Below are 57,285 nucleotides of genomic sequence, written 5' to 3' on the forward strand. Positions count from 1 at the left end.
CTGGCGCTGGAAGGGCCGGGCCGGCCGCTCGGTCGCCGAGCAGCTCATCGCCATGGGGCAGGGGCTGGAAGTCAGCATTCTGGACCAGAGGCCGGGCCTGTCGCGGGCGCGCGCCCGGGGAAGGCGCCGCTGGACTGGCGCACCTATCTCCTGGCGGTGCTGGCGACGCTGGTGGCGACCGGCGCCGCGCTGGTGTTGTCGCGCTACCTGGCGCTGCCGAACATTTCGCTGGTGTTCCTGGCTGCCGTGCTGGTGGTGGCCGTGCGCAGCAGCCTCGGCCCGGCGCTGGCGTGCGCGGGGCTGTCGTTTCTCTTCTACGATTTCCTGTTCATTCCGCCGACCTTCACCTTCATCGTGGCTCGCCAGGAAGACGTCCTGACGCTGCTGTTCTTCCTGCTGATGGCGGTCCTCGCCGGAAACCTCGCCAGTCGCCAGCGCCGCCAGCTGCAGGTCCTGCGCCAGACCCAGGCGGAGACGACGGCCTTGCTCGATCTCTCGCGCCGGTTGAGCGCCGCCACCGACGTGCAGGCCGTCTGCGCCGTCGCGGTCCATCAGCTGCAACTGCTGTCGGACCTGGAGGCGGTGGTGGCGACGCGCACCCGGCAGGCGGAATGGACGTTCCGGGGGGATGCCCCGCCAGCCCTGGACGACCAGGCGCAGGCCGCAGCCGAGTGGGCCTGGAAGCATGGGCAGGCCGCGGGGCAGGGCACCGATACCTTGCCGGGCGGGCAGTGGTGGTGGCTGCCCTTGAGCGGCGACGGGCAATCGCTGGGCCTGCTTGGCATCCGGCCGGTCGGCGCTGGGCAGCTGGCGCCACAGAAGCGCCGGCTCATCGCGGCGCTGGCGCAACCGCTGGCACAGGCGCTGGGACGCGCGACGCTCGCCGACGAACTCGAGGCGGCTCGTCTGCACGGCCAGACCGAAGAGCTGCGCAGCGCCCTGCTGGCCTCCGTCTCGCATGACCTGCGCACGCCGCTGACGGCCATGCGCGGTTCCATCGACAGCCTGGCGAGCCTGGGGCACCGCATGAGCGAAGCCGACCGGCAGGAGTTGCTCGAGGCGACCCGTGACGAGGCCGAGCGCCTGGATCGCTACATCCAGAACCTGCTGGACATGACACGCCTGGGACATGGCGGGCTCAAGCTCATCCGCGACTGGGTGGCGCCGGCGGATATCGTCGCCGGTGCCCTGCAACGCCTGCAGCGGGTCCTTGCCGAACTCAGGGTCGAGGTCATACTGCCCGACGTGCTGCCGTTGCTGTACGTCCATCCGGCGCTGATCGAACAGGCGCTGGTCAACGTGCTGGAAAATGCCGCGCGGTTCTCCGCGCCCGGAGGCGCCCTGCAGGTCGCGGTCACGGCCGCGCCCGGGACGCTGCGTTTCATCGTCAGCGACGAGGGGCCCGGTATTCCGGAGGCGGAGCGGGAGAAGATCTTCGATATGTTCTATACGGCGGCGCGTGGCGACCGGGGCGGGCCGGGCACCGGGTTGGGCCTGGCCATCTGCCAGGGCATGATCGGTGCCCATGGCGGGCGCGTCTCCGTCGGCGAGGGGCTCGGCGGTCGCGGCGCCAGTGTGACGCTGGAGCTGCCGCTGCAGCCCCAGCCGGAGATGGAGAAAGACCTTTCGTGACTGGCGATTCGGCAAGCGTACTGATCATCGACGATGAACCGCAGATCCGGAAATTCCTGCGCATCAGCCTCGGTTCGCAGGGTTACCGGGTCGTCGAGGGAAGCGACGGCCGCGACGGCCTGGCCCGCGCCGCGCTGGACCAGCCGGACCTGGTGGTGCTCGACCTCGGCCTGCCGGATATGGATGGCCAGGCCGTCCTGCGGGAGCTGCGCGGCTGGAGCCAGGTGCCGGTGATCGTGCTGTCGGTGCGCTCCAGCGAGGCGGAGAAGGTCATGGCGCTCGATGCCGGCGCCAATGATTACGTCACCAAGCCTTTCGGCATCCAGGAATTCCTCGCTCGGGTACGGGCGCTGCTGCGCCAGCCGCAATCTTCCGCCGGCATGGCGGCCCAGGTGGTTGCCGGGCCGTTGTGCATCGACTTCGCCTATCGGCGTGTCAGCCTGCACGACCGCGAAATGAGCCTTACGCGCAAGGAGTATGCGGTGCTGGCGGAGCTGGCGCGCCATGGCGGCCGGGTCGTGACCCAGCAGCAGTTGCTGAAGGATATCTGGGGGCCGAGCCACAGCGGCGACAGCCACTATCTGCGGGTGGTGATCGGCCATCTCCGGCGCAAGCTCGGCGACGATCCCGCCGCGCCGCGGTACATCGTGACCGAAGCCGGGGTCGGCTATCGCCTGGTGGTCGATGCCTGAATCGCGGGCAGCCCGTGCCGTGCGTCAGCGCTGCCAGAGAATCAGCGCAAGCTCCAGCGGCACGTTCAATCCCAGGTCGGCGCTGGGGACCACCCGCGCGGTGTAGTCCGCGGCCGGACGGGTGACGGGCAGCTCGCCCTGGAAGACGGCGAACGGACCGTCGTGCTGGACCAGATCGAGCGGCCGGATCTCGCCCGGTTCGGCAAACAGCTGGACGGCGATCTGCTGTGGCTCGATGTGGCCCAGGTGCAGCCGCGCCTCGACCCGGTAGCGATCGCCTGCGGTCAGCCATTCCAGCCGGGTGAAGGCCAGCTCGTGCCAGTAGCCACGCAGGCAGGTCACCTGGCGCGCCAGTTCGCGGGCCCGCGCCGAGCCTTCGGCACAGCGCTCGCGATAGGCCATGGCCAGTGGCAGGTAGTAGCGCTCGGTGTATTCGCGCACCGTGCGGTCGGCAGAGAAGCGTTCCACCAGGGCGCTCATGCTGCGCCGCATGCGTTGCACCCAGGCGTTAGGCGTACCGTCCGCATCGCGTGTATAGAAGGCGGGCACGATTTCCTCCTCGAGCAGCCGGTAGAGCTGTTCGGCGTCCATCGCGTCGTGGGCGGGTTCGTGCTCCAGGCCGTCGCCCACCGCCCAGCCGAGGTCGGCCGCATAGGCTTCGGCCCACCAGCCGTCGAGCTGGGAAAGGTTCAGCCCGCCGTTGGCCAGCACCTTCATGCCGCTCGTGCCGCTGGCCTCCCAGGGCCGTCGCGGCGTGTTCAGCCAGACGTCGACGCCCTGTACCAGATGCCGCGCGATACGCATGTCGTAGTCCTCGAGGAACACCACGCGGCCGGCGATATCGGCACGCGCAGCGAAGCGCTGCCACTCGCTCAGCAGCGCCTGGCCGGCACGGTCGGCCGGGTGCGCCTTGCCGGCGACCAGCAGCTGCACGGGGTGTTGCGTGTGGGTGAGGATGCGCGCCAGCCGTTGCGGGTCGTGCAGCAGCAGGTTAGGGCGCTTGTAGCTGGCGAAGCGGCGGGCGAAGCCGAGCGTCAGGCGCTCCGGATGCAGGCGGGTGCCGGCCATTTCGATTTCGCTCGGCGAGGCGCCGTGCACGGCGAGGCTGCGCGCCAGGTGGCTGCGGACGAAGGCGAGCAGGTCGCTACGGGCGTGCTGGCGAATCTGCCATAGCCAGCGGTCGTCGACCCTGGCGAGCAGTTCGGCCACCGATACCTTGTCGGTACCGCGCCAGGGCGTGTCGTCACCGTGCAGCTCGTGCCAGTGGGCTTCGGCGTTCGGTGAAACCCAGGTCGGCAGGTGAATGCCATTGGTGACGTGGCCGACGGGCACCGCGTCGATCGGCCAGCGCGGGAACAGCTCGCGGAAGATGAAGCGGCTGGTGTGGCCGTGCAGTTGGCTTACCGCATTGACGGCTCCGGCCCCGCGCGTGGCCAGATAGGCCATGTTGAACGGTTCGCGCGGATCCTGTGGCTGCTTGCGGCCCATCGCCAGCAGGGCCTGCAGCGAAATGCCCAGTTCGTACTTGGCGTAGCGCCCCAGGTACTTGCCGACCAGCTCGGCGGGGAAGCGATCGAAACCGGCCTCCACCGGCGTATGGGTGGTGAACAGGTTGCCCGCGCGGGTCGCGCCGAGGGCGACGGCGAAGGAGACCTGCTCGCGCACCATGTGGCTGCGGGCCCGCTCCAGCACTGCGAACGCCGCGTGCCCGTCGTTCAGGTGGAGCACGTCGGGCTGCAGCCCGGCGGCTTCCAGCAAGCGCCAGCCGCCGATGCCCAGCACCAGTTCCTGGCGCAGGCGCATCTCGTTGTCGCCGCCGTACAGCTCGCTGCTGATCAGCCGCGCCAGCGGCGGGTTCGCCGGGTCGTTGGTATCGAGCAGCAGCAGCCGGTTGCGGCCGACGATGGCCTGCCAGCCGCGCAGCCAGATTTGCACGCCGGGCAGATGGATCGCCAGCCGCAGCGGCTTGCCGGTGGCGTCGCGCAGCGGCTCGATGGGTAACTGCCGCGTGTCGTTGACCGGATACAGCTCCTGCTGGCTGCCATCCGGGCTGATGCCCTGGCGGAAGTAGCCGTGCTGCCAGAGCATGCCCACGGCGGTGACCGGCACGCCGAGATCGCTGGCCGCCTTGAGCTGGTCGCCGGCAACGTTGCCGAGCCCGCCGGAGTAGATCGGTAGGGCCTCGCTGAGCATGTATTCCATGGAGAAGTAGGCGACCCGTCCGAGCGTCTGCGCGTGCGCCTGGCCGGCGAACCAGGTCGGCCGCTCCAGCCTGGCCCGTTGCTCCTGGACGATGTCCTGTACCAGCTGGTGGCAGTCGCTGCGGTTCAACAGCTCGTCGAGCGCCTGCTCCGGAACGGTGCTGAGCACCAGGCTGGGGTTGTGCGTGAGCTGCCAGAGCTCATTGTCGATGACCTGCCAGATATCGTCGTTGCGGCTCGACCAGCGTATGGCTTGATCGAATGCCAGCTGGCGCAGCGTTTCGGGAGTGATCTCGGATGGGCGTTTGCTTGCAGGGGCCAAGTGAAGCCTCTCTCATCGGACCGGGGCGCGATCTTGCCGGAAGAGCATAGCCTTCCGGCGCGGGTTTGGATGCTCGAAGACCGCTCTGGCGCAGGCGTCGCCGAAGCCGGAGCGCGCGTACCGATGGCGGCCGGGTTGCCGGGCGTCTTCTGCTAGAATGCGCGCCCTGTTTTCCGGAGGTAGCCATGACCCTGCTCAAGTTCACTGATGTGTCCCTGGCCTACGGCACCACGCCGTTGCTGGATGGAGTGTCCTGGCAGATCGCGCGGGGCGAGCGGGTCTGCATCATCGGCCGCAACGGCACCGGCAAGTCGAGCATGCTGCGGCTGGTCAAGGGCGACCGGGCTGCCGATGACGGCGAGATCTGGCGCGCGCCGGGGCTGAAGATCGGCGAACTGCCGCAGGAACTGCCGCGGGCGGACGACCGCACGGTATTCGATGTGGTGGCCGAAGGGCTGGCCGGGGTCGGCGAGCTGCTCGCCGAATACCATCACCTGAGCCAGAACATCCGCGACGATGCCGACCTGGAGAAGCTGATGCACGTCCAGCAGGCCCTCGAAGCGAAGGACGGCTGGCGTTTGCAGCAGCTGGTGGACAGCACCCTGAGCCGCCTGCAGCTGCCGGCCGACCGCACCCTGGCCGAGCTGTCCGGCGGCTGGCGGCGGCGCGTGCTGCTGGCCCAGGCGCTGGTGTCCGAGCCCGACCTGCTGCTGCTCGACGAGCCCACCAACCACCTGGACATCGGCGCCATCGCCTGGCTGGAAGAGGCGCTGACCGGTTTCAACGGCGCCGTGCTGTTCATCACCCACGACCGGGCCTTCCTGCAGAACCTGGCGACGCGCATTCTCGAACTCGACCGTGGTCGCCTGATCGACTGGAACGGCGACTACGCCAGCTTCCTGGTACACAAGGAACAACAACTGGCCGCCGAAGAAACCGCCAACGCGCTGTTCGACAAGAAGTTGGCTCAGGAGGAGGTGTGGATTCGCCAGGGCATCAAGGCCCGGCGTACCCGTAATGAAGGCCGCGTGCGCGCGCTCAAGGCGCTGCGTGCCGAGCGCAGCGAACGCCGCGAGCGGCAGGGCAAGGCCAGCTTCCAGGTGGAGGTGGCGGAGAAGTCCGGCAAGCAGGTGATCGTCGCCGAGCACGTGAGCTTCGCCCATCCCGGCGGCGAGCCGCTGATCCGCGATTTCTCCATGGTGATCCAGCGTGGCGACCGTATCGGCCTGCTCGGCGCCAACGGCACCGGCAAGACCACGCTGCTCAAGCTGCTGCTGGGCGAACTGCAGCCCAGCAGCGGCGTCATCGAGATCGGCACCAAGCTCGAAGTGGCGTATTTCGACCAATTGCGTCACCAGCTGGAGCTGGAAAAGACCGTGGTCGACAACCTCGCCGAGGGCCGCGAATTCATCACCATCGATGGCCAGAACCGCCATGTGCTGAGCTACCTCGGCGACTTCCTGTTCAGCCCGCAACGGGCGCGCACGCCGGTCAAGGCGTTGTCCGGCGGCGAACGGGCACGGCTCTTGCTCGCCAAGCTGTTCAGCAAGCCGGCCAACCTGCTGGTGCTCGACGAGCCGACCAACGACCTGGACGTGGAAACGCTGGAGCTGCTCGAGGAGGTGCTGCTTGGCTTCCAGGGCACGGTGCTGATGGTCAGCCACGACCGGGCCTTCCTCGACAACGTGGTCACCAGCACCCTGGTATTCCAGGGCAACGGCGTGGTGCGCGAATACGTCGGCGGTTATCAGGACTGGCTGCGCCAGGGTGGCTCACCGCGTCTGCTGGGCGTCGCCGAAACCGTCGCCGAGGCGAAGGAGGCCAAGGCCAGCGCGCAGGCGGCAGTCGTCGCGCCAGTGCCATCCGAGGCCGCGCCGGCGAAGAAGAAGCTCAGCTACAAGCTGCAACGTGAGCTGGAAGCGCTGCCGGGCCGGATCGACGAGGTGGAGCAGCGCATCGAAGCACTGCAGGCGGAGATTTCGCAACCGGCGTTCTATCAGCAACCGGTCGAGGTCACCGGTGCGGCCCTGGCTCGCCTGGAGGCCCTGCAGCAGGAACTGGATGGGCTGCTGGAGCGCTGGGCGGAGCTGGAAGAGTAGGTGGGACGCTGGCCGGCTGCTACAACGGTTCCTGCCAGGCAGGTGCGAACAAAACAAACCGGCCCCGATGTCGTAGAGGCCTGTGCCGCAGGCCGTCGAGAAGGCGAAGCTCATGAGATGGATCAATGCCATGCGGCCTGGCGCGTAGTTAAGTATCGACATTGGATCGGCCGTCATGATGGAGCGTTAATGGCTATTGAATATCGCATCACCCTGGACGATGAACATGACTTCAGCTATCGGATCGAGCTGGATCGTGGCTACGACGCGGAAACGGCCGCCCAGGCGCCGAAATGGACGCGGCTCGAGCACCAGCGCTGTAGCAATTGCCCCTTGAGCAAGGATGACTTCAGCCACTGCCCGGCCGCGGTGGACCTGCATCGGGTCATCGAGGATTTCCAGGGGCTGCCGGCGATCCAGAAGGCGCTGGTCTGGGTCCGCACGCCCGAGCGCGAGTACACCAAGCTGGTCGGGCTGGACGAGGGACTGCGTGCCCTGCTGGGCGTGATCATGGCTACCAGCGCCTGTCCCGTACTGGGCCGCTTGAAGCCCATGGCGCAGCAGCATCTGCCCTTTGCCAACAACCGCGAGTTCGTCCTGCGTGCGGTCTCGCTGTACCTGGCCCGGCAGTATTTCAATCTGCGCGAAGGCCGGCATGCCGACTGGGAGCTCCGTGGCCTGGTGCGTTCCTTCCAGCAGTTGCAACTGGTCAACCAGGCGTTCTGGCAGCGCATCCACGATACCTGCCATGGCGATTCCAACCTCAAGGCCTTCCTCACCTTCTTTTCCATGCGTCCAGCCTGACCTATTCGCTGGAGACTCAGCTGCAGAAGATCCGCCCGCTGGTCATGAGCGCAGGCGAGGGCGTCGAAACCGCCTAGGCGCTGGAAGCCTGAAGCCCAGGAGCATCGCCCCGGGGGCATCTCCCACAAGAGCGGCAGCCCCCGCGAACCCTGTGGCAGGCGCGCCCTCGCGGCGATTGCAGGCCGCAGGCCTGCCAGGGTCTGAGGCCTGTAAAGTCAAGGAATTCTACTCAGGCTTCTTCAGGCGCACCGCCAGCACGTCGCAGGGGGCGCCGTGCAGGATGTCGTTGGCCGTGGAACCGAGCAGCAGCGCCAGCCCGTGACGGCCATGGCTGCCAACCACGATCAGGTCGCAGCCTTGCTCCTTGGCCAGGCGATGCACTTCCTGGCGCGGCTGGCCGTAGGCCAGGTGGCGTTGTTCCGGCGTGAGGCTCGGGTAGCTGTCGGCGAAGCCGTCCATGCGCTCGCGGGCCTGGTCGAATTGCTGCTGCTGCAGCATGGAGAGGTCCATCGGTACGTCGCCGCCGAAGGCCATCGCCATGGGTTCGATGATATGTACCAGGCTGAGCCGGGCACCCGTGGCACTGGCCAGGGCTTGGGCGCGGGCCACGACCGGGTGGCACTCCTCGGTCAGGTCGATCGCGACCAGAATATGTTGGTAGGGCATGGTGAATCCTCCTTGGGTGCCGGTCGCCAGTGGCCTGGCCTTCGCCGACGGATTATGCGGCTCTGTTGCGTGTTCGCGAAGCGGGAACAGAGTCCAGGGATAACCCCTTCGTTTCAAGCAGGTTATACACCTTGTTCCGGGGGGCGCCAGTGTCTTGTTGTCACCATCGATGACGGTGCCCGCCAATGGGCTGCTATCATGGCTGCCTTTACTGCCGCAGCGCAGTTCCGACTTATCAAGCCGTCGAAACGGGCTGTTATCGAGATACCACCATGCTGATGTTCGACTCCGATTATTCCCTCGCCTGGGCCCTCTATGGCGTGGCAGCGCTGGGCTGCCTGCTGTTCTGGTTCCGGGTGACCCGCTGGATGTGGCGTTGGTTGCGCGAGCCCTTGCGGCTGGCGGCCGCCGTGCTGTTGCTGACGCCCACCATCGTCGATCCGGCGAAGGAACTGTTCGCGCCGGCGGTGGCCATTACGGCGATGGACATGCTATTCAAGGTGGGCAACAACGCCTGGCGGGCGGTTGCCGACCTGGCCCTGTACGGGCTCATCGCCTTCGGGCTGTACATGCTGCTGGTCGCGATCCGCTGGCCCATCGAGCGCAGGCTGAAGCGGCGCGCGGTCGAAACCGCCGAGGCGGATGATCCGCGCACGTTGCGCGAGCGCCTCGAGGATGAGCAGGAGGATGATGACTACCCGCCATTGCGTGGCCGGCTGCGGACCGAGCCACGCTTGTAGCCACGAGCACACTCCGGAGATCAGGCATGTGCGAGCTGCTTGGCATGAGCGCCAACGTTCCCACCGATATCGTTTTCAGCTTCACCGGTCTCATGCAGCGTGGCGGCAAGACCGGCCCGCACAAGGATGGCTGGGGCATCGCTTTTTATGAGGGACGTGGCCTGCGGCTGTTTCAGGACCCGGTCGCCAGTTGCGAGTCCGAGGTGGCGAAGATGGTGCAGCGCTACCTGATCAAGAGCGAAGTGGTGATCGGCCATATTCGCCACGCCAACGTCGGCAAGGTCGCGCTGGTCAATACCCACCCGTTCGTGCGCGAACTGTGGGGGCAGCACTGGTGCTTCGCGCATAACGGCCAGCTGGCCGATTTCCACCCTTCGCCAGGTTTCTATCGCCCGGTCGGCGATACCGATAGCGAGGCGGCGTTTTGCGATCTGCTGAACCGGATTCGCCTGGATTTCCCCGAGCGCTCCAGTGCCGAACAGCTGCTGCCAGTGTTGCTCGATGCCTGTGCGCAATACCGTGCCAGGGGTGTGTTCAACTGCCTGCTGAGCAACGGTGAATGGCTGTTCAGCTTCTGCAGCAGCAAGCTGGCGCAGATCACCCGGCGCGCGCCGTTCGGCCCGGCGCAGCTCAAGGACGCCGACCTCACGGTGAATTTCCAGGCCGAGACGACCCCAAGGGATGTGGTGACCGTGCTGGCGACCGAGCCGTTGACCGACAACGAGCAATGGACCTGTCACGAGCCCGGGCAGTGGAGCCTGTGGCGGCTGGGGGAATGCGTCGCCCAGGGGCGGGTGCCAGGGGTGTCGGTATGTTGAGAAGCTATCTGCGGCTGGCGCTGTTTGCCCTGGGCCTGCTGGTCGGTATCCAGGTGCCCGGTTTCATCGAGGCCTATGCGCAGCATGTCGAGGCGCGCCGGCTGGAGGCGCAGCAGGGGTTGCAGGGCTTCGAGGAAACCGCGCGGCGCTTCTTCGAGGGCGACCTGGATGCACTGGTCGAGCATTATCGAAACAGCGAGGACCCGGTCATCCAGAGCGATGCGCAGAGCGTGCGTGCCCTGGTGGCGCGCGCGACGTTGCTCGAGCGGGAATGGCAGGCGCTGCAGCGCCCCTGGTACGCACGCGCCTGGCATGTCCTGGTAGGTGCCGAGCACAGCTTGCGGGCACAGGTCTGGAACGGCTATCGCTTCCAGGTCCTGCTGGCGCCGGAGGCCATCGCCTGGGGCATCAGCTGCGCGCTGGCACTGGCCTGGGTGGTGGAGGCGCTGGGCATGGCATTGGCCAGCGTGCTGTGGCCCCGGCGCAGCTATCGCTTGCGCCGGCGCTGATCCGCCGGCATTTTCACTTCGCCAGGAATTTCATCCCTTCTTCCAGCCCGCTCAAGGTCAGCGGTACATGCGGTCCTCCACCAGTTCGCGAATGATGCCGGTGGAGGTGGTGTAGCCCCAGGTGTCCTTGGGGTAGGGATTGATCCAGATGAGCTTCTTGTACTTCTCCATGAAGCGCTGCATCCAGACGTAGCCGGCTTCCTCGTTCCAGTGTTCGACGCTGCCGCCCGGCTGGGTGACCTCGTAGGGCGCCATCGCCGCGTCGCCGACGAACACCACCTTGTAGTCCGCGCCATACTTGTGCAGCACATCCAGCGTCGCGGTGCGCTCGGACATGCGGCGGAAGTTGTTCTTCCACACCGACTCGTAGATGAAGTTGTGGAAGTAGAAGTACTCGAGGTGCTTGAACTCGGTCTTGCAGGCCGAGAACAGCTCTTCGCAGACCTTCACGTGGGCATCCATCGAGCCGCCGATATCGAACAGGATCAGCAGCTTCACCGCGTTGCGCCGCTCGGGGCGCATCTGGATGTTGAGCAGGCCGGCGTCGCGCGCGGTGTGGTCGATGGTGCCATCGATGTCCAGCTCGTCCGCGGCGCTGGCGGGCGAACTTGCGCAGGCGGCGCAGGGCGATCTTGATGTTGCGCGTGCCCAGCTCGACCTGGTCGTCGAGGTTCTTGTACTCGCGTTGGTCCCAGACCTTGACCGCCTTGCCCTGGCGCTTGCCGGCGTCGCCGATGCGGATGCCCTCGGGGTTGTAGCCGCCCGAGCCGAACGGGCTGGTACCGCCGGTACCGATCCACTTGTTGCCGCCGGCATGGCGCTCCTTCTGTTCCTCGAGACGTTTCTTGAATTCCTCGATCAGCTTGTCCAGGCCTCCGAGCGACTGGATCTGTGCGCGCTCCTCGTCGCTCAGGCTGCGTTCGAACTCCTTGCGCAGCCAGTCTTCCGGGATCAGGGCCTCGATGTGCCGGTCGAGGTTCTCCAGGCCCTGGAAGTAGGCGCCGAAGGCCCGGTCGAACTTGTCGAAGTGACGTTCGTCCTTGACCATCACCGTGCGCGCCAGGAAGTAGAACTCTTCCATGTCGGTGAACACGACGCGGTGCTTCAGGGCATCGATCAGATCCAGCAGCTCGCGGACCGATACCGGCACCTTGGCCGCACGCATCTCATTGAACAGGCCAAGCAGCATGGCGAAACCTCTGGCGCGCCGCTGGCCGGCGCGCGACGTTCGGGGCGATCAGCGGGGGCTGTCGCCGTTGTATTGGGGGAGCCCGTCGCGAATCTCGTACCAGTCGGCCTTGGAGTCGGCGAAGATGTGCGACTGCGGTGGGGCGGGCAGTGGTGAATCGAGCGTGCCGACGGCCACGCCAAGCTCGTGCTCACGGTTGTCGACGAACTGCAGGTTGGAACCGCAACGGATGCAGAAGGTGCGCGTCACGTGCTCGGAGGAGTGGTAGACGCCCAACTGGTCCTTGCCCGACATGAAATGGAAGGCCTCCAGCGGCACGCTCGCATAGCTGGCGAAGGCGCTGCCGTGGGCCTTGCGGCACATCTTGCAATGGCAGTGGGTCAGTTCGTCGATGGGCGCGTCGATGCGATAGCGCACGACGCCGCAGAGGCAACTACCGGTATGCGTTTGCATGGTTGTTCTCCCGTGAGTGGCGCAGCCGGTTCCGTGGCGGAACCGGCACCGATCAGCGGCTGCCGGCGCGGCGACTCATGAAGGCCAGGCGCTCGAGTAGCATCACGTCCTGCTCGTTCTTCACCAGGGCACCGGCCAGCGGCGGAATCGCGCGCGTCGGATCGCGCTCGCGCAACACCGCTTCGCCGATGTCATCGGCCATCAGCAGCTTCAACCAATCGACCAGTTCGGAGGTGGAGGGTTTCTTCTTCAGCCCGGTACCTTGCGTACGTCGAAGAAAACGTCCAGCGCCTCGCTGACCAGCGATTGCTTGATGCCGGGATAGTGCACGTCGACGATCTTCTGCAGCGTTTCGCGGTCGGGGAAGGCGATGTAGTGGAAGAAGCAGCGACGCAGGAAGGCGTCGGGCAGTTCCTTCTCGTTGTTGGAGGTGATGATGATGATCGGCCGCTGGGTCGCCTTGATGGTTTCGTTGGTCTCGTAGACGTAGAACTCCATCCTGTCGAGCTCCTGCAGCAGGTCGTTGGGGAACTCGATGTCGGCCTTGTCGATCTCGTCGATCAGCAGGATGACCCGCTCCTCGCTCTCGAAGGCCTCCCACAGCTTGCCTTTCTTGATGTAGTTCCTGACGTCGTGAACCTTGTCCACGCCCAGCTGCGAGTCGCGCAGGCGGCTCACCGCATCGTATTCGTAGAGGCCCTGGTGCGCCTTGGTGGTGGACTTGATGTGCCAGGTGATCAGCTTGGCGCCGAAGGATTCGGCCAACTGCTCGGCAAGCATGGTCTTGCCCGTGCCGGGCTCGCCCTTGACCAGCAGCGGGCGCTGCAGGGTAATGGCGGCGTTGACGGCGAGCTTGAGGTCGTCGGTGGCGACGTAGGACTGGGTGCCTTCGAATTTCATCGGAGATTCCTTGGGCCGGGGCCTGGCACGCAGGCGTCATGGGAACAGGAGGCCGACTATAAGTGATGCGGCCTCGACTGTGAACGCGAGGGCATTATTCAGTCACTGAATGGTCAGCGGTGGCGGTTCTGTAGCCAGCTGCGCATCAGCCCCGATCCTCTACCAGCGAGCGCTCGAAACGGGTCGAGAACGCCTCGACAAAGGCATTGCGCAGAATCGCGATGAAGGCCTGGAAGGCACTGACTTCGGTATCGCGGGTGCTGCCGGATAGCTCGATACGCGTGGCGAACTGGTCCTTGCGCTGGTTCTGCAGGGTCTCTTCGCCGGTGCCGACCAGCGCTTCCCAGATGCCACGGAAGAAGCCCTTGTCCTCGTTGGCGATATCCTGCTGGAAATCGAATATCTCGACGTTGCGCAGCAGTGGCTTGATGTAGCCGTCCAGGCGGCTATCGGTGGCTTCCACCTCGAGCACCAGGTCGCCGTCGCCGGCGGCGAAATCGAACTTGCCGTAGGCGCGGCTGAAGTCGTTGAGCTGTTTGAGCGGAACCCCGGTAACGCGCAGGCTCACCTCGAAGTCTTCCCAGTCGGTGAACGGATCGAAACGGGCGCCGGCCTCGATCGGCGCCTGGTTGAACAGCTTGCCGGTGCCCTCGAAGGTGGCGACCCTGCGTCCGCGGTCGTCGGCGGTGTTGGTCAGGTTGTACAGGCTCGCCTCGATGGCGTTGGCGTAGACGTGCACCTGCGGGTCGGCGGTGAAGTTGCGAAACGACAGTTGGCCATCGATCACGCGGACCTCATTCAGCGTGATGGGCAGCAGGGCGTCGAGCTGGTCGCGCCAGCCCACTCCTTCGCCGGTTTGCGATTCGCCGCGGGCGCCGCCATCGACGAAATTCAGCTCGGGCCGCCTGAAGGTGACTCTGCCGACCACGGCCTGCTCGCGCAGCAGGGCACGCCAGCTGATGGCGATGTCGATGACCGGCGCCTTGAGCAACGGTGCCTGGACCTTCTTGCCCTTCTTTTCGATGTTAAGCGCTTCGATCCGATAGCCGCCGCGCCACCATGCCAGGTCGACATCCTCGATGTGGCCCTGGTAGTCGCCCATGTCCGCCATTTTCTCGTTCAGGTAATTGCGTACCAGGTGCGGCAGCGCCAGGTGCAACAGCAATAGCAGTGCGAGCGACAGCAGAATCCACAGCGACAGGCGATAGCGGCGTCTCATGACTGTGCAGATCCGGTTGGAGGTCTAGTTGTGGACCCTGCGCCATGCATGCGAGTTCGGCTGGACTGGTGGGGAGACTGCGCATACGCTCATGGGTCAGGCTTCTCTTCAGCAGGGACACATCCATGAGTCGCATCTTCGCAGACAATGCACGCTCCATCGGCAACACGCCGCTGGTGATGATCAACCGCTTGGGGCCCAAGGGGGTCAGCATCATGGCCAAGATCGAAGGCCGCAACCCGGCCTATTCGGTCAAGTGCCGGATTGGCGCCGGCATGATCTGGGATGCCGAGGAGAGCGGTCGGCTCAAGCCCGGGATGACACTGGTGGAGCCGACCTCGGGCAATACCGGTATCGGCCTGGCTTTCGTCGCCGCTGCCCGTGGCTACAAGCTGATCCTGACGATGCCGGCATCGATGAGCCTCGAGCGGCGCAAGGTGCTCAAGGCGCTCGGGGCCGAGCTGGTGCTGACCGAGCCGGCCAAGGGCATGAAGGCGCGATCGAGAAGGCCAGCGAGATCGCCGCCTCCGATCCGCAGCAGTACTACATGCCGCAGCAGTTCGACAACCCGTCGAATCCGGCCATCCACGAGAAGACCACCGGTCCGGAAATCTGGAACGACACCGATGGCGGCGTCGATGTGCTGGTCGCCGGCGTCGGCACCGGTGGCACCATCACCGGTGTGTCGCGCTACATCAAGAACACCAAGGGCAAGCAGATCCTCAGCGTCGCGGTCGAACCCAGCGGCTCGCCGGTGATCAGCCAGACGCTGGCCGGGGAGGAGGTCAAGCCCAGCCCGCACAAGATCCAGGGCATCGGCGCCGGCTTCGTGCCGAAGAACCTCGACCTGTCGCTGGTCGACCGGGTCGAGCTGGTCGATGACGAACAGGCCAAGCAGATGGCCCTGCGCCTGATGCGCGAGGAGGGCATCCTCTGCGGCATTTCCGGTGGCGCGGCGATGGCGGTCGCGGTGCGCCTGGCCGAGCGGCCGGAAATGCAGGGCAAGAACATCGTGGTGATCCTGCCGGACTCCGGCGAGCGCTACCTGTCCACCATGCTGTTCGCCGACTTGTTCAGCGAGCAGGAGATGGTGCAGTAGGTCGCCGCTCAGGTGGCTGGCGGGCCGCACGCATGATGCGTAGGGCGCGCTGCGAATATGATCGCCGGCAAGCCGGCTCCTACAGGAGCGCGTGTTGGCGCATGCGCTTGTGTAGGAGCGAGCTTGCTCGCGATTGACTTGCACGTGGCCGGCTGGAAAACGCCTCGCGGTTTTCCGCCCGACGGGGCCGCGGCCACGTCGGGGCGACCTTCATATCTTTTCACTCTCCGCAGAGATCCCTCATGGCGCAGCAATGGCCGGCAGCCGAGATCGCTCGGCAGATCCTTCTTGGTTTCGACGACTATCGCGAACAGTTCCGCCTGATCACCGAAGGCGCCAGGGCCCGTTTCGAGCAGGCGCAGTGGCAGGAAGCGCAACGGGCATCCGCGGCGCGGATCAGCCTCTACGAGGAAAAGGCCAGTGAAACCCGCCATCGGTTGCTGGCGCACTTCGACAAGAACGAACTGCTCCAGGTCGATTATTGGCCGCAGGTGAAAAGCGCCTATATCGATCAGATCAACCCGCGTTACGACGATGAGCTGTCCGAGACCTGGTACAACTCGATCTTCTGCGGGCTGTTCAGCCACGACTGCATCAGCGACGGCACTATGTTCATCCATACCACCCGGCCGTCGGCCCGCGCCCACGAGCGGATGGCGCAGACGCGTACCTACCGGCCGATGGGCGATCTGGCCGGGATGCTGGAGCGGATACTGCACGATTACGCCTTCACCGTGCCCTACGCCGATCTGCCGGGCGACCTGCGGCGGCTGCAGGCGCAGTTGCAGGAGACGCTGCCGGACTGGGTCTGCAAGGACCCAGAGTTGACCGTGGAGGTGTTCGTCTCGGTGCTCTATCGCAACAAGGGCGCCTACCTGCTGGGACGAATCTTCACCCGCGACGAGCAGTGGCCGCTGGTGGTACCGCTGCTGCACCATGAAGGCGACGGCATCGTCGCCGACGCGCTGATCACCGATGAGGCGGAGGTGTCGATCATCTTCTCCTTCACCCGTTCGTACTTCATGGTCGAAGTGCCGATTCCAGCGGAATTCGTCGGTTTTCTCAGGCGCATCCTGCCGGGCAAGCACATCGCCGAGCTCTACACCTCGATCGGCTTCTACAAGCACGGCAAGTCGGAGTTCTATCGGGCCCTGATCAACCATCTGGCCAGCACCGATGACCGCTTCATCATGGCGCCGGGCGTGCGCGGCATGGTGATGAGCGTGTTCACCCTGCCTGGCTTCAATACCGTCTTCAAGATCATCAAGGACCGTTTCTCCCATGCCAAGAACGTCGACCGTGCCACGGTGGTGGAGAAGTACCGCCTGGTGAAGAGCGTCGACCGGGTCGGGCGCATGGCCGATACCCAGGAGTTCGCTGATTTTCGCTTCCCCCGATCCAAATTCGAGCCCGAATGCCTCGCCGAACTGCTGGAGGTCGCACCGTCGACGGTCGAAGTGCAGGGGGACACGGTACTGGTGCGCCACTGCTGGACCGAGCGCCGGATGACGCCGCTGAACATCTACCTGGAGCACGCCAGCGAGCAGCAGGTGCGCGAGGTACTCGAAGACTATGGCCTGGCGATCAAGCAACTGGCGGCGGCCAATATCTTTCCCGGCGACATGTTGCTGAAGAACTTCGGCGTCACCCGTCACGGGCGCGTGGTGTTCTACGACTACGACGAGATCTGCTTCCTCACCGAAGTGAACTTCCGCCATATCCCGCCGCCACGCTACCCCGAGGATGAAATGGCCTCCGAGCCTGGTATTCGGTCGGGCCGAACGACGTCTTCCCCGAGGAGTTCCCGCGGTTCCTCTTCACCGATCACGCCCAGCGCCGGCTGTTCGCCAGCCTGCATGGCGAGTTGTACGATGCCGATTACTGGAAGGGGCTGCAGGAGACCATCCGCGGCGGCAAGGTGATCGATGTCTTCCCTTACCGGCGCAAGGGCGGCCAGCAGCCTTGAGGGCCAGCCGGGCACTGCTGTCGACATGAACGGCCAGGCCGCCAGGGAGTCGCATGTTGTAAAGGGGCGTAACAAAGCCGGGCGAATTGGCGGCTTTTATCTGCCAGGCGTGCGAGCGCTGGCGTGGAACTTGGATTATTCTGTTGACGAAGCCCGCATGGCTCCGATGTGGCCCGTTATCAAGCAGGAGGGTTCGACCATGAAAGCATGGCTCAATGAGGTGTTCTGGAAGCTGGCGGTGACTCTTGGCTTTATCGAGCCGCCTCGTATGCAACCCATCCCGGTTCGCGCCCAGCGCACGCAGCCGGCCCAACGTCGACGCTGAGCCGCACGGCCGGACCGGCGAAGTGCATCTCACCGCTCCGGCAATGCCGCGCCACCGCGCTCCACGGCTCGCTGATAGGCAGGGCGCCCATGGATGCGTTGGAGAAAGTCCATCAGCCGCGGATAGCTTTCGTCCAGACCCGCGCGTGATCGTGCAGCCTCGACGGGGAAGCTCATCTGGATGTCGGCTGCGCTGAAGTCGTCGCCGGCGAACCAGGCTGACTTGCCCAGTTCCGATTCCATATAGTCCAGATGTGTCTTGAGTTGCGGCCCGATGAATGCGGTATAGGCGCCTTTGGCGATCGTCCGCGCAACGAGGCGGATGAAGAAGGGCATGGGGCCATCCGCGACACGATCGAAATTAGGGTCTTTTGCCGTTTCGCCACGAGCCGCGTTGCTGTGTCAAATGGTGCCAGGCAAGGCGTGGGACGCAGGTAATGGTTATCCCTTGCCAAGTCCCGCAACGCCGCATGGCACCATTTGACGCGCAACCCGAAGGGACGGGCCCGTTTTTGCGCGGAGTGTCGTTACTCGACGATTCATTTGGATCACCAAACTTCACGTCTCGCGCCTAGCTCCGCGCAAAAACGGGCTCCGTCGCGGCCGTGAGCGAAATGGCAACAGACCCTCGTTTCAACAACAGCGGCGACATGGCCGAGCCTTCGGCGTAATGCATCCAGTGGCGAAACCGCAGATGCTCGGGAGTTCCGCTTGCGGGTGCCAGCCGACCGTTGCCGTAGCGTTCCAGCAGATACTCCAGAATCGCGCCCGACTCGGCCAGGGTCAGTTCGTCGTCGGTGATCACCGGAGACTTGCCGAGCGGATGCACGGCCTTGAGCTCGGGCGGCGCGAGCATGGTTCTTGGGTCGCGCCGATAGCGTATCAGCTCGTAGGGCAGTTCCAGCTCCTCCAGCAACCAGAGAACGCGGGTCGAGCGAGAGTGATCCAGATGGTGAACGGTGATCATGGCGGCTCCTCGTGTCGGCTCGCGGCAAGCATAGACGGGCTGCACGCCCTTGCCCGCTGTGGCAGACTGCGCCGCCGAGGTGAGAACCATGTCCCGTACCCGCTGCCCACGTTGCCAGCGCCCCTTGCAGCACTGCCTGTGTGCGCTGATCCCGGCGCTCGATAGCCGGACGCGGCTACTGATCCTGCAGCACCGCAGCGAAGCGGGGCATGCGCTGAATACCGCACGGTTGGCCGCGCTGGGTCTGCGCAATGCGCAGCTGCAGGTTGGAGAGCGCTTCGCCGCAGAGCCTGACGATGGCCGGCAAAGCTACCTGCTGTTCCCGGGCGATGACGCCATTGCGCTGACGAGCCTTGCCGACAGCAGCGAGCCGTTGCGCCTGATCGTGCCCGATGGCACCTGGCGCAAGGCGCGCAAGCTTCTGCACGTCAACCCGTGGCTGGCGAGCCTGCCGCGTGTGGCGTTGCCGCAAGGGCTGAGCTCCCGCTACCGGCTGCGCAAGGCGCCGATGGCGGGGGCTCTGTCGACCCTGGAGGCGATCGTGGCGGCGTTGAATATTCTCGAAGGCCCCGGTGGGCGCTTCGAGGAGCTGCTTCGTCCGTTCGATGCGCTGATCGACGGGCAGATCGAGGCGATGGGCGTGGAGACCTACGAGCGCAACCACGCCGGTACGCAGTCCTAGCGTTCGCGCAACGCCTCGTGCCGGGCTTTGAGGATGGGTTTGAGCATGTAGTCCAGTACGCTCTTCTCCCCGGTGATGATGTCGACGGTGGCGACCATTCCCGGGATGATCACCAGCGGATGCTCGGGGGTTCCCAGGTAGTTCTTTTCCGTGCGGACCTGTATCAGGTAGAAGCTGCGGCCGTCCTTGTCGGTGATGGTGTCGGCGCTGATCAGTTCCAGGTTGGCCTTCAGGCCGCCGTAGATGGTGTAGTCGTAGGCGGAGAATTTCACCATCGCCTTTTGCCCGGGATGCAGGAAAGCGATGTCCTGTGGCCGCACCTTCGCCTCGATCAGCAGGCTGTCCTCCAGCGGCACGATCTCCAGCAGGTCGCTGCCGGGCTGCACCACGCCACCGATGGTGTTGACCCGTAGCTGTTTGATCACCCCATGCACCGGTGACTGGACCGTCGTGCGGCTTACCCGGTCCTCGATGGCGACACTGCTGGCGGTGATCTTCTGCAACAGGGTGCGGGCGGCATTGAGTTCCTTGAAGGCGTCGGCGCGGAACGCCAGCTCCGATTGCTCGATCCGGCTCTGGATCTCGCTGGCTGCCGCCTCCGCCCGAGGCAGGGCAAGGGTGGTGGCATCGAGCGCACCGCGTACATCCACCATGCTGCGCCGCAGGCGCAGGATTTCGACCTGTGAAATCGCGCCGGTGGTCACCAGCGGGCTCGACATGTTCAGCTCCTGCTGGATGAGCGACAGGCTGGAACGATACTGCTGCTGTTTGGAGCGGAATTCGGCGACTTCCTGCCGTTTCTGCGTCAGCTGCTCGCCCAGGACCCGCTGCTCGCTCTGCAGGCGCTGCTGGCGCGACTCGTAGAGGGCGCGTTCGTCATCGGCCAGTTGCGGCGCGTTGCGAACGATTTCCTCGGGCAAGGCCAGCGGCCGGCCTTCCGCCTCGGCTGCCAGGCGTTCGACCCGTGCCAGCAGCGACAACCGCTCGACCTCGGTTTCTTCCTGGTTGGAAAGAAAACGCGTGTTGTCCAGGCGCAGCAGGGTATCCCCCTTGTTCACCACCTGGCCCTCGCGGACGAAGATCTGCGCGACGATGCCGCCTTCCAGGTTCTGGACCGTCTGGATCTTGCTGGAAGGGATCGCCTTGCCTTCGCCGGTAGTGACCTCCTCGAGCACGGCGTAGTTGGCCCATACCAGGATCGCCCCCAGCAGCAGGGCGGTCAGCCAGACGGTCAGGCGGGCCAGCCAGGGCGAATCCTCGAGGATCGCGCCCTGGATCTCGGGCATGTACTCGGTGTCCTGCCGGCTGCGGCCGGTCTTGCCGAAAAAGATCCAGGGCACATGCATCATTGCCAGACTCCGGAATGGGCGGCGGCTACAGGCGCCGACCCGCGATATGTCATGCCGGTATCTCTCATACCGATGCCGGTCCTACGTGGCCCTTGCGCAATGCCTCGATGACCGCAGCCTTGGGGCCGTCGGCGACGACCCGGCCGTTGTCCAGCACGATCAGCCGCTCCACCAGGCTGAGCATCGACATGCGATGGGTAATCAGCAGCATCGTCTTGCCTTGGGACCAGCCCTGCAGGTGGTGGCGCAGCGCATCTTCGCTGCTGTTGTCCATGGCGCTGGTCGGCTCGTCGAGCAGCAGGATGGGCGGGTCGAGCAGCAGGGCGCGGGCCATGAGCACAAGCTGCCGCTGGCCGCCGGATAGCAGCTGGCCGCGTTCGCCTACCGGACGGTCGAAGCTGAGCGGATGCTGGCGCGCCAGCTCGTGGGCGCCTGTGAGCTGGGCGACTTCGAGCATGCGCTCGTCGCTGACGTAGCGTGCGCCCAGGGTCATGTTGTCGCGCAGGCTGCCCGCCAGCAGCGGCATGTCGTGGGAGACGTAGCCGATCTGGCTGCGCAGGTCGGCGACGTCGATCTGTCGCAGATCCAGGCCATCCAGCAGGATCTGCCTTCGTCCGGCGTGTAAAGCCCCATGATCAGGCGCGCCAGGGTGCTCTTGCCGGAGCCGCTGCGGCCGATGATGCCGACACGCTCCCCGGGGGCGATGCGCAGGCTGATGTTGCGCAGCGACGGGCTGGCCAGTCCGGGATAGCTGAACGTCAGCTGATGCAGGTCCAGCGCGCCGTGCAGATGGGTGCGCTCCAGCGGCCGCTGCTGCTCCTGGCGCTCCTGGGGCAGGGCCATCAGCGCGTCCGTGCTTTTCATCGTCAGCCGTGCCTGCTGCAGGCGGGTGATCAGGCTGGCGATCTGGCCCAGCGGCGACAGTACGCGGCTGCCGAGCATGTAGCAGGCCACCAGGGCGCCGACGCTGAGATCGCCGGCGATGATGCTGTAGACGCCGCCGACGATGGTCGCCATGCCGGCGAACTGCTGCAGGAACAGCGTGCCGTTCATGGCGATCGCCGAGAGCATCCGGGCGTGGCTGTCCAGGCGGGTGAGCGCGCCGTGGGTTTTCTCCCAGCGATGCTGGCGCTCGCTTTCGCCGCCGCAGGCCTTGAGCGTCTCCAGGCCGCCCAGCGTTTCCACCAGCAGGGCCTGGCGCTCGGCCGCGAGGGCCAGGCTCTTCTGCACCGTGTCCCGCAGGCGTGTCTGGATGATGAAGGCGAACAGCGCGGTAATGGGAAATGCCAGTAGCGGGATCACCACCAGCCAGCCGCCGATCAGGCCGATGACCAGGATGATCAGCAGGGCGAAGGGCAGGTCGATCAGGCTGGTCAGGGTTACCGCCGTGAGAAAGTCCCGCAGGCCCTGGAAGTCGTGGATGCTTTGCGCGAAGCCGCCGATGGTCGCCGGCCGGGCCTTCATCGTCATGCCGGTGATGCGTTCGAACAGCGTGGCCGAGAGCACCACGTCGGTCTTCTTGCCGGCCGTATCCAGCAGATGTGCGCGCAGTACGCGCAACAGCAGCTCGAAGGACGTGCCGATGAACAGGCCGATGGCCAGTACCAGAGCGTGGCAGTGGCCTGGTTGGGAACCACGCGGTCATAGGTCTGCATGACGAACAGCGGGACCATCAGCCCCAGGGTGTTGACCAGCAAGGTCGCGACCATGGCGTCGGCATACAGCCAGCGCGACAGCTTGAGCGTGTCGCGAAACCAGGCATGCACCCTGGGCAGCAGCGGGTTGCGGGTTTCCTCCAGTTCGTGGCGGGGGCGGGCGAAGAACGCCTCGCCGCTGTAATCCTCCGCCAGGACGTCGCCGGCCACCCATTGTTCGCCGCCTTCCGCTTCGCTCGGCAGAATCAGGGCCCGGTTGTCGTCGCCCCATCGTGCCAGCACGGCACTGCGGCCGTTCTTGAGCAAAAGCAGGACCGGCAGGTTGAGCGGGGAGATCGCCGCCAGCGTGCGTTTGATCACCCGCCCCTGCAGCCCAGCGCGGGCAGCCGCGCGCGGGAGCAGGGTGGCGCTCAAGCGCTGATTGGGCATCGGCAGGCCTGCGCTCAGGCTGGCACGGCTGGCAACGCAACCGTGCTGTTTGCACAGGATCAGCAGCCCGTCGAGCAGGGGATCGTCGTGGCTGACCGGCTACGACGCGGCCACGGGCGTGGCGAGCTACCAGTACCAGCTGACCAGCCCGACCACCGACGTGGCCGATGCGCAGGAGAGCGACACCTTCGCCGTCAGCGTCTCGGACGGCACGGCCTCGGCCTCGGGCGATCTGGTCATCACCATCGTCGACGACGTCCCGAGCGCGCAGGACGACAGCTTCGACCTGAGCGAAGACAGCGCCTCGGTCAGCGGCAACGTGCTGGACAACGACACCGTCGGTGCCGACGTGGCGGGCAGCGTCAGCAACCCGGGCGTGCAGGACGGCAACTACGGCACCCTGACGCTCAATGCCGACGGCAGCTTCAGCTACGAGCTGAACACCGGCCTGCCGGCGGTGCAGGGCCTGGACAGCGGCGAAAACCTGAGCGAGACCTTCAGCTACACCCTGCAGGACGCCGACGGCGACCCGTCGACGGCGCAGATCACCATCACCATCCACGGCAGCAACGACGCGCCGACCCTGGCCGTGGTGGGCGCGACCGTATACGAAGCGGGCCTGCCGGCTGGCTCGGACGCTTCGGCCAGCAGCGAATACGCCAGCGGCAGCTTCACCGTCGGCGACGTGGACGGGCTGGACGACATCCAGAGCGTGACCATCAACGGCGTGACGGTAGCCATCGGCAGCCTGGTCGGCAGCAGCTTCGCCGGTGCCCACGGCACCCTGAGCGTGACCGGCTACGACGCGGCCACGGGCGTGGCGAGCTACCAGTACCAACTGACCAGCCCGACCACCGACGTGGCCGATGCGCAGGAGAGCGACACCTTCGCCGTCAGCGTCTCGGACGGCACGGCCTCGGCCTCGGCGAGCCTGGTTATCGGAGTGGTCGATGATGTCCCGACGCTGGGCAGCTTCATCAACGCGGTAATCCCCAACGAGATTGGCTCGGTGAACGGTACGTTCTCGGTCGTGCCGGGAGCGGATGGGCTGAGTGGATTCGAGATCACGGGGCCCGAGCTGAATGGCGTCACCTATCAAACGACCGACAACTTCGACGGCAGCACCTTCGTCAGCACGACACTGACCGCGCTAACAGCGACCAACGACCCGGTGTTTACATTGACGGTGAGTGCCGATGGCACCTACAGCTTCAATCTGATCGCCCCTGAAGCCGGCTACACGCAAGCCATCGACTTTTCCAGCCTGGAGCCGGGCGCACCGATTTCCGTCATCAGCAGCACCGATCACGGCTGGACATTCGACGGTCTGAAATTTACCGGGACTTCGCCCACCGATTTCACGAACCCGAACAGCGGTAGCGGCTCGAACAGCGATCTGCTCAATGTGTCGGGGAACGGATTCGGGCTGGGCAGTGCGCAATCGGTCCCGGACAACGGTGGTTTCCTCTACACCCAGGATGGCGGCGCCGACAGCCTGCGGTTCTATGCCGATGTTTCGTCCAACGTCGAAGGCAAGGGCACCGTCTACATAACCTGGGCTGCGTATGGAGGCACCGTTGGCGGTACGCCTCTGGCCGTCAGTTCGCAGAGCATCACCTTGACCGCGGATGGCTGGGTTGTGATCGATCCCGGTATCTCGTTCGAGAACCTCGTCGTGCGCGTCGATGTGGAGGGCAGCTCCAGCGGCGGCATCCGGGTGCAGGATTTCTCCTATACGCGAGAAGTTCTTCCGGACGACCAGAGCCTGCCGTTCGCCGTCGTCGCACAGGACGGTGATGGGGATCTCAGCAATACCGCTTCACTCGACGTGCAGATCACGGCCGCCAACTCGGCAGGAACGTTCGTGCTCGATGGCTCGCTGGGCGACGATGTGATCGCAGCCAGCAGCGCGATTGACGTGATCGACGGCAAAGCCGGCTTCGATATCGTCGACTACAGCGACGCGACTACCGATATCCAGGCCAGCCTGGCCGCCGGAACGGGCATGCTGGGCGCGGCAGGGGATAGCTATGCCGGCATCGAGGGCCTCATCGGTGGCGCCGGCGATGACTACCTGGTCGGCGATGAGTCCGACAATTACCTGGCCGGCAACATGGGGAGCGACCAGCTTGTCGGTGGGGGAGGCGACGATACGCTGATCGGTGGTGCCGGAGACGATTACCTTTATGGCGAGGCGGGTGACGATGTGCTGGTGGGCGGCGCGGGTGCCGATGTGCTCGATGGTGGAACTGGCATCGATACGGCGGATTACCATAGCGATACTGCCGGTATCACGGTCAACCTGCAGACCGGCAGCGGAAGTGGTGGCGAGGCGCAGGGCGATGTGCTCTCGGGTATCGAGAATGTCCTGGGCGGCGCCGGCGATGACAGTCTGGTCGGCGATGAATCCGACAATTACCTCGACGGTGGCGTCGGCAACGACATGCTGTTCGGTGGCGAAGGCGATGACGTCCTCGTCGGCGGGCTGGGCGACGACGTGCTGAGCGGGGGCGCCGGTCGTGACAGTTTTGTCTGGCGCCTCGGCGACGAGGGTGGCGCCGACACGATCACCGATTTCCATATCGACCCCGACGGGGCCGGCTCGGATGTCATCGACCTCTCGCAACTGCTCGTCGGTGTGGGCGAGGACGCCGCGACGCTGGGCGACTACCTGGACTTCGCCTTTGGCGGGGACTCGACGACCATCTCGGTGAGCCTGACCCCGGGCGGTGCGTCGGTTCAGGACATCACCCTCAGCGGCGTGGACCTGAGCGCGTTCTATGGCACGGACAACGTCGCCGATGTCATCGACAACCTGATCGACGACGGGGCGCTGAAGGTCGACAACGGCTGACCTCGCCCGGTGGCTGGCCCGCTGCCCATGACGGGTAGCGGGCCTTTTTGCGGAGAAGGATATGCTCTACATCGCGCGAGACGAGCACGGGATGTTGCGCCGCGTCGAGCCGGCGCCGTTCGAGGGGATGACCGGGACGTTGCGAGCCGATAGCGACGAAGCTCAGCGCTGGTTGGCGGCCCATGATGATGCGAACACGCAACTGGCCGGCCTGCAGGGGTCGGATCAGGACATGGCGCGCGTGCTGGAGGATCTGGTCGGCGTGCTGGTGGCGCGGGGCGTCATTCGCTTTACCGATCTGCCCGAGGCGGCACAGCGCAAGCTGCACGCCCGCGCCCAGACCCGCGCGCGGCTGGGCGGCCTCAGTACGCTTCTGGAGGATGACGAGCCGCCGCTCATCTAATGAGCCTGCCGAGTCAGGAGTCCGACGCCGAATCCTGCCTAAGGCGGGCTTCCCAGAGGCGAGGGGCGCCGATCAGGTGGCCCATGACTCCGCGCACGCCCATACCGGCCAGCACCTGCAGTTCTCCGTCGGTTTCCACCATTTCAGCGATCAGCGGCAGGTCGATGCTGTTGGTGGTGCGATAGATCGCTTCGATGAACAGGCGTTTGTCCTCATCCTGGTCGATGGCGCGGATATAAGCACCGTCGATCTTCACATGGGCCAGCCCGAGGTGGGCAAGGTTGCCGATCTTGCTGAAGTCGCCACCGAAATGTTGCAAGCCCAGGCGCGTGCCGGTCGCCCGGATCTTCTGGCTCCATTGCTGCAGGTGCGTGTCGATGGGCAGGTCGTGTGCGTTCAGTTCGAGGGTCAGCATGCCGGCCTCGGCCGGATTGCTGCGCAACATGGCTAACACCTGCTGCAGGTGCCGGGCATCCCGTAGCGTGGCGGCGGACAGGCTGAGCGCCAGTGGCTGTGGGGTCGTCTTCAAGCGTGTGAGCACCAGCTCCAGCATGATCTGGTCGAAGCGCGCCGCCCAGCCCAGCCGTTCGAGCCAGGGTAGGAACTGCCCGGCGCTGAGCGGCTCGCCGGAGGGAACGGGCAGCCGCGCCAGGAGCTTGTGGTGGAGGATTCGCCCCGGCTCGGCCGCCAGGGCCACCGGCTGCACATAGAGCAGCAGCGCACTCTCGCTCAGAGCCTGGTTCAGTGCGTCATGCCAGCCGTGCTGGTCGTGCAGCGGTTGCGTCCAGTGGCCCTCGAGCAACAGCCAGCCGCTATCGCCGGCTTGCGCCTGGCTCAGCGCCTGGTCGGCCCGCTCGAGCACATGATGCGGCTCCTCCCCCGGGCGGAAGGCCGCCACGCCGATGTGGGCAACCGGGATGCCGTCGCTCGAGCCGGTGGGGCGCAGGGTTTCCAGTTCGGCGCAGAGCATTGTGACCAGCGGCGCGACCTCGTCCCGGTGCAGGCCGGGGGCGAGCAGTACGAACTCGCTGCCGCGGTTACGGGCAGCCAGCCACTCGGCGCGCCCGTGGCGGGTCTTCAGGCGCATCAGCAGTTCGCCGATGGCGACGATGAGGCGGTCGCTGAACTGGCCGCCGTAGCGCTGGTTGAGGCCGTTGAGGTCGTGTATCTGGAGCAGCAGCAGATAGCCTTCGGCATGGTGTTCCGCCGGCGACAGTTGCGTGGCCAGGCGCAGCTCCAGCAGACGGCGGTTGGCAAGCCCGGTAAGGTCATCCTGATAGGCCTGCTGGCGAAGCTTCTCGCTGCGCTCGGCTTCTTCGGCGAACAGCATCTTGAGCTTCTCGACCATCTGGTTCATCGCCTGCACGACGCGGCGCAGCTCGGGCGTGCGGGGCAGATGCGGCAAGGTGACGAATTCGCGCTGGGTGATGGCATGCGCCTGGTCGACCATCCGGTCCAGGGGCCGCAGCTGGCTGCGCAGCAACCAGCCGCCGAGCAGTGCGCTGACCAAACCGCAGGCCAGCAGCCAGAGCAGGGTGGCGACGCTGCCGTCCCACAGCTTGGCCAAGGCGAACTGCGGATGGCTGACGACCTCGATCCGTGCCGCCTGCTCCCAGCCCCGCATGATCAGGGCATCGCCGCCCTGGGCAGGCAGATCGACCAGCGCGGCGAACCAGTCCGGTACCTGCTGCACCTGAATATTCGCGGTTCGCTCGACGATGGGACTGCCGTCGGTGATGCGCAGCACACGGATGCTGCTGAAATAGCCGCTGTCGAAGATCGAGTTCACCAGCAATTCCAGCATCACCGGGTCGTCCACATGGGGCGTCATCGACACTGCCAAGGCGGTTGCCGCATCCTGGGCATGGGAGCGCAACTGGTTGAGCGACTGCTCGCGGGAGTTCTCCACGCTGGCAATGAAGCTGCCGGTGAAGGCCACGACCAGGAACAGGCAGATGGCGAGAAACAGCTGCTTGAGTAACGACATACTTCCCCCTCGAGGCTGCTGCATTCATCAGCGGTTAGCGACGAAACGGCAGCGGACCCTAGCCCTCACCAATGAGAAAACCTTCGGCACGCATCTTCAGCAGGACGTCCTGCCAGCGTGACAGCCTTTTGCTATCTCCGCTACGTTTGCCGCCTGTGGCGCCCGGCAAAAAAAGCCCCTCGGCGTTGAAGGCGTAGACGGGGAGCAGGTCGTTGCGCTGCGAGGCCGGGCGGATGACGCCGTCGATGTTGTCCAGTACCAGCGGGTCCGCGGCTGGGCTCGGGTAGTAGGTCAGTACCATGTGTGCCTGGTTGAGGCGCAGCGCCTTGACGTAGGTGATTCGCATGCGCTCGCTGGGAATGCCGAGCCGGCGCAAGGTGAAGTATTTGGCCAGGGCATAGTCTTCGCAGTCGCCGGCGCCCTTGAGCAGCGCTTCGACCGGCGTCGCCCAGTAGTCTTCCTGCTGCCAGACGTGCATGTCGTCACTGAAGGCGATGTGGCGGTTGAAGAAGCGGTTCACCTGGTCGAGTTTTTCCCGCTCGTCCAATGCCGCGGCCTGGTCCAGCAGGTCGCGCCAGGCCTCGATGCGGTTGCGGGCCTCGTCGAGCGGGCCATAGCGCTGTTCGGCGGTAAGAAAGATGCGGCTGAAGTCCCACGCCTGCCAGTCCGCCAGAACGGCGGGTACCCAGCCCAGCGGCCCCAGTAGCAGTGCAAGCGCCAGCGCTGCCAGGCGAACGGGGCGGTCAGTGCCGTGCTGGGAAGCCTGCATTGATGGAACTCCAGCGAGCGATCCGGAAGTTCGGCTGTGGGCCTTCAGTGTCGTTGATTCAGCCTGTCGACCGGCAAGGTTTTCTGCCGGAGGATGTACAGGGTCACCAGCGATGCACTCAGCAACATGCCGATGCGTGCCCAGAATAGCGGAACCAGCCAGCAGGAAACGCCAATGCTGACCCACATCGTGGCGATTGCATAAGCCTTGCCCTTGAGCGGGATGCCGTTGCCCTCGAGATAATCGCGAAACCATGGGCCGAGGCGCGGATGGCCGACCAGCCAGTCGTAGAACTGCTGCGAGCTGCGTACGAAACAGGCGGCGGCGAGCAACAGGAACGGCGTGGTCGGCAATACCGGCAGGAAGATACCGATCACCCCCAGCAGCACCGCGAGCCAGCCGATGACAAGCAGGATCGAGCGAACCAGAGGGCTGCGGTGCTGCCGGGTGTCGCGGTGAGCCACGAGGCTACATCGCTTCGCTAATCAATGGCGGCGCGGCTTGAGCAGCGCCGGCTTTTCCTCGGGAGCATGGCAGATCAGGTAGAGCGCGGTGAGCAGTTCGGGAATCTGGCTCACCATCTCGTCCACCAGTTCGTCGTTCTCGGCGATCTCGGCGAATTCCGGTTGCTCGTCGAACAGCCCGGAACCGACCATGATCGGCAGCAGCAGCTCGCTGACTTCCTCTTCGGAGTCCTCGAACCAGACCGCCTCGCGCATGAACACGCCTTCCATGAAACCGATGCACCAGCCGCGCAGGTCGGAATCGTCCGGCTCCTCGCCGAGGTCCAGGTCGCAGGGCAGCTCCATGTCCTCGTCGCTGGCCAACTGACGGGAAATATGGGCCTTGAGCTGGATCAGCGTGGCCTCGATGGCGTCGCGCTCGGTGTCGTCCCGGTACTTCGGCGGCTCGGAGAACAGCGCGTCGATCCATTCGCGTTCGGGCACCTGCTCGGAGCAGATGCACAGCGCAGTCAGGTAGCCATGGGCGGCGATGTAATCCAGTGCCTCTTCATGCAGGTCATCGGCATCAAGAAACACTTGCAGGCGGGCGAGTTGCTCGGCGAAAGACATCGGGAACTACCTTGGGGTGTGAGGACAACCGGGATTCTAGACGAGGCGCGGGGCTCAGGCTACTCAAGCGTTCCGCGAAGGCGCATGAACGGCGGCACTTCCCTGGCGTCCGAAGTCCGGTCCTGAATTCCAGCGGCTGCTGGCGTATACTGCGCGCCTTGTTTCGGAGACCGGCATGCTCGACCAGGCACAGCGCATCCTCAAAGACGTATTCGGCTACGACGCCTTTCGCGGCAACCAGGGCGCAATTATCGAGCGTGTCGGCAGCGGTGGCGATGCCCTGGTACTGATGCCCACCGGCGGCGGCAAGTCGCTGTGCTATCAGGTGCCGGCACTGCTGCGCGAAGGCCTGGCGGTGGTGGTGTCGCCGCTGATCGCGCTGATGGACGACCAGGTGGCGACGCTCGACGAGCTGGGTGTTTCGGCCGTGGCGCTGAACTCGACGCTGAGCCCCGAGGAGCAGCGCGATATCGCCGAGCGTATCCGCCGCAACGAGATCAAGATGCTCTACCTGGCGCCCGAGCGCCTGGTGCAGCCGCGCATGCTGGCGTTCCTGCAGCGACTGAATGTCGCGTTGTTCGCCATCGACGAGGCGCATTGCGTGTCCCAGTGGGGCCATGATTTCCGCCCCGAATATCTGCAACTGGGTCAGTTGGCCGAGCTGTTTCCCAATGTGCCGCGCATCGCCCTGACCGCTACGGCGGACAAGCGCACGCGCGAGGAGATCGTCCAGCGCCTGCATCTGGAAAACGCCGAGCGCTTCCTCTCCAGCTTCGACCGGCCGAACATCTTCTACCGCATCGTGCCCAAGGAACAGCCGCGCAAGCAGTTGCTGGGCTTTCTCGCCGAGCGCCGTGGCGATGCCGGCATCGTCTACTGCATGTCGCGCAAGAAGGTCGACGACCTGGCGGCATTCCTCACCGAGCAGGGCTTCCCGGCGCTGCCCTATCACGCCGGGCTGCCCAACGACCTGCGTGCCTATCACCAGAAGCGCTTCCTCAACGAGGAAGGGCTGATCATGGTGGCGACCATCGCCTTCGGCATGGGCATCGACAAGCCCAACGTGCGCTTCGTCGCCCACCTCGACCTGCCCAAGTCGCTGGAGGCCTATTACCAGGAAACCGGCCGCGCCGGGCGCGACGGGCTACCGGCCGATGCCTGGATGGCCTACGGCTTGCAGGACGTGATATTCCTCAAGCAGATGCTCAATAACTCCGAGGGCGACGAGCGCCACAAGCGGGTCGAGCAGCACAAGCTCGATGCCATGCTGGCACTGTGCGAGGAAACCCGTTGCCGCCGTCAGGCGCTGCTGGCGTACTTCGACGAAGAGTTGCCCACGCCCTGCGGACACTGCGACAACTGTGCCGACGGCGTGCAGACCTGGGATGCTACCGAGCCGGCGCGCCAGGCGTTGTCGGCCATCTACCGCAGCGGCCAGCGTTATGGCGTCGGTCATCTGGTGGATATCCTGTTGGGGCGCGACAACGACAAGGTGCGTGGTTTCGGCCATCAGCATCTGTCCGTGTTCGGTGTCGGCAAGGCGCTGAGCGAAGGCGAGTGGCGCACGCTGTTCCGCCAGCTGGTCGCGCGCGGGCTGGCGGACGTCGACCTCGACGGCTTCGGTGGCCTGCGCCTGTCCGACAGCTGCCGGCCGTTGCTGCGTGGTGAGGTCGCCCTTGAGTTGCGCCGCGATCTCAAGCCGCAGCAGACCTCCAAAGGCCAGTCGAAGAGTCCCGCCAGCCAGCTGGTGCGCGGCGAGGAGCGCGAGACCTGGGAGGCCCTGCGGGCCCTGCGCCGCAAGCTGGCGGAGGAGCATGCCGTGCCGCCCTACGTCATCTTCCCGGATGCCACGCTGCTGGAGATGTTGCGCAGCCAGCCGGCATCGCTGGCGGACATGGCCTCCATCAGTGGCGTCGGTGCGCGCAAGCTGGAGCGTTATGGCCAGGCGTTCCTCGACGTGCTGCAGGGTGGCGCCGAGGCCGCCAGGTCGCCGGCGGATCTGCGCCACGAACTGATCACCCTGGCGCGTGCCGGCATGACCCCGGCGCAGATCGCGCGCCAGCTCGACTGCAGCGAGAAGAATGTCTACGCCATGCTCGCCGAGGCCATCGGCCAGCAACAGCTGAGCCTGGAGCAGGCGCTGGACCTGCCCGAGGATCTGCTTGGCGAAATCCAGGAGGCCTTCCTCGACGGCGAGGGCGAGCTGCCGCCGGTGGCGGCGGTGGCCGAGCAGTTCGCCGGCCGCGTGCCGGAACAGGTGCTGTATTGCGTGCGCGCCGCGTTGCAGGTCGAGTTCGAATTGTAACCAGCTGCATCCGCTGCCCGGGCTGGCCATGCCCCGGACGCGCTAGGTTAGCGGTTGCGCTGGGGACGCGCCATCATTTGGCCTTTTCGATGCCTATCACCGGCCGAAGGTCGTCTTGCCTGCATTCCGGAGCTGTGATTAGCTCACTAATAATTAGTTTCTGCAGGAATGCACGTTACATGTACGCCGAGCAACATCGCTTCGCCATGCAGTTGGCGCAACTCTCGCGTGGCTGGCGCGCCGAACTGGATCGGCGCCTGGCCGATCTGGGGCTGTCCCAGGCACGCTGGCTGGTGCTGCTGCACCTGGCCCGTTTCGATCATGAGCCGACCCAGCGCGAGCTGGCGCAGAGCGTGGCGGTGGAGGGGCCGACCCTGGCGCGCCTGCTCGACAGTCTCGAGGCCCAGGGCCTGGTGCATCGCAAGGCGTCCCCCGAGGACCGGCGGGCCAAGCGCGTGTCCCTTGGCGCACCGGCGTTGCCGCTGATCGAGAAGATCGAGGCGATTTCCACCCAGGTTCGCCACGAGGCGTTCGCCGGCATCGACGAGGAAGACCTGCGCAAGTGCCAGCAGGTGCATGCGCGCATCCTCGCCAATCTGGACAAGCGCTGAGCGGGTTGGGCTTCGCTGCGCTCAACCCAACCTACGTAGCGGCACAGGCTGTAGACCGTAGGTTGGGTTGAGTCGCGCAGCGACGAAGCCCAACGCCACCCCGCGACAAGCCCTGCGACGGCCGAATCAATGGCCTGGCCGCACGTTCCTGGCTGCACGTTCGTTGGGCGATCCTGATTCGCCGGGCGGGCGGTGCTCGTTGGCAGGCGCCCCGACCTCGGCGGCCAGCCGACCCTCGTTTGCCTTAGAAGCTGCGCCCGAGGTTCAGATAGAGCGCCTGCTCGTCTTCGTCGTTGACCCCATAGCTGAAATTCAGCGGGCCCAGCGGGGTGTCGTAGCCGAGGAAGATGCTGGCCGCGTTGATGTAGCCGCTGTCGAACGCGTTGTCGTTGTTCCAGGCGCGACCGCGTTCGAGCGATCCTCCCAGGTAGACCGGGAAATCCAGCGGCAGGAACGCACGCGGCGTCATGCGGCGGTAGTAGACCACGCGCGCCAGGCTGATGTTCTGCCCCGACAACGCATCCTGGCGAAAGCCGGACAACTGCCGTGCGCCGCCGAGCAGGAAGCTCGATGTCACCACCTCGGCATCGTCCAGCGTGCGCCCGTAGCGGCCGCCGAGCACCCAGGTATTGGCGTCATGGCTGATGGCCTTGTCCAGCGCGAGGTTCCATTGCCGGTAGCGTTGGTCGGAGCTCAGGCTCGGGTCGTACTGGCGCAGGGTCAGGCGGATGTCCTCGCCTTCGCGTGGGAAGTCGACGTTGTCCAGCGTGTCGAACGAATACTGCAGCGCGTAATAGCCCTCGGTGAAGCTGAAGTCCGGCAGGTCGCGCTCGCCGACCCGCACGTCGGCTTCGCCCCAGGCCTGGCCGATGCCGAAGCGGATCTCGCCGTTGTTGGCGATCTGCCGGCCGAGATTGAGGCCATAGCCGTAGCGCTGCAGGCGGTATTCGGCGATCGGGTCGTTATCGAGAATGGCCTCGACGTTCTGCGCCTCGATAAAGGCGTTGGGGGCGACGAACCAGCGCGAGCCGGCATCCAGCGGCTGGTAGAACTCGCTGTAGAGTTCCTGGCGGTCGCCCAGCTGCAGGCGCGTGAGCCATTCGGCGCCGAGCTGGTTGATGCCGTTCTTGCGGTAGCTGGCGCCCAGGTTGAACACGCTGTCGCCCTGGAAATCGTCGGACAGGCTGAGGCCCAGGCGCAGGTAGTCGGTGCCCGTACGCTTTTCCCGCGCGCTGATCACCAGGGTGTTGCCGAGCTTGCGGCGCTGCACGCGGTATTCGACGCGCTCGAAGTAGTCCAGGCCATAGAGCGTACCCATGTCCTTCTGCAGGTCTTCCAGGTCCAGCGGTTCGCCGAGCCGTTGGCGGATATGCCGGCGGATCACCGCATCGCTGACCTTCGAATCGTTTTCCACCCTGATCGCGGTGATCACCGGGGTGCGCGGGTCGCCCGAGCGGGCCAGGCTCAGTGCCGGGCTGCCGCCGGTGGTGCTGCGCATCTCGGCCAGGCGGCCTTCCAGTGCGAGCGTGGCGCGGTAGCCGGCGTCGACCAGCTGTTCGGCGCGGCCGAAGTCGGTCGAGCCGTAGCCGGCCAGCGGCGGCTGGATCAGCAGGTCCTGGGGCAGCAGGGTGGCCAGCTGCGCTTCGGAGTTGCGCCGGGTCATCATGGTGATCGACTGGTTGAGCACATCGACCACCGTGAGCAATTCCTTGCGCGGCTTCAGCGGCGTGCCGATGTCCACCACGATGAGGCGGTCGACGCCCATGCTGCGGGCCACATCCATCGGGATGTTGTCGACCATGCCACCATCCACCAGCAGATGGCCTTCGACTTCCACCGGTGCGAACACCGCGGGAATCGACATGCTGGCGCGAATGACCTGGGGCAGGTGACCGCTGCGGAAGACCACCTTTTCGTCGTTGGCGATGTCCGTGGCCACGGCGCGGAAGGGGATCGGCAACTGGTCGAAATCGCGGGTATCGCTGGCATGCACCAGCAGGCGCTCCAGCAACAGGGCGAGGTTCTGCCCCTGGATCACGCCGAGCGGCAGGCCGAGGCTGCCATCGTCGCGAAAGCTCAGCTTGCGCTTGATCAGGAAGTCGCGGTCGTCCTGTTTGCGCCGATAGGGGATGTCCTGGCGGGGCGGGTCATCGGAAAGCACCTGCTGCCAATCGAGCGTCAGCGCCAGCCGTTCCAGCTCCGCGACGCTGTAGCCGGCCGCGTACAGCCCACCGACCACCGCGCCCATGCTGGTTCCGGCGATGGCATCAATGCGCACACCCTGTTCTTCCAGCGCCTTGAGCACGCCGATGTGGGCCAGCCCGCGTGCAGCCCCGCCGGACAGCACCAGGCCGGTCTTCGGCAGCGCCGTTTGCTCGACGGCGAAGCAGAACGAAGGAAGCAGCAACAGCAGGGCAATGAGCAGGCGGAGCATGATCGAACCGGGTGGGGGATGAAGAAGGAGGGCTATTATAGGCCGCCGCAAAACTCTCGGAGCTGCCCGCATGGCCGACGCGAAACCGGAAATCGTCATCACCTATTGCACCCAGTGCCAATGGCTGCTGCGCGCGGCCTGGCTGGCCCAGGAACTGCTCTCGACCTTCGCCGAGGACTTGGGCCGCGTCTGCCTGGTGCCCGCCAGCGGCGGGGCGTTCCACATCACCTGTGATGGCGTGCAGATCTGGGAGCGCAAGCGCGACGGTGGCTTTCCCGAAGCGAAGGAACTCAAGCAGCGCGTGCGCGACCAGATCGATCCACAGCGTTCGCTGGGGCACAACGACCGCTGAGCGTCAGGTCGCAGGGTTCGTTGGCGCGCTCTTCAGGCGGCTGGTGACGATGCTGGCGACGATGATCAGGGTGCCGCCCAGCAGCATGCGCAGCGTCGGCTGCTCATCGAACAGCCACCAGGCGAAGGCTATGCCGTAGACCGGCTCCAGGGCGAAGATCACCGAGGTGGTGCGCGCCTTCAGCACACGCAGGCTGGCGACGAACAGGCTGTGGACGAGGCCGGTGCAGAGTACCCCCAGCAGCGCCAGCCAGAGCCAGTCCTGCGCGGGCACGGCGGGCACCGCTGCCCAGCTGAACGGCAGCAGGCCGACAAGGATCGCCAGATTCTGCCAGAGCGCCGCTCGCACCGGATCGAGGCCGCGGGTGACCGCGCGGTTGAGCAGCGACAGCAGGGCGAACAGCAGACCGGAAAGCACACCGTAGAGCAGGCCGGCGGTGGGGCCGCTGGCCAGGTCGAATTGCGGCGTCACCAGCAGCAGCCCCGTGCATACCAGGGCGACCATGGCGAACTCCACCACACGGGTGCGTTCGCGAAACAGCAGCCCCTCGAGCAGCACCGTGAAGGCGGGGAAGCTGGCGAAGCCCAGCGTGGCGATGCCGACGCCGGCGATTTTCACCGCGACGAAGAAGGTCAGCCAGTGCGCGCCGAGCAGCAGGCCGCCGAATGCCAGGCCGCAGCGCTGCCGCCAGTCGGGGCGGGCGCCGCTGGCCGGAAGCAAGCGGGCGACCAGCAGCAGGGCCAGGACGGCGAAAAATGCCCGGCCGAAGGTGATGATCAGCGGCGTGCTGTCGGCCAACTTCCCGAGTACGCCGGAGAGCCCGAACATCAGCGCGCCGAGGTGGATCGCCAGCAGGGCGTTGCGCGGCGTCATTCGCTTCCACCGGGGGTGCGTTGCCGGGACAGGGATGTTGCGGGAGCGGGCATGAGGCTACCTGGTGATGGCGGTGCGGACGATGCTAGGCAACGTCCGCTCCATTGTCTGTCGCGTCAGTCGCCGATTTTGTCGCGCAACTCGCGCCGTAGCTCGCGTGGCGTGCACCCGCGTGCGCGAACGATGGCCGCGGTGAAGGCGCTTTGCGAGGCATAGCCTACCCGTGCGGCTATTTCGCCGATCGGCAGTCGGCTGTCGTGGAGCAGCGCCTCGCCCCGCTGCAGGCGTCGCTGGCGCACGTATTCCATGGGCGTGCGTCCGGTTTCGCTGAGGAAGCGGGCATGCAGGCGCGCCACCGAAAGCCCGGCGATACGGGCCAGGTCGGCGACCTGAAGCGGATGGGCAAGGTGCCGGTCGATATGCGCGGCGATCGCCGCGAGCGGAAGAGGGGGCGGCATCCTCGGCGCGTCGTCGTTGCCGGCCAGACTCGCCAGTAGCAGCACGGCGCCCTGTTCGGCGATCAGCGCGTCATTGATCGGGCTGGCCGCCAGCCACTCGACGAGCTGCTGCTGGACGGGCGCCAGGCGTAGCGTGTCCGGGCGATCGAGCAAGCGCAGGCTGGGGGCGGTGTGGTGGCCAAGGCGGTCGCGCACCCAGTTTTCCGAAGGGATGTCCAGCACCAGGCAATGGCTGCCGGTGGCGCTGCCGCAGGCGTGATGCGTGGCTGACGGGACCACCGCCAGGCATTGCTGGGCGACGCGGCTGCCACGCCCGGCCATCTCGAACTCCAGCAGCCCCTTCAGGCCGAACACCAGTTGTGCGTGCTCGTGGCTGTGGGCGATCAGGTCGTGGTTGTAATGACGAAGCGAAAGCATCGGTATGGCGCTCTCCGGAGGGCCTGGGCCAGCCCGCTGGTCAGAGAATGACCTTGTCGCGCAGTTTCTCGGCGGCCTGCTGCAAGGCCTGGATCACACGCTCCTTGTCGAAGTTCTGTATGCCGTTGGTGTCGAGGTACATGGAGAACCCGGGCAGCTCATGCTCGACGAAGCTGCAGGTGGCGCCGAGATCGCGGCGGAAATCGACCACCTGGTAGATCTGCACCGGGCGGGAGAAGCCCTTTACCGAGATCTGGCCCTTGTCGCGGCACATGATCACGTCCTTGATCAGCGAATAGGTCTCATGGGAAATGAGAATCTCGCTGGCCTCGGCGGCGCTCTCCAGGCGGCTGGCGAGGTTCACTTCGCGGCCGATGATGGTGTAGTCCATGCGCGTGTCGGCACCGAAGTTGCCCACCGTGCAATAACCGGTGTTGATGCCCATGCGGATTTCCATCGGGCGGGTGATGCCCTGGGCGCGCCATTGCTGGCGCAACACCTTCATGTGCTTGCGCATCGCGATGGCCATGGACACTGCGGCCACCGCGTCTTTCTTGGCGCCCTGGCTGGTCGGGTCGCCGAAGAACACCATCACGCAGTCGCCGACGAACTTGTCGATGGTGCCGCCATACTTGAGGGCGATCTTCGACATTTCGTTGAGGTAGTTGTTTAGCAGGTCGGTCAGGGCTTCGGCCTCCAGCTCTTCGGACAGCTCGGTGAAGCCCTTGATGTCCGAGAAGAACACCGTCAGCCGCTTGCGCTGGGTTTCCAGGCGCACGCTGCGCTTGCCGGAGAAGATCGATTCCCAGACCTGTGGAGACAGGTACTTGGCCAGGTTGCGGGCCAGGCGGGCGGCCTTGGCCTGTTCCATTTCGATTTCCTTGCGCGCCTGGGCCAGGCGCAGCCCCTGCTGGTGGACGTAGTAGGCGGTGGCGCACACGTAGAAAGTGGTGAACAGGATGCTGACCAGTGAAACCAGAACGGGCGTCGTGTCCTTGAATTCGAGGGGGAACTGCAGGCTGGCCAGGGCGATGCCGAGTGCCACGCAGGGCAGCGCCAGCGTCAGGTTGCGCAGGCTGCCGATGACCAGGGCGCTGAAACCGAGGGTGAGCAGGAACATCAGGCTCGGCACCACGGAGAAACCTAGCAGCAGAATGCCGAAACCGGCATTCAGCGCGTCCAGGCAGAGCAGGACCTGCGAGGTGCGTTCCGGGTGATCGCGCTTGAAGCGATAGCTCAGGTGGTAGGCCAGGTGTGGATAGAGCAACGCATAGGGGACCATCCACAACAGGTCCATCGAAAAATATTGGGTATAGGTGCCTGCAGCGAGTGTCGCCGCGCAGGCCAGATAGGCGAGCACGCGGGAGTAATACTCGCGCAACGGGCGAGTGGCGAGGCCATTACGGCGCTCCACCATGATGGAAGTCATGTATGCGTACGATCCCTGGTCGTTTTTCGACGCCTTTTTCTATGCGCCTTGCAGACTGAAGCTGGACCCGCCGCGCAGGAACCGGCAAGCGAGCGGAATCAACGGCGTTCAGTCTCGCGGCTACAGCGTGCCTGCTCGGCGATTGGCCGGCCCGTGCAGCAGCCGGCTGATCATAACCAAGCAGCGGCGCATCGCCAAACAGCAGTTCGCAATCAGCGCTGGATCGTGGGTGCCGCCGGGCACTGCGGGCCCGTTTTTACGCGGCGGGGCCGGCGCGCAGCAGATCGTGGAATGGCCCTCAGAAGCGGATGCGCCCGGTGAGCATATCCTTGAGCATGACCCAGTCGCCGAGGAAGCTGTAGAGCGGATACTGGAACGTTGCCGGACGATTCTTCTCGAAGACGAAGTGGCCAACCCAGGCGAAACCGTAGCCCGCGATCGGCATTGCCAGCAGCCACCACCACTGCTGGGTGAACAGGGCGTAGCCCAGGATGGCCAGTACCAGCAGGCTGCCGACGTAATGCAGGCGACGGCAGGTCGGGTTGCTGTGCTCGGCCAGGTAGAACGGATAGAAATCGGCAAAGCGGGTGAAGCGTTCGGCGGTTTGCGTGCGCATGGCGTACCTCCTGTTATTGTCCCGGCCAGTTTAGGCGCGCCGCGTCTTGCGGGGCAGTGACAATGAGTGCCAGTTTAGTAGCCTTGGCCCCGTGGCCGCCACCCCATTCCAGAACAAGAAGCACCATGAGCGAACGCACCACATCCTCGAGCTGGGCGCAGGGCATCGTCCAGGCGCTGGAAGCGGCGGACATCGACTGCCATCAGCTGTTTGCCGAACTGGGCCTGGACTATGCGGCGCTGGGCGACCCGGATGCGCGTTTCGCCCAGGACGACATGACGCGCCTGTGGCTGCGGGCGGTGGAAGTCTCCGGCAATCCGGCCATCGGCCTGGACATGGCGCGCGAGGCGCGACCGGCGGCCCTGCACGTGGTCGGCTACGCGCTGATGTCCAGCCGCAACCTCAAGGAAGGCTTCGCACGGCTGGTGCGTTACCAGCGGATCATCGCCGAGGGGGCCGATCTGGATTTCCAGCCTTGCACGCAGGGCTATCGGCTGAGCCTGGCAATCCACGGCGACCGCCTGCCGCCGGCGCGGCAGAGCGCCGAAGGCTCGCTCGCCGGTTGCCTGACCTTCTGTCGCTGGCTGACCGGGAGGGCGCTGCAGCCGCTGGAGGTGAGCTTCCAGGGGCGAGCGCCGGAGGACCTGGAGCCCTATCGCCGGCTGTTCCAGGCGCCGCTGCGTTTCGACGCGCCGCGTTATGCGCTGGTGTTCAGCCAGGCCGACGTGGAAACGCCGTTGCCGACCGCCAACGACGCGCTGGCGCAACTGCATGACCGTTTCGCCGGCGAATACCTGGCGCGCTTCGCCGGCAGCCGGGTCCTGCATCAGGCGCGGCAGGTGCTCTGCAGGATGCTGCCGCAGGGCGAGCCCAGGCGCGAGACGCTGGCGCAGGCGCTGCACCTGTCCGCGCGCACCCTGCAGCGGCGCCTGCAGGAGGAAGGCAGCAGTTTCCAGCAATTGCTCGACGACACACGCCGCGACCTGGCGATGCAATACCTCGCCCAGGCGGACATGGCCCTGCTGGAAATCGCTTACCTGCTGGGCTTCGCCGATCCGAGCAACTTCTACCGGGCGTTCAAGCGCTGGTTTGCACTCACGCCCGGCGAATACCGCGCCAGGAACCGGAGGCAGGTCGCGCAGCCATAAGTAACGACATGTCCGCTGCATTCATTTCATCGATGGGGAGAGATTGACCTTGGCCACCAGCTTGCTTGCGCTGATCGACGATATCGCGACGGTCCTGGACGACGTATCGGTCATGACCAAGGTCGCGGCCAAGAAGACCGCGGGCGTGCTCGGTGACGACCTCGCACTGAATGCCCAGCAGGTAGCCGGGGTGAAGGCCGACCGCGAACTGCCGGTGGTCTGGGCCGTGGCCAAGGGCTCGCTGCGCAACAAGGCGATCCTGGTGCCCGCCGCTTTGCTGATCAGCGCTTTCGTTCCCTGGGCGATCACGCCTTTGCTGATGCTCGGCGGTGCGTTCCTCTGCTATGAAGGTTTCGAGAAGCTGGCCCACAGGTTTCTTCACGACGACCGCGCGACGCACGCCGAAACGGCGAAGGCGCTGGCCGATCCGGCAGTGGACATGGTGGCGTTCGAGCGGAGCAAGATCGGCGGTGCGATACGCACCGATTTCATCCTCTCGGCGGAAATCATCGCCATCACCCTGGGCACGGTGGCGGGGGCGTCGTTCTCGCAGCAGGTGACGGTGCTGGTTGGGATCGCCATTCTCATGACCCTCGGCGTCTATGGCCTGGTGGCCGGCATCGTCAAGCTCGACGACCTCGGGCTGGCCCTGAGCAGGCGCGCCGGCGCCCTGGCCAGCGCCGTCGGGCGGGGCATCCTGCGTGTCGCGCCCTGGCTGATGAAATCACTGTCGATCATCGGCACCGCGGCGATGTTCATGGTGGGCGGCGGTATCCTCACCCACGGCATCCGCGCCGTGCATCACTTCATCGAGAGCAGCGCGCAGGATGCCCTCGGCTTGCCGTATGTCGGCGTGGTGCTGGGTGGCCTGCTGCCGACGCTGCTCGACATGGCGTTCGGCATCGTTGCCGGTGGCCTCGTACTGGCGCTGGTGACGGTCGCTGGCCGCCTGTTCAGGCGTGGCTCCGGGGCTGCACCCGATCAATGACGCCAGAATGCCGGAGTCAGCAACACCAGCACGGTGATGATTTCCAGGCGCCCGAGCAGCATGCCCACCGACAGCAGCCATTTGGCGGTGTCCGGCAGGGTGGAGAAGTTGCCGGCCGGGCCGATGATATCGCCCAGGCCCGGTCCGACGTTGCACACGGCGGTGGCGGCGCCGGTCAGGGCGGTGATCGGGTCGAGCCCCAGCAGCGCCAGGCATAGCGCCAGCACGCCGATGGTCATGGTGATGAAGAAGGAGAAGGTGAGGATCGAACGGACGATTTCCTCGTCGAGGTTGTGGCCGTTGTACTGCTGGCGGATCACCGCGCGTGGGTGGATCAGCTGCTTGAAGTTGGCACGCAGCAGCGAGTAGGCAACCTGGAAACGGAACATCTTCAGCCCGCCGGAGGTGGACCCCGAGCAGCCGCCGACGAAGGTCAGATAGAAGAAGGCCATCACCGCGAAGCCGCCCCATTGGGTGTAGTCATCGACCGCGAAACCGGTGGTGGTGACTACCGAGACCACGCTGAAAGTCACGACACGCAGCGCATCCAGCATGTTGATGTCGTGATTGAGCCAGTACCAGCCGCTGAACAGCAGGCTGGTGATCGTCAGCATCAGCAGGAACCCCCGCACCTGTTCGTCCTTGACCAACGCCGTGCGGTGGCCGCGCAGCATCATGACGTACAGGGTGAACGGCAGGCTGCCGAGCAGCATGAAGATGATCGCCACCCAATGGGCCGCCGGCCCGAACTTGCCCATCGAGGCGTCGGAGGTGGAGAAGCCCCCCGTCGAGACGGCCGACATCGCATGGTTGATGGCGTCGAACAGGCTCATGCCGGTCAGCGCGAATGCAACGAATGCGGCAAGGGTGAAGGTCACGTAGATGGCGATCAGGTATCTTCCGGCCACGTGCGAGCGTGGCATGACCTTTTCAGACCAGTCGGAGGACTCGGTCTGGAACAGCCGCATCCCACCGACGCGCAGCAGTGGCAGGATGGCGATCGCCATGCCGATGAAGCCGATGCCGCCCAGCCAGTGCAGCAACGAACGCCACATGAGCAGGCCGGGCGATGCACTGTCCAGTCCCGACAGGACAGTGGCCCCGGTGGTGGTGATGCCGGACATGGTTTCAAAGAAGGCATCCGAGTAGCTGATGTGCTGGATCAGCATCAGCGGCAGCGCGGCGAAGCAGCAGACCACCACCCAGCTGGCGGTGGTCAGGAAATACATGTCCCGTGGCCGCAGGTGGGTATTGGCCGGGCGCCCGGGCGCGACCAGGGCGAAGCCGCAGGAAAAGGTGATCAGGCTTGCCCAGATGAACGCCTGCAGGTCATCGGTGCGCTCGAATGCCAGCAGCGTCAGCATCGGAATGATCATGCTGACGGCCAGGGTGATCAGGAATATGCCGAGAATGAAACCGATGATACGCAGAGTCGGCAGGGCCATGTAGAAGTGCTCGGCACGAAAAAGAGGGGCGGACATTCTACTCGTGTGGCGAAGCCAGTAAACCGCCCGTCCGGGGTGTGAACAATGTTTTCAGCAGTCGCCTGGCGGCCTCTTCCCAAGGCTGCGGCGATGAATAGAATAGCCGCCCGGGCGCCGGCCCATTCCGGTATCTGGGTGTTCACCTTCCATGTCCATCGACAATCCTTGCCTCACGTGCGGCGCCTGCTGCGCGTATTTCCGTGTGTCTTTCTATTTCGGTGAATGCGTATCCTCGGGCGGGGCGGTCCCGGACCAGCTGACCGTTCAGGTTTCCCCGTTCCATGTGGCCATGCTCGGCACCGAGGCCAAGCCCGCTCGCTGCGTGGGGTTGCTCGGGGACGTCGGATGCGGTGTGCGTTGCAGCATGTACGAGCAGCGTTCGAGCACCTGCCGCGAATTCGAGGCGTCCTGGGCCAACGGCGAACACAACGTGCATTGCGACGCCGCGCGCGCCGCCCATGGGCTACCGCCGCTGGTGCCACCGTTGCAGCCGCATCTTTCGCCGGATCGGGTGGCTTGAAGCGCGGGCATGGCGGGGCTTTCGGGCGGTAGGTTGGCAGCTGAGCGCAGCGAAGCCCGGCAGGGCGCTGGCACGAACGAAACGTCAACAGACCCTAGGGTCTGTTGACGTTTCATCGCAAACCGGCGACATTCGCGCCACCGGATTCCCCGTCGTTCCCACCGCTCGCGATGAAACCTCAACAGCCTCTAGAATGTCCGACCCGTTTAGGAGGTAATGGATGGACGCTCTGGACCTGCTGCTCAACCGCGTTTCCGTCACGCGGCTCTGTGACCCCGCGCCCGATGCCGCGCAACTCGACCTGCTGTTCCGTGCCGCGCTGCGTGCTCCCGATCACGCGCAGTTGCATCCCTGGCGTTTCCTGACCATCGAAGGCGATGCACGCCAACGCCTCGGTGATCTGTTCGCCGCGGCGCTGCGAGCGCGTGAGCCGAACGCGTCGGCGGAGGCATTGCAAAAGGCTCGGAACATGCCCCTGCGCGCGCCGCTGCTGATCGTGGTCATCGGCCACTTGCAGGCGCATCCCAAGGTGCCGGAAAGCGAGCAGTTGCTGGCCGCCGGCTGTGCGGCCCACGGCATTCTGCTCGCCGCGCATGCGCAGGGAATCGGGGCCGTGTGGCGTACCGGCGATTTCGCCTACGACCCGCACGTCACGCAGGGCCTGGGTGTGGTTGCCCATGAGCGGCTGCTGGGGTTCATCTACCTGGGGACCCCGGAGGGGCGGGTGCGTACCGCTCCGGTGCTCGAGCCGCAGACATTCGTTTCCGGCTGGGACGGTCAGTGAGCCGCCGCGGCGTCTGACACCCTGGCCGAAGGGCCTGGCAAGGGCAGGCGCAGGCTGGCGATGAAGCCGCCATCGGGATGATTGGCCAGTTGCAACTGGCCGCCATGGCGTTCCGCGGCGCGGCGGGCGATGGCCAGCCCGAGGCCGTGGCCGGCGGCGGTTTGCCCGGGGGCGCGGAAGAACGGTTCGCTCAGTTGCGACAGATGTTCGTCGGCCACGCCGGCGCCGTGGTCGCGAACGCTCAGCACCAGGCTGCCGGCCTCCCGTTGCGCGCGCAGTTCGATCGGCATGCCCTCGGGATTGAAGCGCAGCGCATTGCGCAGCAGGTTGTCCAGGGCACGCTCGAGCATGTCCGGCCAGCCCGTCAGGCCGATGCCGGGCTCCACCTGGCTGTCGATGCGTTGCCCGGGTGCCACGATGCGGGCGTTCTCCTTCAGTTGCTCGAACATCGATGGCAGGTCGACGTTGCTGGCCGCACCGGGCTCGGCATCCAGGCGTGACAGTTCGAGAATCTCGCTGATCAGCGCTTCCAGCCGGTCGCATTCCTTGGCCAGGCGCGGCCAGATCACTTCACGTTCGCTCGGACTGGCGCGTTCGGCCAGCGCCAGGGCGATGCGCAGGCGCGCCAGTGGCGAGCGCAGTTCGTGAGAGACATCGCGCAGCAACTGGCGCTGGCTGCCGATCAGCGTCTGCAGACGTGCGCCCATGCGGTTGAAGTCGTTGGCCAGCACGCCGAGCTCGTCACGGCGCCTGGCCAGGCGCGCCAGCGACTGCTGCTGGTAGGTGGTCTGGCCCAGATCGTGTACCGCGCCGCGCAGGCGATCCAGCGGGCGGGTGATGGACAGCGTCAGCAACAGGCTGAAACCGGTCAGCACCACCAGCGCGATGCCCAACGCGCTGAGCGGCCAGAACAGGCTGCCGCGATGCCAGGCCTGCAGCTCGGGATACGGGATCCGGTAGATGAACAGGTAGGTTTCGCCGCTGCTCGGGCTGGTGTAGTCCGCGGTCAGGCGGCGCCAGGGCAACTGGCGGTCCCGGTCCTGCTGGCGGGCCTCGTAGGCGGCGGCGCGTGCCGGAAAGGTGCCGCGGATGACGGGCTGGCCGTTTTCGGCCAGCACCTGCACGTCGACATGGGAGTGGTGGCGGTGCTCTTCCAGCAGGCGCTGGGCGGCCTGTGGGCCGTGCTGCTCGTAGACTCGGGTCCAGGTCTCGGCGAGCCCCTGTACCGAGGGGTGGCGGCTGAGAATCCAGGCGTCCTGGTTCAGGGCATGGCCGAGCAGCATGGCCAGGCCGGCGACCAGTGCGATGGCCAGCCAGAAGGTCGCGAGTATACGCCAGAACAGTGATCGCACCGGGACTCTCCACGGCAAAGCCCGGTCAGCCCGCACCGTTGTCCTGGACAACGGTGGGAACTGGTCGGGCGGGTTGTCGGACAGCCGGTTCGATCAGTTCTGCTGATCGCGCTCGGCCTTCCACTTGAGGAACTCGGCGCGTTCGGCGCGCTTGTCTTCCATTTTCTTCAGGCCTTCGTCGAAGGCTTTCTGCTGTTCGGGCTTGAGCAGGGCGCGCATGCTCTGGTGGGTCTTGTCCTGGCTGGCCTTGAGTTCATCCTGCATGGCCTTGCGCTCGGTTTCGGGCAGCTTGTCCAGGTAGCGCTGGGTGATCTCGTGGCGTTGTTTCATCTGTTCGCCCATCAGCTTGTGCATTTCGCGTTGCTGGTCCTTGCTCAGGTCCAGCTGATGGAACATGTGCGGGCCCCTTTTTCCGCCGGGTTGGCCGTCAGGCATGCCGCCCGGCATGGCGAAGGCGAGGGTGGGCAGGGCAGCGGCGAACAGCAGGGCAACAAGTGATTTGCGCATCATGGAATCTCTCCTATATCGGGAAACCGGTTCGATCCTCGACGACACTCGGATTGCTTCGTCGTCAGCGGTTCGGCGACCGGATGAGTTCAGTCTACGGAGCGCAAAGTCAAGGGCGGTCAGGCCAGGGTAAAGCCTCGGTAAAGACGATCAGACGGCGTAAAGATAACCACGGCTGCGCAAGGCGACGATGCGCGGGCTGCCATCGGGGTGGGGGCCGAGCTTGCGACGCAGGTTGCTGACGTGCATGTCCAGGCTGCGATCGTAGAGGGTCAGCTTGCGGCCCAGCGCATGCTGGGCCAGGGCCTGCTTGTCGATCGGCTCGCCGGGCTGGGCCAGCAGCGCTTCGAGTATCCGCCCTTCGGACAGCGTCAGGCTGACGTCGTGGCCGGCGATGCTGGCGACGCCGCGTGCCGGGCTGTAGCACAAGTCGCCCAGTTCCAGCTGGCTGGGGCTGGCGGCCGGCTGGCTGCGGCGCAGTACCGCGCGCAGGCGTGCGGTGAGTTCGCGCGGATCGCAGGGTTTGGCCAGGTAGTCATCGGCACCGAGTTCGAGGCCGAGGATGCGATCCAGCGGTTCGCCCCGGCCGGAGAGCATGAGCACCGGCAGGTCGGGATGTTCGTTGCGCAATTGCTTGAGCAGCTCCAGGCCGCTGCCGTCGGGCAGCATGACGTCGAGTACCACCGCGGCGGGCTGGTACTGCGTCAGCGCCGCGCGGGCGCTCTGGCCATCATGGCAGGCATGGGCGACGAAACCTTCCTGGGCGAGCCAGCTGACCAGCAGCTCGCACAGTTCACGGTCGTCATCGATCAGCAGCAGTTCACTCATGTCGGATCGCTACGCTCAATTGATCCACTGGCGCCGGCGGCGGCTACGTGTCACCAGCAGGCCGAGGATGAAGCTGACGACACCTACGCCACCGCCCACCGCGAACCACTGTTGCTGCTCGGTCAGCAGCATCGGCGTGGCCTTGGCCTGCTCGGCCTGCAATTGCAGGCGCAAGCGCTGGTTCTCTTCGCGCAGGCGCAGCAGCAGGCCTTGCACGGCCTCGCTGTCGGCCGCCGGTTGCGCTGCGGGCGCGGCGTACTCTTCGGCATCGGCTGCCGCCTGCTCGGCCGAGGGCGCCGGCGAAGCGGGTTCTTCCTGTGCATGCAGCGCGGGGGCGAGCAGGCTCAGGGCAAGCAGCAGGGAAAGCGGGCCTTGGCGCATCGGAACTCCTTTTTCCTTCTACGGGGCCGTGGCGACGGCCAGACGAATTCGCAATCCCTGTGTCGGCTCAAGGCAGCACTTTCTTGAAGGGCTTGACCAGCACGTTCACGTAGACGCCGGCGGCCTTGTAGGGATCGGCGTCGGCCCATTGCTGGGCCGCTTCCAGCGAGTCGAACTCGGCCACCACCAGGCTGCCGCTGAAGCCGGCTTCGCCGGGGTCGTTGCTGTCGATGGCCGGATGCGGGCCGGCCAGGACCAGACGGCCCTCGTTCTTGAGTTGCTCCAGGCGTGCCAGATGGGCCGGGCGGGCAGCCAGGCGGTCCTGCAGGGAATTCGGGGCGTCGGTGGCGATAACGGCGTACAGCATGGTCGTTCCTCGATATCTGGATTCGGCTACATGGCGCAGAAATATTAAAGCTGCGTCGCGCGGTAGCAGCCATGCGCCATGCAGCGCGGCATCATAGCAAACCGCGCGTGCCGCGAAAGCGTCGCACATGGCCCGGGCGGGTGATTGGCCATCGCACGCCGGGCAACAACGGTGGTCGAAAGCAACGGTGGTCCGAACCGGAAATTCGCCTGGCTTGCTGGCTGTTCACGGCAAGAACGAGCACAAAGCCCCGGTGCGGCGTTAGACTAGCCGGCGTTCGTGCCTGATCGACCCAGCCTATCGGCAGGCGGGCCGGGACCGGCTGATGTTGCGGCCGCTGGCTCATGACCTGTTTCGAGGTATCCCACCTCCTGGAGTGCATTACTGGATGTTTGTCGATCTGCATTGCCACAGCACCGCTTCAGATGGTGTTCTCGCCCCCGCCAAGCTGGTGGAGCGGGCCCATGGCCGTGGTATCGAACTGCTGGCGCTCACCGATCACGATACCGTCGATGGGCTCGACGAAGCCCGCGCCGCCGCGCAGGCGCTGGGGATGCGGCTGGTCAACGGGATCGAGCTGTCGTGCCTGTGGAGCGGGGCTACCATTCATGTATTGGGTTACGGTTTCGCCAGCGATGCTCCGGCGTTGCAGCGGGCGATCGCCGACCTGCATGACGGGCGCTGGCGCCGCGCGGAGCTGATTGCCCAGCGGCTCGAGGCCAAGGGCATGCCGGGGGCGTTGCAAGGCGCCCGCGCGATTCAGCAGGCGCTCGGCGACAGCGGCAATGCGCCGGCGCGTCCGCATTTCGCCGAATTCCTGGTGCGCGCCGGCCATGTGCGTGACCGTGCCGAGGCGTTTCGCAAATGGCTGGGCTCGGGCAAGCTCGGCGATGTGAAGCAGCATTGGCCGAGTCTCGAGCAGACGCTGGCGACATTGCACGAGGCGGGCGCGTGGATCAGCCTCGCACATCCCTGGCAGTACGCTTTCACCCGCAGCAAGCGCCGTCGGCTGGTGGTGGATTTTGCCCGGGCCGGCGGGCATGCGCTGGAAGTGGTCAATGGCATGCAGCCGCTGGAACAGGTGGGCGGATTGTCGATCCTGGCGCGCGAGTTCGGGCTGATGGCCACGGTGGGCAGCGATTTCCACGCGCCGGGGGAATGGTCGGAGCTGGGGCTTTACCGCACCCTGCCCGAGGATCTGTCACCTTTATGGAGACATTTCGATCATGAGTGCCGCATATCTGCTGCCAGCTGAACAGGGAGTTGCCATGAGTCAGTTTTTCCAGATCCATCCGGACAATCCGCAACCGCGCCTGATCAAGCAGGCCGTGGAGATCATCCGCAAGGGCGGGGTGGTGGTCTATCCGACCGATTCGAGCTACGCCCTGGGCTGCTCGATCGGCAACAAGGCGGGGACCGAGCGCATCCGCCGCCTGCGCCAGCTCGACGACAAGCACAACTTCACCCTGGCCTGTCGCGACCTGTCGCAGCTGGGGCTGTTCGCCAAGGTCGATACCGCTGCCTTCCGCCTGCTCAAGACGCATCTGCCGGGGCCGTACACCATCATCCTGCCGGCCACGCGCGAGGTGCCGCGCATGCTGCTGCATCCCAAGCGCCGCACCATCGGCCTGCGCGTACCGGCGCAGCCGATCGCCCAGGCCTTGCTGGAGGAGCTGGGCGAGCCGCTGATGAGCGTCAGCCTGATCCTGCCCGGCGAGGAATTGCCGATGAGCGATCCTTACGAAATGCGCGAGATGCTCGAGCATCAGGTAGACCTGATCATCGACGGCGGGTACGGTGGCGTCGAGGCTTCCACGGTGGTCAGCCTGGTGGACGACCGGCCGGAAGTGCTGCGCGTCGCTGCGGTGATCCGCAACCCTTCGCGGCCTAGCCGGCCTGTTGCCCTTTCGACGCGGCGCGCGCCGAAGCGGGAACGGCTCCTGAGGCGAACATGCCCGAACAACAACGATCAAGGACACCCTTTTGAGTTCCATGGATTCACAGCGGCGCGTGGTTTCCGGCATGCGTCCGAGCGGCCGGCTTCACCTCGGTCACTACCACGGCGTGCTGAAGAACTGGGTCAAGCTGCAGCATGAATACGAGAGCTTCTTCTGCATCGTCGACTGGCATGCGCTGACCACCGACTACGAAACCACCGGCGATATTTCGCAGAACGTCATGGACATGGCGGTGGACTGGCTGGCCGCCGGGGTCAGCCCGAGTTCGGCGACACTGTTCATCCAGTCGCAGGTGCCCGAACACGCCGAGCTGCATCTGCTGCTGTCGATGATCTGCCGCTGGGCTGGTTGGAGCGGGTGCCATCCTACAAGGAGCTGCAGCAGCACCTGCAGCACAAGGACCTGGATACCTATGGGTTCCTCGGCTACCCGTTGCTGCAGGCCGCGGACATCCTGCTCTATCGCGCCGGGCTGGTGCCGGTCGGTGCCGACCAGCTGCCACATATCGAATTCGCCCGCGACGTGGCGCGCCGCTTCAATCACCTGTATGGCCGCGAAGAGGATTTCGAGGACAAGGCCGAAGCGGCGATCCGCAAGCTCGGCAAGAAAACCTCCAAGCTCTACGTCAGCCTGCGCAAGAGTTACCAGGAGCAGGGCGACGTCGAAGCGCTGAACACTGCCCGCGCCATTCTCAAGGAGCAGCAGACCATCACCATCGGCGACCAGGAGCGGCTGTACGGCTACCTGGAGGGCTGCGGCAAACTGCTGCTGCCCGAGCCCCAGGCGCTGCTCGGCGAGGTGCCGAAGATTTCCGGGCTCGATGGCGGCAAGATGGCCAAGTCCAACAGCAACGCCATCTACCTGCGCGACACGCCGAACGAGATCGAAGAGAAGATCCGCCGCATGCCCACCGACCCGGCCCGCGTGCACCGCAGCGACCCCGGCGAGCCGACGCGCTGCCCGGTCTGGCAGATGCATCTGGTGCACTCCGACGAGGCTGTCTGCCAGTGGGCCGAACAGGGTTGTCGCAGTGCCGGTATCGGCTGCCTGGAGTGCAAGGCGCCGCTGATCGATTCGATCCGGGCCGAGCTGGCGCCGCTGCAGGAGCGTGCGCTGGACTATGAGCAGAATACCGACCTGGTACGCGCCATCCTCGCCGAAGGGGCCGAGCATGCCCGCGACGAGGCCCGCGAGACCCTGGTCGAAGTGCGCCAGGCCATGGGCCTGCATTATCGCTGACGAGCAGCGCCACGCACCCTTTGCGGAGAGCCAGATGCAGCAACACGAGGTCCACAGCAGCGAAAACCAGCCCGGCGAGCAGTTGCGGCTGGCGCTCGTCTATGGCGAGGCGGTCACCGAGCTGCCGCTGGACCTGTACATCCCGCCGGATGCCCTGGAGGTCTTCCTCGAGGCCTTCGAGGGCCCGCTGGACCTGCTGCTGTACCTGATCCGCAAGCAGAATATCGACATCCTCGACATCCCGGTGGCGGAGATCACCCGCCAGTACATGGGCTATGTCGAACTGATGAAGTCCGTGCGCCTGGAGCTGGCGGCCGAGTACCTGGTGATGGCTGCCATGCTCGCCGAGATCAAGTCGCGCATGCTGTTGCCGCGCTCGGCCGAAGTGGCCGAGGACGAGGAAGACCCACGCGCCGAGCTGATCCGCCGTCTGCAGGAATACGAGCGCTTCAAGGCCGCGGCCGAAGATCTCGATGCGTTGCCGCGGGTCGGCCGTGAGCTGCAGGTGCCACGCCTCGATGCACCGCATGCGCGGGTGCGCAAGCTGCTGCCGGACGTCAGCCTGGAGGAGCTGCTGGTGTCCATGGCCGAGGTGCTGCGTCGTGCCGACATGTTCGAGAGCCACCAGGTTACCCGCGAGGCGCTGTCGACCCGCGAGCGCATGAGCGAAGTGCTGGAGCGTCTCAAGGGCGGCGGCTTCGTTCCCTTCGTCACGCTGTTCAGCGTCGAGGAGGGGCGCCTCGGCGTGGTGGTGACCTTCATGGCGGTGCTCGAGTTGATCAAGGAATCGCTGGTCGAGCTGGTGCAGAATGAGCCCTTCGCGCCGATCCATGTCCGCAGTCGCACCGAGTAGCCCGGTGCGGCGAGCCCGAACAGAACAGTTGAGGTAGTCACCCGTGGACCTGTCCGATCCCAAGGATCTGGCTTCGCTGCTCGAAGCCTTTCTGCTCGCCAGCGGCAAACCGCTTTCGCTGGAGCGCCTGGGCGAGCTGTTCGAAGAGGGCGAGCGGCCCTCGTCGGCGCAGTTGAAAAAGGCCCTGGAAACCCTGGAGAAATCCTGCAAGGGGCGTGCGTTCGAACTCAAGGAGGTCGCCAGCGGCTACCGCCTGCAGGTGCGCGAGCGCTTCTCGCCCTGGGTCGGCCGGCTGTGGGAAGAGCGGCCGCAACGCTATTCGCGTGCCTTGCTGGAAACCCTGGCGCTGATCGCCTACCGCCAGCCGATCACCCGCGGCGAGATCGAGGACATCCGCGGCGTCGCGGTCAACAGCCAGATCGTCAAGACCCTGCAGGAGCGCGAGTGGATTCGCGTGGTCGGCCATCGCGACGTGCCGGGGCGGCCGGCGATGTTCGCCACCACCCGCCAGTTCCTCGACCACTTCAATCTGAAGAACCTCGACGAACTGCCGCCGCTCGCCGTGCTGCGCGAGATGGAGCCCGAACTGCGACCGCTGCTCGATGAGGAAGACGCGGCCGTGCCCGCCACGCTACAGGCGCGCGCCGACGTGGCTGCGCAGGAGGCGGAGACGGAGGCGGAACCGCGCGAACAGACCAGCTTCCGCAGCCTGCTGGCCGAACTGGATGGCATGGAGCAGGGCTCAAGACCGATTTCGACGACCTGCTGGAAGTCGAGGCCTCCTCCGAGGAAGAAAAACCGGCGCACTGAGCTTGCCCCCACCGCAGGAGCCCGCAAGCGGGCGAACCGCTGCGGCGTGTAGCGTCGATCGCCGGCAAGGACTCGGCGTCCCCCGGGCTACACGATCAAGGTGCGGGCTTTGAAGCTGAGGTCTGCCAGTTCGTAGGGTGGGCAACGGCGAAGCCTTGCCCACGCGTCTGGTGGGCCTGAATGCGGATTCCCTTTGTGCACCGCCGTAGCCGGCTTGCCGGCGATCATTGGCGGTGCGGCGGATCGCCCGCAAGCAATCAAGGTGCGGGCTTGAAACCGAGGCCTGCGCAGTGCTTGGAGCGCAGCCTACGAATCCGGCGGCGCATCGAAACGCCAACCGACCCTGGATGGTTTATGGTTGTCTGAGTCAACTGACGGTCGATCCATCAACCAACAGCTGATTTTCGCAACAGGAGTAAGGCATGCACCCGCGAGTTCTGGAAGTCACCGAGCGCCTGGTCGAGCGCAGCCGCAAGACCCGTGAGCGCTACCTGGCGATGATGGCCGCCGCGGCCAGCGAAGGCCCGCAGCGAGGCAAGCTGCAATGCGCCAACTTCGCCCATGGCGTCGCCGGTTGCACCTCGGGGCAGGACAAGCAGCGCCTGCGCCTGATGAACGAGGCCAATGTCGCCATCGTCTCGGCCTACAACGACATGCTTTCGGCGCACCAGCTACGAGCATTTCCCCGAACTGATCAAGCAGGCGCTGCGCGAGATCGGCTCGGTGGGCCAGTTCGCCGGCGGCGTGCCGGCCATGTGCGACGGCGTGACCCAGGGCGAGGCGGGCATGGAGATGAGCCTGGCCAGCCGCGAAGTGATCGCCATGAGCACTGCGGTGGCGCTGTCGCACAACATGTTCGACGCCGCGTTGATGCTCGGCATCTGCGACAAGATCGTCCCCGGCCTGATGATCGGCGCGCTACGCTTCGGCCACCTGCCGACGGTCTTCGTGCCGGGCGGGCCGATGCCGTCGGGTATCCCCAACAAGGAAAAGGCCGAGGTGCGCCAGCGCTATGCCGAGGGCAAGGCCAGCCGCGAGGAGCTGTTGGAATCGGAGATGAAGTCCTACCACAGCCCCGGCACCTGCACCTTCTACGGCACCGCCAACACCAACCAGGTGGTGATGGAGATCATGGGCCTGCACCTGCCGGGCGCCTCCTTCGTCAATCCCTATACCCCCCTGCGCGACGCCCTGACCCGCGAGGCGGCGCGACAGGTGACCCGGTTGACCGCGCAAGCCGGCAACTACATGCCGCTGTGCCGGATCGTCGACGAGAAAGCCATCGTCAATTCCGTGGTCGCGCTCAACGCCACCGGCGGCTCGACCAACCATACCCTGCACATTCCGGCCTTCGCCCGCGCCGCCGGTATCCAGCTGACCTGGCAGGACATGGCCGATCTTTCCGGAGTGGTACCGACGCTGGCCAAGGTCTATCCCAACGGCCAGGCCGACGTGAATCATTTCCATGCCTGCGGCGGCGTGCCGTTCATGGTGCGAACCCTGCTCGACGCCGGGCTGCTGCACGAGGACGTGCATACCGTGGCTGGCAAGGGCCTGCGGCGCTACATCCAGGAGCCGTTCCTCGATGGCGACAAGCTGGCCTGGCGCGACGGCCCGCTGCAGAGCCTCGACGAGAGCATCCTGCGCCCGGTCGAGCGACCGTTTTCTCCAGAGGGTGGCCTGCGGCTGCTGGAGGGCAACCTGGGCCGCGGCGTGACCAAGGTGTCCGCCGTGGCGCCCGAGCACCGCGTGGTCGAGGCGCCGGCGCGGGTGTTCGTCGACCAGGGCGAACTGGCGGCGGCCTTCAAGGCCGGCGAACTGGAGCGCGATTTCGTCGCCGTGGTGCGTTTCCAGGGGCCGAAGGCCAACGGCATGCCGGAGTTGCACAAGCTCACGCCGTTCCTCGGGGTGCTGCAGGATCGCGGGTACAAGGTGGCGCTGGTCACCGATGGGCGCATGTCCGGGGCGTCGGGCAAGGTCCCGGCGGCGATCCACGTCTGCCCCGAGGCGCTCGATGGCGGGCCGCTGGCGCGGGTGCGCGACGGCGACATCATCCGGGTCGACGGCGAAACCGGCGAGCTCATGGCGCTGGTGGATCAGGCCGTGTGGGACGCGCGGGAGCCGACCGGTCGTCCCGCGGATCTGGGCATCGGTTGCGGCCGCGAGCTGTTCGCTTCATGCGCGCGGCGTTCAGCAGTGCCGAGCGGGGCGCCAGCGCCTTCACCGAAAGCCTGGAGGCACTCGAGTGAAGACGGCCCTGGTCGGCGACATCGGCGGGACCAATGCGCGTTTCGCTCTCTGGCGCGACCAGTGTCTCGAGCAGATCCGCGTGCTGCGCACGGCGGAGCATGCCAGCCCCGAGCTGGCGATCCTGGCCTATCTGGGCGAGATCGACCAGCCGCTGGAAACGATCGATGCGGTGTGCCTGGCCTGCGCCGGGCCGGTGAGCGGCGACAGCTTCCGCTTCACCAACAACCACTGGCGTCTGAGCCGCAAGGCGTTCTGCCAGGCGCTGGGATTGAGCGAGCTGCTGCTGATCAACGACTTCGCCGCCATGGCGCTGGGCATGACGCGCCTGCGCGAGAACGAGCGCATCACGGTCTGCGCGGGTGAGTCCGAGCCGGGCCGACCGCGTCTGGTCATCGGCCCCGGTACCGGGCTCGGGGTTGCCGGTCTGCTGCCGCTGAAAGGTGGCGGCTGGCGTGCATTGCCGGGGGAGGGCGGACATGTCTGCCTGCCGGTCGGAAGCGAGCGCGAGGCGGCGATCTGGGCACACCTGCACGCTGCGCTCGGCCATGTGAATGCCGAGGCGGTGCTCAGCGGGCCGGGGCTGCTGGCGCTGTATCGGACCTGCTGTGCGCTGGACGGGCGCGAGGCGTCGCTCGATTCGCCGGCAGGCATCAGCGCCGCCGCGCTTGCCGGCGATACTTATGCGGTGGACGTGCTGCAGCAGTTCTGCCGCTGGCTGGGGCGCATCGCCGGCGATAGCGTGCTGACGCTGGGTGCGCGCGGTGGCGTCTATATCGCCGGCGGCATGGTGCCGCGCTTCGCCGAGTTCTTCCTGCGTAGCGATTTCACGCGGAGCCTGCGGGACAAGGGGCGCATGAGCGCTTATTTCGATGGCTTGCCGGTATGGCTGGTGACCGCGGCTTACCCCGGGTTGGAAGGTGCCGGCGTGGCGCTGCAGGCGCTGCGCGAGGATACCTAGCGCTCGAGCGTTGGGCTTCGCTGCGCTCAGCGCCAACCTGCCTTCAGCGCCGACCTGCCGTGCGAGGCATGGGACTCAGCGCGTCGCCATCCAGATCAGCAGGCCGGCCTGGAACAGCGCCAGGGCGATCAGGCAGGCGATGGTGAAGCGCAGGGCGCCGTCTTCGCGGCGGAAGCGGCTGACACGCTCCTGAAGATCCCGAATCTCGTTTTCCTGCACCTGCAGGTTGCGATCGGCCTGTTCGAGCATCGCTGCGGCATCCAGCAGTTCGACGATCTGCACCTTTTCACTGTTCCAGTCCGAGCGCAGGGCGCTGACGCGCGGCGCGCCGTAGGTGGCCTTGAGCTGCTGCGGCTGGGGATAGTCGACATCGAAGCCCTGGGTACGCAGGCAGTGATCGCGACGCAAGCGGTATTCATCGCTGGGCACGTCCTTGGGCAGCGAGCCGCCTTCGACCAGGTAGTGGGCCCAGCGTTTCTGCGCCCAGGCGGCGCCCTGGGCGAGCAGGAAACGGCCGAGCCCGCGATTGCCGAGGGTGACGCGCAGGCCCGAGTCCGGACCGAAACGCACTTCCTTGGCGCGGTGGTCGGCCCAGACTTCCAGCACGTCGTGCTTGCGCGAGCGCACCTGGCCGGGAACGTTGATGAACAGGCGCAGCAGGCTCTGCTCGGGCGTGTGCCGCTCGACCTGGGCGAATTCGACGAAACGCAACGGACGCGGGCCGCCGTCACGCTCGGTGGGCAACGGCGCCAGGCGCAGCAGGCGGAAACGGTCGGGCATCAGTTCGGCCCACGGGTGCTGCGGCGGTACGGCTGGGGCGTTATCGGTGGTCTGGGTATCGGTCATCTGCGCATTCCTTGGCCAGCGCGCCGGCTCGCTCAGGAGCCGTATCGGAGCCATTGTCCTGCGGGCTATCGGCTGCACGGCGCTTAACTGGAGGCTGGCAGGATGCCATTATCGTGCAGGAATGTGCGGATATGTTCGAGCAGGGCCCGGGCGATCGGCAGGTCCGGGTCGTCGTAGGAGGCCAGTTGCCGGCCAGCGATCGGCGGGACGATACGCAGCACATGGTTCATTCCCTCGATCAGCGCCAGTCGGGCGTCCGGCTTGGCACGTCCGAGCGCCTGCGCGTCCTCGATGCCGACCTGGATGTCATTGCGGCCCTGGACGATCAGCGCCGGCACCTCGACCGATGCGAAGGCGGCCAGCGGGTCCTGCGCGAACAGCGAAATGAGATACGGCTGCACGCTGGGCCGGAACAGCACCTGCAATGGCTCGGGGACCGCTTCGTGGACGCGCCCGGCCTTGAGTTCATCGATCAGGTAATGGCTGCTGGCGAGCAGCGCGGGCGGCAGGCGGCCCTGCAACTGTTCGCGCAGGACCTCATCGATGGGGCGGCCGCTGCCGGCGATGCTGATCAATGCCGCGGCTCCGGCGCGCGGGGCGGCGAGGCTGGCGATCAGTGCCCCCTCGCTGTGGCCGACGAGGATCAGTTCGGTGAAACGCGGGTCGCCCCGCAGCTTGGCGCTCCAGGCCAGCGCGTCGCCGACATAGGCCTCGAC

At 65.8% G+C, this 57,285-nt stretch carries 40 protein-coding genes and 14 pseudogenes (1 of these 54 only partly in view); 27 read left to right on the forward strand and 27 right to left on the reverse strand.

Annotated elements, in window-relative coordinates:
* A pseudogene (locus BAY1663_RS00005) lies at nucleotides 1-1,632 on the forward strand (DUF4118 domain-containing protein); the annotation flags it as partial.
* Nucleotides 1,629-2,324, forward strand: coding sequence for a response regulator (locus tag BAY1663_RS00010; protein ID WP_037036806.1), 696 nt, complete (start codon nucleotides 1,629-1,631; stop codon nucleotides 2,322-2,324). The pseudogene BAY1663_RS00005 and the gene BAY1663_RS00010, both read left to right, overlap by 4 nt.
* Before the next feature lie 24 nt (nucleotides 2,325-2,348).
* On the opposite strand, the gene glgP is transcribed toward BAY1663_RS00010, so the two are convergent.
* Nucleotides 2,349-4,847, reverse strand: coding sequence for an alpha-glucan family phosphorylase (glgP, locus tag BAY1663_RS00015; RefSeq protein WP_037036808.1), 2,499 nt, complete (start codon nucleotides 4,845-4,847; stop codon nucleotides 2,349-2,351).
* A 185-nt stretch (nucleotides 4,848-5,032) separates the two neighbouring features.
* On the opposite strand from glgP, the gene BAY1663_RS00020 reads away from it, so the two are divergent.
* Complete coding sequence (locus BAY1663_RS00020) at nucleotides 5,033-6,946, forward strand: ATP-binding cassette domain-containing protein (protein WP_037036810.1); 1,914 nt, start codon at nucleotides 5,033-5,035, stop codon at nucleotides 6,944-6,946.
* A gap of 189 nt (nucleotides 6,947-7,135) precedes the next feature.
* Nucleotides 7,136-7,827: pseudogene (locus BAY1663_RS00025) on the forward strand (hypothetical protein).
* A 148-nt stretch (nucleotides 7,828-7,975) separates the two neighbouring features.
* Here the strand turns inward: BAY1663_RS00025 and BAY1663_RS00030 are convergent.
* The gene (locus BAY1663_RS00030) at nucleotides 7,976-8,416 is read right to left on the reverse strand and encodes a universal stress protein (protein ID WP_037036813.1); all 441 of its coding nucleotides are present in this window, start codon (nucleotides 8,414-8,416) and stop codon (nucleotides 7,976-7,978) included.
* A 272-nt stretch (nucleotides 8,417-8,688) separates the two neighbouring features.
* On the opposite strand from BAY1663_RS00030, the gene BAY1663_RS00035 reads away from it, so the two are divergent.
* The 3 genes from BAY1663_RS00035 to BAY1663_RS00045 are packed head-to-tail and all read left to right on the forward strand — an operon-like array spanning nucleotide 8,689 to nucleotide 10,483.
* Complete coding sequence (locus BAY1663_RS00035) at nucleotides 8,689-9,156, forward strand: hypothetical protein (RefSeq protein WP_037036814.1); 468 nt, start codon at nucleotides 8,689-8,691, stop codon at nucleotides 9,154-9,156.
* 26 nt (nucleotides 9,157-9,182) lie between these two features.
* On the forward strand, nucleotides 9,183-9,974 hold the full coding sequence (locus BAY1663_RS00040; RefSeq protein ID WP_037036816.1) for a class II glutamine amidotransferase: 792 nt from the start codon (nucleotides 9,183-9,185) through the stop codon (nucleotides 9,972-9,974).
* Complete coding sequence (locus BAY1663_RS00045) at nucleotides 9,968-10,483, forward strand: DUF2937 family protein (protein ID WP_037036817.1); 516 nt, start codon at nucleotides 9,968-9,970, stop codon at nucleotides 10,481-10,483. The genes BAY1663_RS00040 and BAY1663_RS00045 overlap by 7 nt, the downstream gene beginning before the upstream one ends.
* Nucleotides 10,484-10,496: 13 nt before the next feature.
* Here the strand turns inward: BAY1663_RS00045 and BAY1663_RS00050 are convergent.
* From BAY1663_RS00050 to BAY1663_RS00065, 4 genes and pseudogenes are all read right to left on the reverse strand, one after another.
* Nucleotides 10,497-11,672, reverse strand: a pseudogene (locus BAY1663_RS00050) (VWA domain-containing protein).
* A gap of 48 nt (nucleotides 11,673-11,720) precedes the next feature.
* Nucleotides 11,721-12,125 (reverse strand): GFA family protein, encoded by a 405-nt coding sequence (locus BAY1663_RS00055; RefSeq protein WP_037036824.1) that lies wholly within the window; start codon nucleotides 12,123-12,125, stop codon nucleotides 11,721-11,723.
* Between the two features lie 52 nt (nucleotides 12,126-12,177).
* Nucleotides 12,178-13,025 (reverse strand): annotated as a pseudogene (locus BAY1663_RS00060) (AAA family ATPase).
* Between the two features lie 145 nt (nucleotides 13,026-13,170).
* Entirely contained in the window at nucleotides 13,171-14,244 is a 1,074-nt protein-coding gene (locus BAY1663_RS00065) for a DUF748 domain-containing protein (RefSeq protein ID WP_037036826.1), read from the reverse strand.
* A gap of 125 nt (nucleotides 14,245-14,369) precedes the next feature.
* Between BAY1663_RS00065 and cysK the strand changes: the two are divergent.
* From cysK to BAY1663_RS25670, 3 genes and pseudogenes are all read left to right on the forward strand, one after another.
* Nucleotides 14,370-15,343: pseudogene (cysK, locus tag BAY1663_RS00070) on the forward strand (cysteine synthase A).
* Between the two features lie 242 nt (nucleotides 15,344-15,585).
* A pseudogene (aceK, locus tag BAY1663_RS00075) lies at nucleotides 15,586-17,309 on the forward strand (bifunctional isocitrate dehydrogenase kinase/phosphatase).
* Nucleotides 17,310-17,508: 199 nt separating this feature from the next.
* A complete protein-coding gene (locus BAY1663_RS25670) occupies nucleotides 17,509-17,634 on the forward strand; it encodes a PA1414 family protein (protein WP_305809510.1) in 126 nt (41 codons plus the stop codon).
* A 29-nt stretch (nucleotides 17,635-17,663) separates the two neighbouring features.
* Here BAY1663_RS25670 and BAY1663_RS00085 read toward each other — a convergent pair.
* Together BAY1663_RS00085 and BAY1663_RS00090 are read right to left on the reverse strand one after the other, a co-directional pair.
* A pseudogene (locus tag BAY1663_RS00085) lies at nucleotides 17,664-17,996 on the reverse strand (glutathione binding-like protein); the annotation flags it as partial.
* A gap of 268 nt (nucleotides 17,997-18,264) precedes the next feature.
* Nucleotides 18,265-18,600 (reverse strand): annotated as a pseudogene (locus tag BAY1663_RS00090) (glutathione S-transferase); the annotation flags it as partial.
* Between the two features lie 88 nt (nucleotides 18,601-18,688).
* Between BAY1663_RS00090 and BAY1663_RS00095 the strand changes: the two are divergent.
* Nucleotides 18,689-19,282 (forward strand): tRNA-uridine aminocarboxypropyltransferase, encoded by a 594-nt coding sequence (locus tag BAY1663_RS00095; protein WP_037036830.1) that lies wholly within the window; start codon nucleotides 18,689-18,691, stop codon nucleotides 19,280-19,282.
* On the opposite strand, the gene BAY1663_RS00100 is transcribed toward BAY1663_RS00095, so the two are convergent.
* Nucleotides 19,279-20,631, reverse strand: coding sequence for an HlyD family type I secretion periplasmic adaptor subunit (locus tag BAY1663_RS00100; RefSeq protein ID WP_051497037.1), 1,353 nt, complete (start codon nucleotides 20,629-20,631; stop codon nucleotides 19,279-19,281). The genes BAY1663_RS00095 and BAY1663_RS00100 overlap by 4 nt on opposite strands.
* Nucleotides 20,632-20,695: 64 nt before the next feature.
* Nucleotides 20,696-22,793: pseudogene (locus tag BAY1663_RS00105) on the reverse strand (type I secretion system permease/ATPase).
* Between BAY1663_RS00105 and BAY1663_RS00110 the strand changes: the two are divergent.
* Together BAY1663_RS00110 and BAY1663_RS00115 are read left to right on the forward strand one after the other, a co-directional pair.
* Nucleotides 22,765-25,569: a VCBS domain-containing protein gene (locus BAY1663_RS00110; protein ID WP_128575991.1), complete on the forward strand. Its 2,805-nt coding sequence runs from the start codon at nucleotides 22,765-22,767 to the stop codon at nucleotides 25,567-25,569. The pseudogene BAY1663_RS00105 and the gene BAY1663_RS00110 sit on opposite strands and share 29 nt — an antisense overlap.
* Nucleotides 25,570-25,630: 61 nt before the next feature.
* A complete protein-coding gene (locus tag BAY1663_RS00115; RefSeq protein WP_037036836.1) occupies nucleotides 25,631-25,972 on the forward strand; it encodes a hypothetical protein in 342 nt (113 codons plus the stop codon).
* A 13-nt stretch (nucleotides 25,973-25,985) separates the two neighbouring features.
* On the opposite strand, the gene lapD is transcribed toward BAY1663_RS00115, so the two are convergent.
* Genes lapD through BAY1663_RS00135 form a run of 4 tightly spaced genes read right to left on the reverse strand, consistent with a single transcriptional unit; the run spans nucleotide 25,986 to nucleotide 29,801 of the window.
* Nucleotides 25,986-27,959, reverse strand: a complete 1,974-nt coding sequence (gene lapD / locus BAY1663_RS00120) for a cyclic di-GMP receptor LapD (RefSeq protein ID WP_037036837.1) — start codon at nucleotides 27,957-27,959, stop codon at nucleotides 25,986-25,988.
* Nucleotides 27,960-28,017: 58 nt separating this feature from the next.
* Nucleotides 28,018-28,728, reverse strand: coding sequence for a cysteine protease LapG (gene lapG / locus BAY1663_RS00125; RefSeq protein WP_037036839.1), 711 nt, complete (start codon nucleotides 28,726-28,728; stop codon nucleotides 28,018-28,020).
* A 44-nt stretch (nucleotides 28,729-28,772) separates the two neighbouring features.
* Nucleotides 28,773-29,192 carry a YbaN family protein gene (locus BAY1663_RS00130; protein ID WP_037036841.1) on the reverse strand — a complete coding sequence of 140 codons (420 nt, stop codon included), beginning with the start codon at nucleotides 29,190-29,192 and terminating at the stop codon, nucleotides 28,773-28,775.
* Nucleotides 29,193-29,213: 21 nt separating this feature from the next.
* On the reverse strand, nucleotides 29,214-29,801 hold the full coding sequence (locus tag BAY1663_RS00135; RefSeq protein WP_037036843.1) for a YecA family protein: 588 nt from the start codon (nucleotides 29,799-29,801) through the stop codon (nucleotides 29,214-29,216).
* Between the two features lie 175 nt (nucleotides 29,802-29,976).
* Here BAY1663_RS00135 and recQ point away from each other — a divergent pair, with 175 nt between their 5' ends.
* Both recQ and BAY1663_RS00145 read left to right on the forward strand, forming a co-directional pair.
* Nucleotides 29,977-32,106, forward strand: a complete 2,130-nt coding sequence (gene recQ / locus BAY1663_RS00140; RefSeq protein ID WP_037036845.1) for a DNA helicase RecQ — start codon at nucleotides 29,977-29,979, stop codon at nucleotides 32,104-32,106.
* Nucleotides 32,107-32,285: 179 nt separating this feature from the next.
* A complete protein-coding gene (locus BAY1663_RS00145) occupies nucleotides 32,286-32,717 on the forward strand; it encodes a MarR family transcriptional regulator (protein WP_037036847.1) in 432 nt (143 codons plus the stop codon).
* 244 nt (nucleotides 32,718-32,961) lie between these two features.
* Here BAY1663_RS00145 and BAY1663_RS00150 read toward each other — a convergent pair whose 3' ends face one another.
* A complete protein-coding gene (locus BAY1663_RS00150; protein WP_037036850.1) occupies nucleotides 32,962-35,151 on the reverse strand; it encodes a patatin-like phospholipase family protein in 2,190 nt (729 codons plus the stop codon).
* Nucleotides 35,152-35,221: 70 nt separating this feature from the next.
* Between BAY1663_RS00150 and BAY1663_RS00155 the strand changes: the two genes are divergently transcribed.
* Nucleotides 35,222-35,503: a SelT/SelW/SelH family protein gene (locus BAY1663_RS00155; RefSeq protein ID WP_037036851.1), complete on the forward strand. Its 282-nt coding sequence runs from the start codon at nucleotides 35,222-35,224 to the stop codon at nucleotides 35,501-35,503.
* Between the two features lie 3 nt (nucleotides 35,504-35,506).
* On the opposite strand, the gene BAY1663_RS00160 is transcribed toward BAY1663_RS00155, so the two are convergent.
* The 4 genes from BAY1663_RS00160 to BAY1663_RS00175 all read right to left on the reverse strand — a co-directional run bounded on the left by BAY1663_RS00160 (nucleotide 35,507) and on the right by BAY1663_RS00175 (nucleotide 39,296).
* Nucleotides 35,507-36,376, reverse strand: coding sequence for a DMT family transporter (locus tag BAY1663_RS00160; RefSeq protein WP_037036854.1), 870 nt, complete (start codon nucleotides 36,374-36,376; stop codon nucleotides 35,507-35,509).
* A 116-nt stretch (nucleotides 36,377-36,492) separates the two neighbouring features.
* A complete protein-coding gene (locus BAY1663_RS00165; protein WP_037036857.1) occupies nucleotides 36,493-37,251 on the reverse strand; it encodes an AraC family transcriptional regulator in 759 nt (252 codons plus the stop codon).
* A gap of 40 nt (nucleotides 37,252-37,291) precedes the next feature.
* Nucleotides 37,292-38,680, reverse strand: coding sequence for an adenylate/guanylate cyclase domain-containing protein (locus BAY1663_RS00170; RefSeq protein ID WP_037036860.1), 1,389 nt, complete (start codon nucleotides 38,678-38,680; stop codon nucleotides 37,292-37,294).
* A 298-nt stretch (nucleotides 38,681-38,978) separates the two neighbouring features.
* Entirely contained in the window at nucleotides 38,979-39,296 is a 318-nt protein-coding gene (locus BAY1663_RS00175) for an Mpo1-like protein (RefSeq protein ID WP_037036863.1), read from the reverse strand.
* Nucleotides 39,297-39,421: 125 nt separating this feature from the next.
* On the opposite strand from BAY1663_RS00175, the gene BAY1663_RS00180 reads away from it, so the two are divergent.
* Entirely contained in the window at nucleotides 39,422-40,444 is a 1,023-nt protein-coding gene (locus tag BAY1663_RS00180) for an AraC family transcriptional regulator (protein WP_037036865.1), read from the forward strand.
* A 49-nt stretch (nucleotides 40,445-40,493) separates the two neighbouring features.
* Nucleotides 40,494-41,432, forward strand: a complete 939-nt coding sequence (locus tag BAY1663_RS00185; RefSeq protein WP_037037177.1) for a DUF808 domain-containing protein — start codon at nucleotides 40,494-40,496, stop codon at nucleotides 41,430-41,432.
* Here BAY1663_RS00185 and BAY1663_RS00190 read toward each other — a convergent pair.
* A complete protein-coding gene (locus tag BAY1663_RS00190) occupies nucleotides 41,426-42,877 on the reverse strand; it encodes a TrkH family potassium uptake protein (protein ID WP_037037179.1) in 1,452 nt (483 codons plus the stop codon). The two genes, BAY1663_RS00185 and BAY1663_RS00190, sit on opposite strands and share 7 nt — an antisense overlap.
* A gap of 187 nt (nucleotides 42,878-43,064) precedes the next feature.
* On the opposite strand from BAY1663_RS00190, the gene BAY1663_RS00195 reads away from it, so the two are divergent.
* Both BAY1663_RS00195 and BAY1663_RS00200 read left to right on the forward strand, forming a co-directional pair.
* Entirely contained in the window at nucleotides 43,065-43,436 is a 372-nt protein-coding gene (locus BAY1663_RS00195) for a YkgJ family cysteine cluster protein (protein WP_037036868.1), read from the forward strand.
* 220 nt (nucleotides 43,437-43,656) lie between these two features.
* Nucleotides 43,657-44,220, forward strand: a complete 564-nt coding sequence (locus BAY1663_RS00200; RefSeq protein WP_037036869.1) for an NAD(P)H nitroreductase — start codon at nucleotides 43,657-43,659, stop codon at nucleotides 44,218-44,220.
* On the opposite strand, the gene BAY1663_RS00205 is transcribed toward BAY1663_RS00200, so the two are convergent.
* From BAY1663_RS00205 to BAY1663_RS00225, 5 genes are all read right to left on the reverse strand, one after another.
* Entirely contained in the window at nucleotides 44,214-45,572 is a 1,359-nt protein-coding gene (locus tag BAY1663_RS00205) for a HAMP domain-containing sensor histidine kinase (RefSeq protein ID WP_037036872.1), read from the reverse strand. The two genes, BAY1663_RS00200 and BAY1663_RS00205, sit on opposite strands and share 7 nt — an antisense overlap.
* Nucleotides 45,573-45,665: 93 nt before the next feature.
* Nucleotides 45,666-46,079 carry a Spy/CpxP family protein refolding chaperone gene (locus BAY1663_RS00210; protein WP_037037180.1) on the reverse strand — a complete coding sequence of 138 codons (414 nt, stop codon included), beginning with the start codon at nucleotides 46,077-46,079 and terminating at the stop codon, nucleotides 45,666-45,668.
* A gap of 150 nt (nucleotides 46,080-46,229) precedes the next feature.
* On the reverse strand, nucleotides 46,230-46,907 hold the full coding sequence (locus BAY1663_RS00215; RefSeq protein ID WP_037036891.1) for a response regulator transcription factor: 678 nt from the start codon (nucleotides 46,905-46,907) through the stop codon (nucleotides 46,230-46,232).
* Nucleotides 46,908-46,922: 15 nt separating this feature from the next.
* On the reverse strand, nucleotides 46,923-47,288 hold the full coding sequence (locus tag BAY1663_RS00220) for a hypothetical protein (RefSeq protein WP_037036892.1): 366 nt from the start codon (nucleotides 47,286-47,288) through the stop codon (nucleotides 46,923-46,925).
* Nucleotides 47,289-47,355: 67 nt separating this feature from the next.
* Nucleotides 47,356-47,655, reverse strand: a complete 300-nt coding sequence (locus tag BAY1663_RS00225) for a YciI family protein (RefSeq protein WP_037036896.1) — start codon at nucleotides 47,653-47,655, stop codon at nucleotides 47,356-47,358.
* Nucleotides 47,656-48,043: 388 nt separating this feature from the next.
* On the opposite strand from BAY1663_RS00225, the gene BAY1663_RS00230 reads away from it, so the two are divergent.
* The 7 genes and pseudogenes from BAY1663_RS00230 (at nucleotide 48,044) to BAY1663_RS00260 (ending at nucleotide 55,723) form a co-directional block, all read left to right on the forward strand.
* Nucleotides 48,044-48,910: a PHP domain-containing protein gene (locus tag BAY1663_RS00230; protein ID WP_037036899.1), complete on the forward strand. Its 867-nt coding sequence runs from the start codon at nucleotides 48,044-48,046 to the stop codon at nucleotides 48,908-48,910.
* A 13-nt stretch (nucleotides 48,911-48,923) separates the two neighbouring features.
* A pseudogene (locus BAY1663_RS00235) lies at nucleotides 48,924-49,546 on the forward strand (L-threonylcarbamoyladenylate synthase).
* Between the two features lie 131 nt (nucleotides 49,547-49,677).
* Nucleotides 49,678-50,852, forward strand: a pseudogene (locus BAY1663_RS00240) (tryptophan--tRNA ligase).
* Between the two features lie 154 nt (nucleotides 50,853-51,006).
* Nucleotides 51,007-51,705, forward strand: a complete 699-nt coding sequence (locus BAY1663_RS00245) for a ScpA family protein (RefSeq protein WP_164838415.1) — start codon at nucleotides 51,007-51,009, stop codon at nucleotides 51,703-51,705.
* 43 nt (nucleotides 51,706-51,748) lie between these two features.
* A pseudogene (gene scpB, locus BAY1663_RS00250) lies at nucleotides 51,749-52,515 on the forward strand (SMC-Scp complex subunit ScpB).
* A gap of 422 nt (nucleotides 52,516-52,937) precedes the next feature.
* Nucleotides 52,938-54,764, forward strand: a pseudogene (gene edd, locus BAY1663_RS00255) (phosphogluconate dehydratase).
* Nucleotides 54,761-55,723, forward strand: coding sequence for a glucokinase (locus tag BAY1663_RS00260; RefSeq protein ID WP_037036904.1), 963 nt, complete (start codon nucleotides 54,761-54,763; stop codon nucleotides 55,721-55,723). Before edd ends, BAY1663_RS00260 begins: the two are co-directional and overlap by 4 nt.
* A gap of 75 nt (nucleotides 55,724-55,798) precedes the next feature.
* On the opposite strand, the gene BAY1663_RS00265 is transcribed toward BAY1663_RS00260, so the two are convergent.
* On the reverse strand, nucleotides 55,799-56,569 hold the full coding sequence (locus BAY1663_RS00265; RefSeq protein WP_037036906.1) for a hypothetical protein: 771 nt from the start codon (nucleotides 56,567-56,569) through the stop codon (nucleotides 55,799-55,801).
* An 83-nt stretch (nucleotides 56,570-56,652) separates the two neighbouring features.
* Nucleotides 56,653-57,285: pseudogene (locus BAY1663_RS00270) on the reverse strand (alpha/beta hydrolase) (it continues 328 nt past the right edge of the window).

This window comes from Pseudomonas sp. BAY1663 (assembly GCF_000582595.1).
Taxonomy (GTDB): Bacteria; Pseudomonadota; Gammaproteobacteria; order Pseudomonadales; family Pseudomonadaceae; genus Stutzerimonas; species Stutzerimonas stutzeri_AF.

Excerpts from the sequence above, each read along its gene's own strand:
- BAY1663_RS00055 (WP_037036824.1), bottom strand. The coding sequence starts at position 12,125 with ATGCAAACGCATACCGGTAGTTGCCTCTGCGGCGTCGTGCGCTATCGC.
- BAY1663_RS00170 (WP_037036860.1), bottom strand. The coding sequence starts at position 38,680 with ATGACTTCCATCATGGTGGAGCGCCGTAATGGCCTCGCCACTCGCCCG.
- BAY1663_RS00175 (WP_037036863.1), bottom strand. The coding sequence starts at position 39,296 with ATGCGCACGCAAACCGCCGAACGCTTCACCCGCTTTGCCGATTTCTAT.
- BAY1663_RS00265 (WP_037036906.1), bottom strand. The coding sequence starts at position 56,569 with ATGACCGATACCCAGACCACCGATAACGCCCCAGCCGTACCGCCGCAG.
- BAY1663_RS00145 (WP_037036847.1), top strand. The coding sequence starts at position 32,286 with ATGTACGCCGAGCAACATCGCTTCGCCATGCAGTTGGCGCAACTCTCG.
- BAY1663_RS00155 (WP_037036851.1), top strand. The coding sequence starts at position 35,222 with ATGGCCGACGCGAAACCGGAAATCGTCATCACCTATTGCACCCAGTGC.
- BAY1663_RS00095 (WP_037036830.1), top strand. The coding sequence starts at position 18,689 with ATGTCCCGTACCCGCTGCCCACGTTGCCAGCGCCCCTTGCAGCACTGC.
- BAY1663_RS00215 (WP_037036891.1), bottom strand. The coding sequence starts at position 46,907 with ATGAGTGAACTGCTGCTGATCGATGACGACCGTGAACTGTGCGAGCTG.
- BAY1663_RS00040 (WP_037036816.1), top strand. The coding sequence starts at position 9,183 with ATGTGCGAGCTGCTTGGCATGAGCGCCAACGTTCCCACCGATATCGTT.
- BAY1663_RS00045 (WP_037036817.1), top strand. The coding sequence starts at position 9,968 with ATGTTGAGAAGCTATCTGCGGCTGGCGCTGTTTGCCCTGGGCCTGCTG.
- BAY1663_RS00180 (WP_037036865.1), top strand. The coding sequence starts at position 39,422 with ATGAGCGAACGCACCACATCCTCGAGCTGGGCGCAGGGCATCGTCCAG.
- BAY1663_RS25670 (WP_305809510.1), top strand. The coding sequence starts at position 17,509 with ATGAAAGCATGGCTCAATGAGGTGTTCTGGAAGCTGGCGGTGACTCTT.
- BAY1663_RS00210 (WP_037037180.1), bottom strand. The coding sequence starts at position 46,079 with ATGCGCAAATCACTTGTTGCCCTGCTGTTCGCCGCTGCCCTGCCCACC.
- BAY1663_RS00165 (WP_037036857.1), bottom strand. The coding sequence starts at position 37,251 with ATGCTTTCGCTTCGTCATTACAACCACGACCTGATCGCCCACAGCCAC.
- BAY1663_RS00230 (WP_037036899.1), top strand. The coding sequence starts at position 48,044 with ATGTTTGTCGATCTGCATTGCCACAGCACCGCTTCAGATGGTGTTCTC.
- BAY1663_RS00150 (WP_037036850.1), bottom strand. The coding sequence starts at position 35,151 with ATGCTCCGCCTGCTCATTGCCCTGCTGTTGCTGCTTCCTTCGTTCTGC.
- BAY1663_RS00220 (WP_037036892.1), bottom strand. The coding sequence starts at position 47,288 with ATGCGCCAAGGCCCGCTTTCCCTGCTGCTTGCCCTGAGCCTGCTCGCC.
- BAY1663_RS00160 (WP_037036854.1), bottom strand. The coding sequence starts at position 36,376 with ATGACGCCGCGCAACGCCCTGCTGGCGATCCACCTCGGCGCGCTGATG.
- BAY1663_RS00225 (WP_037036896.1), bottom strand. The coding sequence starts at position 47,655 with ATGCTGTACGCCGTTATCGCCACCGACGCCCCGAATTCCCTGCAGGAC.
- BAY1663_RS00195 (WP_037036868.1), top strand. The coding sequence starts at position 43,065 with ATGTCCATCGACAATCCTTGCCTCACGTGCGGCGCCTGCTGCGCGTAT.
- BAY1663_RS00190 (WP_037037179.1), bottom strand. The coding sequence starts at position 42,877 with ATGGCCCTGCCGACTCTGCGTATCATCGGTTTCATTCTCGGCATATTC.
- recQ (WP_037036845.1), top strand. The coding sequence starts at position 29,977 with ATGCTCGACCAGGCACAGCGCATCCTCAAAGACGTATTCGGCTACGAC.
- BAY1663_RS00065 (WP_037036826.1), bottom strand. The coding sequence starts at position 14,244 with ATGAGACGCCGCTATCGCCTGTCGCTGTGGATTCTGCTGTCGCTCGCA.
- BAY1663_RS00020 (WP_037036810.1), top strand. The coding sequence starts at position 5,033 with ATGACCCTGCTCAAGTTCACTGATGTGTCCCTGGCCTACGGCACCACG.
- lapD (WP_037036837.1), bottom strand. The coding sequence starts at position 27,959 with ATGTCGTTACTCAAGCAGCTGTTTCTCGCCATCTGCCTGTTCCTGGTC.
- BAY1663_RS00030 (WP_037036813.1), bottom strand. The coding sequence starts at position 8,416 with ATGCCCTACCAACATATTCTGGTCGCGATCGACCTGACCGAGGAGTGC.
- BAY1663_RS00135 (WP_037036843.1), bottom strand. The coding sequence starts at position 29,801 with ATGTCTTTCGCCGAGCAACTCGCCCGCCTGCAAGTGTTTCTTGATGCC.
- BAY1663_RS00035 (WP_037036814.1), top strand. The coding sequence starts at position 8,689 with ATGCTGATGTTCGACTCCGATTATTCCCTCGCCTGGGCCCTCTATGGC.
- BAY1663_RS00200 (WP_037036869.1), top strand. The coding sequence starts at position 43,657 with ATGGACGCTCTGGACCTGCTGCTCAACCGCGTTTCCGTCACGCGGCTC.
- lapG (WP_037036839.1), bottom strand. The coding sequence starts at position 28,728 with ATGCAGGCTTCCCAGCACGGCACTGACCGCCCCGTTCGCCTGGCAGCG.
- BAY1663_RS00115 (WP_037036836.1), top strand. The coding sequence starts at position 25,631 with ATGCTCTACATCGCGCGAGACGAGCACGGGATGTTGCGCCGCGTCGAG.
- BAY1663_RS00100 (WP_051497037.1), bottom strand. The coding sequence starts at position 20,631 with ATGATGCATGTGCCCTGGATCTTTTTCGGCAAGACCGGCCGCAGCCGG.